General features: G+C 67.7%; 52 protein-coding genes and 2 tRNA genes. 17 read left to right on the forward strand and 37 right to left on the reverse strand.

The genetic code is table 11. The features are described 5' to 3' along the window. Window positions 1–72 precede the first annotated feature (72 nt). From ACAM49_RS11980 to ACAM49_RS12000, 5 genes are all read right to left on the reverse strand, one after another. A tRNA-Thr gene (locus ACAM49_RS11980) sits at window positions 73–145 on the reverse strand. A gap of 82 nt (window positions 146–227) precedes the next feature. Then, complete coding sequence (locus ACAM49_RS11985; RefSeq protein ID WP_369635543.1) at window positions 228–1,442, reverse strand: DNA polymerase III subunit delta'; 1,215 nt, start codon at window positions 1,440–1,442, stop codon at window positions 228–230. A gap of 60 nt (window positions 1,443–1,502) precedes the next feature. Further along, complete coding sequence (locus ACAM49_RS11990) at window positions 1,503–2,009, reverse strand: DinB family protein (protein ID WP_040802786.1); 507 nt, start codon at window positions 2,007–2,009, stop codon at window positions 1,503–1,505. 119 nt (window positions 2,010–2,128) lie between these two features. Beyond that, window positions 2,129–5,008, reverse strand: a complete 2,880-nt coding sequence (gene topA / locus ACAM49_RS11995) for a type I DNA topoisomerase (RefSeq protein WP_369635584.1) — start codon at window positions 5,006–5,008, stop codon at window positions 2,129–2,131. A 314-nt stretch (window positions 5,009–5,322) separates the two neighbouring features. Then, window positions 5,323–5,526 carry a cold-shock protein gene (locus tag ACAM49_RS12000; protein ID WP_033089373.1) on the reverse strand — a complete coding sequence of 68 codons (204 nt, stop codon included), beginning with the start codon at window positions 5,524–5,526 and terminating at the stop codon, window positions 5,323–5,325. Window positions 5,527–5,961: 435 nt separating this feature from the next. Between ACAM49_RS12000 and ACAM49_RS12005 the strand changes: the two genes are divergently transcribed. Then, a complete protein-coding gene (locus ACAM49_RS12005) occupies window positions 5,962–8,358 on the forward strand; it encodes a DEAD/DEAH box helicase (protein ID WP_369635544.1) in 2,397 nt (798 codons plus the stop codon). A gap of 320 nt (window positions 8,359–8,678) precedes the next feature. Here the strand turns inward: ACAM49_RS12005 and ACAM49_RS12010 are convergent, their stop codons facing one another. The 8 genes from ACAM49_RS12010 to ssd form a co-directional block, all read right to left on the reverse strand. Continuing rightward, a complete protein-coding gene (locus tag ACAM49_RS12010) occupies window positions 8,679–9,086 on the reverse strand; it encodes an Rv3654c family TadE-like protein (RefSeq protein WP_369635545.1) in 408 nt (135 codons plus the stop codon). Continuing rightward, window positions 9,083–9,397, reverse strand: coding sequence for a TadE family type IV pilus minor pilin (locus ACAM49_RS12015; protein WP_369635585.1), 315 nt, complete (start codon window positions 9,395–9,397; stop codon window positions 9,083–9,085). Before ACAM49_RS12015 ends, ACAM49_RS12010 begins: the two co-directional genes overlap by 4 nt. A 35-nt stretch (window positions 9,398–9,432) precedes the next feature. After that, window positions 9,433–9,648, reverse strand: a complete 216-nt coding sequence (locus ACAM49_RS12020; RefSeq protein ID WP_369635546.1) for a DUF4244 domain-containing protein — start codon at window positions 9,646–9,648, stop codon at window positions 9,433–9,435. 60 nt (window positions 9,649–9,708) lie between these two features. Next, window positions 9,709–10,305: a type II secretion system F family protein gene (locus ACAM49_RS12025; RefSeq protein ID WP_369635547.1), complete on the reverse strand. Its 597-nt coding sequence runs from the start codon at window positions 10,303–10,305 to the stop codon at window positions 9,709–9,711. After that, window positions 10,302–11,114 (reverse strand): type II secretion system F family protein, encoded by an 813-nt coding sequence (locus ACAM49_RS12030; RefSeq protein ID WP_369635548.1) that lies wholly within the window; start codon window positions 11,112–11,114, stop codon window positions 10,302–10,304. Before ACAM49_RS12030 ends, ACAM49_RS12025 begins: the two co-directional genes overlap by 4 nt. A 192-nt stretch (window positions 11,115–11,306) precedes the next feature. Then, the gene (locus tag ACAM49_RS12035; RefSeq protein WP_369635549.1) at window positions 11,307–12,503 is read right to left on the reverse strand and encodes a TadA family conjugal transfer-associated ATPase; all 1,197 of its coding nucleotides are present in this window, start codon (window positions 12,501–12,503) and stop codon (window positions 11,307–11,309) included. Further along, entirely contained in the window at window positions 12,496–12,645 is a 150-nt protein-coding gene (locus ACAM49_RS12040) for a hypothetical protein (protein ID WP_369635550.1), read from the reverse strand. The genes ACAM49_RS12035 and ACAM49_RS12040 overlap by 8 nt, the downstream gene beginning before the upstream one ends. Beyond that, complete coding sequence (ssd, locus tag ACAM49_RS12045; RefSeq protein ID WP_369635551.1) at window positions 12,642–13,868, reverse strand: septum site-determining protein Ssd; 1,227 nt, start codon at window positions 13,866–13,868, stop codon at window positions 12,642–12,644. The genes ACAM49_RS12040 and ssd overlap by 4 nt, the downstream gene beginning before the upstream one ends. Before the next feature lie 428 nt (window positions 13,869–14,296). Between ssd and ACAM49_RS12050 the strand changes: the two genes are divergently transcribed. Beyond that, the gene (locus ACAM49_RS12050; RefSeq protein ID WP_369635586.1) at window positions 14,297–15,106 is read left to right on the forward strand and encodes an HAD family hydrolase; all 810 of its coding nucleotides are present in this window, start codon (window positions 14,297–14,299) and stop codon (window positions 15,104–15,106) included. Between the two features lie 494 nt (window positions 15,107–15,600). Here ACAM49_RS12050 and ACAM49_RS12055 read toward each other — a convergent pair whose 3' ends face one another. The 5 genes from ACAM49_RS12055 to ACAM49_RS12075 all read right to left on the reverse strand — a co-directional run bounded on the left by ACAM49_RS12055 (window position 15,601) and on the right by ACAM49_RS12075 (window position 21,638). Continuing rightward, window positions 15,601–16,347, reverse strand: coding sequence for an oxidoreductase (locus ACAM49_RS12055; protein WP_369635552.1), 747 nt, complete (start codon window positions 16,345–16,347; stop codon window positions 15,601–15,603). A 52-nt stretch (window positions 16,348–16,399) separates the two neighbouring features. Further along, window positions 16,400–18,088, reverse strand: a complete 1,689-nt coding sequence (locus ACAM49_RS12060; protein ID WP_369635553.1) for an ABC transporter ATP-binding protein — start codon at window positions 18,086–18,088, stop codon at window positions 16,400–16,402. 4 nt (window positions 18,089–18,092) lie between these two features. Beyond that, the gene (locus ACAM49_RS12065) at window positions 18,093–19,061 is read right to left on the reverse strand and encodes an ABC transporter permease (protein ID WP_369635554.1); all 969 of its coding nucleotides are present in this window, start codon (window positions 19,059–19,061) and stop codon (window positions 18,093–18,095) included. Continuing rightward, window positions 19,054–19,980, reverse strand: coding sequence for an ABC transporter permease (locus ACAM49_RS12070; protein WP_369635555.1), 927 nt, complete (start codon window positions 19,978–19,980; stop codon window positions 19,054–19,056). Before ACAM49_RS12070 ends, ACAM49_RS12065 begins: the two co-directional genes overlap by 8 nt. Window positions 19,981–20,042: 62 nt before the next feature. Further along, complete coding sequence (locus ACAM49_RS12075) at window positions 20,043–21,638, reverse strand: ABC transporter substrate-binding protein (RefSeq protein ID WP_369635556.1); 1,596 nt, start codon at window positions 21,636–21,638, stop codon at window positions 20,043–20,045. 372 nt (window positions 21,639–22,010) lie between these two features. Between ACAM49_RS12075 and acs the strand changes: the two genes are divergently transcribed. The 4 genes from acs to ACAM49_RS12095 all read left to right on the forward strand — a co-directional run bounded on the left by acs (window position 22,011) and on the right by ACAM49_RS12095 (window position 26,917). Further along, window positions 22,011–23,960: an acetate--CoA ligase gene (gene acs / locus ACAM49_RS12080; RefSeq protein WP_369635557.1), complete on the forward strand. Its 1,950-nt coding sequence runs from the start codon at window positions 22,011–22,013 to the stop codon at window positions 23,958–23,960. A gap of 198 nt (window positions 23,961–24,158) precedes the next feature. Further along, window positions 24,159–25,385 carry a Na+/H+ antiporter NhaA gene (gene nhaA, locus ACAM49_RS12085; RefSeq protein WP_369635558.1) on the forward strand — a complete coding sequence of 409 codons (1,227 nt, stop codon included), beginning with the start codon at window positions 24,159–24,161 and terminating at the stop codon, window positions 25,383–25,385. Window positions 25,386–25,427: 42 nt separating this feature from the next. Continuing rightward, window positions 25,428–25,943 (forward strand): phage holin family protein, encoded by a 516-nt coding sequence (locus ACAM49_RS12090; RefSeq protein ID WP_369635559.1) that lies wholly within the window; start codon window positions 25,428–25,430, stop codon window positions 25,941–25,943. A gap of 23 nt (window positions 25,944–25,966) precedes the next feature. Beyond that, a complete protein-coding gene (locus tag ACAM49_RS12095) occupies window positions 25,967–26,917 on the forward strand; it encodes an alpha/beta fold hydrolase (protein ID WP_369635560.1) in 951 nt (316 codons plus the stop codon). 9 nt (window positions 26,918–26,926) lie between these two features. On the opposite strand, the gene ACAM49_RS12100 is transcribed toward ACAM49_RS12095, so the two are convergent. The 4 genes from ACAM49_RS12100 to nth are packed head-to-tail and all read right to left on the reverse strand — an operon-like array spanning window position 26,927 to window position 30,201. Continuing rightward, window positions 26,927–28,120, reverse strand: coding sequence for a MarP family serine protease (locus tag ACAM49_RS12100; protein ID WP_369635561.1), 1,194 nt, complete (start codon window positions 28,118–28,120; stop codon window positions 26,927–26,929). Next, window positions 28,117–28,833 carry a CoA pyrophosphatase gene (locus ACAM49_RS12105; protein ID WP_369635587.1) on the reverse strand — a complete coding sequence of 239 codons (717 nt, stop codon included), beginning with the start codon at window positions 28,831–28,833 and terminating at the stop codon, window positions 28,117–28,119. Before ACAM49_RS12105 ends, ACAM49_RS12100 begins: the two co-directional genes overlap by 4 nt. Window positions 28,834–28,861: 28 nt before the next feature. Beyond that, complete coding sequence (locus ACAM49_RS12110) at window positions 28,862–29,524, reverse strand: TlpA family protein disulfide reductase (RefSeq protein ID WP_369635562.1); 663 nt, start codon at window positions 29,522–29,524, stop codon at window positions 28,862–28,864. Then, the gene (nth, locus tag ACAM49_RS12115; protein ID WP_369635588.1) at window positions 29,521–30,201 is read right to left on the reverse strand and encodes an endonuclease III; all 681 of its coding nucleotides are present in this window, start codon (window positions 30,199–30,201) and stop codon (window positions 29,521–29,523) included. The genes ACAM49_RS12110 and nth overlap by 4 nt, the downstream gene beginning before the upstream one ends. Window positions 30,202–30,472: 271 nt before the next feature. On the opposite strand from nth, the gene ACAM49_RS12120 reads away from it, so the two are divergent. Both ACAM49_RS12120 and ACAM49_RS12125 read left to right on the forward strand, forming a co-directional pair. Then, window positions 30,473–30,715, forward strand: a complete 243-nt coding sequence (locus ACAM49_RS12120; RefSeq protein WP_033089361.1) for a hypothetical protein — start codon at window positions 30,473–30,475, stop codon at window positions 30,713–30,715. A 273-nt stretch (window positions 30,716–30,988) separates the two neighbouring features. Beyond that, window positions 30,989–31,663, forward strand: a complete 675-nt coding sequence (locus ACAM49_RS12125; protein ID WP_019044571.1) for a Crp/Fnr family transcriptional regulator — start codon at window positions 30,989–30,991, stop codon at window positions 31,661–31,663. Between the two features lie 70 nt (window positions 31,664–31,733). Here the strand turns inward: ACAM49_RS12125 and ACAM49_RS12130 are convergent, their stop codons facing one another. The 3 genes from ACAM49_RS12130 to ACAM49_RS12140 all read right to left on the reverse strand — a co-directional run bounded on the left by ACAM49_RS12130 (window position 31,734) and on the right by ACAM49_RS12140 (window position 33,257). Then, window positions 31,734–32,540: an MBL fold metallo-hydrolase gene (locus ACAM49_RS12130; protein ID WP_369635563.1), complete on the reverse strand. Its 807-nt coding sequence runs from the start codon at window positions 32,538–32,540 to the stop codon at window positions 31,734–31,736. Window positions 32,541–32,636: 96 nt separating this feature from the next. Further along, the gene (locus tag ACAM49_RS12135; RefSeq protein ID WP_369635564.1) at window positions 32,637–33,092 is read right to left on the reverse strand and encodes a RidA family protein; all 456 of its coding nucleotides are present in this window, start codon (window positions 33,090–33,092) and stop codon (window positions 32,637–32,639) included. A 3-nt stretch (window positions 33,093–33,095) separates the two neighbouring features. After that, window positions 33,096–33,257, reverse strand: coding sequence for a DUF4177 domain-containing protein (locus tag ACAM49_RS12140; protein ID WP_086007868.1), 162 nt, complete (start codon window positions 33,255–33,257; stop codon window positions 33,096–33,098). 167 nt (window positions 33,258–33,424) lie between these two features. On the opposite strand from ACAM49_RS12140, the gene ACAM49_RS12145 reads away from it, so the two are divergent. After that, complete coding sequence (locus ACAM49_RS12145) at window positions 33,425–34,444, forward strand: ArsA-related P-loop ATPase (protein WP_369635565.1); 1,020 nt, start codon at window positions 33,425–33,427, stop codon at window positions 34,442–34,444. 2 nt (window positions 34,445–34,446) lie between these two features. Continuing rightward, complete coding sequence (locus ACAM49_RS12150; RefSeq protein ID WP_369635566.1) at window positions 34,447–35,628, forward strand: ArsA family ATPase; 1,182 nt, start codon at window positions 34,447–34,449, stop codon at window positions 35,626–35,628. Between the two features lie 149 nt (window positions 35,629–35,777). Here ACAM49_RS12150 and ACAM49_RS12155 read toward each other — a convergent pair whose 3' ends face one another. After that, window positions 35,778–36,101 carry a WhiB family transcriptional regulator gene (locus ACAM49_RS12155; RefSeq protein ID WP_033089817.1) on the reverse strand — a complete coding sequence of 108 codons (324 nt, stop codon included), beginning with the start codon at window positions 36,099–36,101 and terminating at the stop codon, window positions 35,778–35,780. A 301-nt stretch (window positions 36,102–36,402) separates the two neighbouring features. Here ACAM49_RS12155 and ACAM49_RS12160 point away from each other — a divergent pair, with 301 nt between their 5' ends. Continuing rightward, window positions 36,403–38,766: a penicillin-binding protein gene (locus ACAM49_RS12160; protein WP_369635567.1), complete on the forward strand. Its 2,364-nt coding sequence runs from the start codon at window positions 36,403–36,405 to the stop codon at window positions 38,764–38,766. A gap of 68 nt (window positions 38,767–38,834) precedes the next feature. On the opposite strand, the gene ACAM49_RS12165 is transcribed toward ACAM49_RS12160, so the two are convergent. Beyond that, window positions 38,835–39,299 carry a GatB/YqeY domain-containing protein gene (locus ACAM49_RS12165; RefSeq protein WP_369635568.1) on the reverse strand — a complete coding sequence of 155 codons (465 nt, stop codon included), beginning with the start codon at window positions 39,297–39,299 and terminating at the stop codon, window positions 38,835–38,837. An 83-nt stretch (window positions 39,300–39,382) separates the two neighbouring features. Between ACAM49_RS12165 and ACAM49_RS12170 the strand changes: the two genes are divergently transcribed. The 4 genes from ACAM49_RS12170 to ACAM49_RS12185 all read left to right on the forward strand — a co-directional run bounded on the left by ACAM49_RS12170 (window position 39,383) and on the right by ACAM49_RS12185 (window position 42,642). Further along, the gene (locus tag ACAM49_RS12170) at window positions 39,383–40,348 is read left to right on the forward strand and encodes a metallophosphoesterase (RefSeq protein WP_369635569.1); all 966 of its coding nucleotides are present in this window, start codon (window positions 39,383–39,385) and stop codon (window positions 40,346–40,348) included. A gap of 52 nt (window positions 40,349–40,400) precedes the next feature. Then, the gene (locus ACAM49_RS12175) at window positions 40,401–41,420 is read left to right on the forward strand and encodes a hypothetical protein (RefSeq protein ID WP_369635570.1); all 1,020 of its coding nucleotides are present in this window, start codon (window positions 40,401–40,403) and stop codon (window positions 41,418–41,420) included. A 57-nt stretch (window positions 41,421–41,477) separates the two neighbouring features. Further along, window positions 41,478–42,503, forward strand: a complete 1,026-nt coding sequence (locus ACAM49_RS12180; RefSeq protein ID WP_369635571.1) for a hypothetical protein — start codon at window positions 41,478–41,480, stop codon at window positions 42,501–42,503. 65 nt (window positions 42,504–42,568) lie between these two features. Continuing rightward, window positions 42,569–42,642: transfer RNA gene (locus tag ACAM49_RS12185), tRNA-Pro, on the forward strand. 116 nt (window positions 42,643–42,758) lie between these two features. Here ACAM49_RS12185 and ACAM49_RS12190 read toward each other — a convergent pair. The 10 genes from ACAM49_RS12190 to ACAM49_RS12235 form a co-directional block, all read right to left on the reverse strand. Beyond that, on the reverse strand, window positions 42,759–44,006 hold the full coding sequence (locus ACAM49_RS12190) for a tyrosine-type recombinase/integrase (RefSeq protein ID WP_369635572.1): 1,248 nt from the start codon (window positions 44,004–44,006) through the stop codon (window positions 42,759–42,761). A gap of 4 nt (window positions 44,007–44,010) precedes the next feature. Next, entirely contained in the window at window positions 44,011–44,232 is a 222-nt protein-coding gene (locus tag ACAM49_RS12195) for a helix-turn-helix domain-containing protein (RefSeq protein WP_369635573.1), read from the reverse strand. Beyond that, window positions 44,232–45,782 (reverse strand): replication initiator, encoded by a 1,551-nt coding sequence (locus tag ACAM49_RS12200; RefSeq protein WP_369635574.1) that lies wholly within the window; start codon window positions 45,780–45,782, stop codon window positions 44,232–44,234. The genes ACAM49_RS12195 and ACAM49_RS12200 overlap by 1 nt, the downstream gene beginning before the upstream one ends. After that, window positions 45,758–46,393 (reverse strand): hypothetical protein, encoded by a 636-nt coding sequence (locus tag ACAM49_RS12205; RefSeq protein WP_369635575.1) that lies wholly within the window; start codon window positions 46,391–46,393, stop codon window positions 45,758–45,760. The genes ACAM49_RS12200 and ACAM49_RS12205 overlap by 25 nt, the downstream gene beginning before the upstream one ends. A gap of 277 nt (window positions 46,394–46,670) precedes the next feature. Continuing rightward, entirely contained in the window at window positions 46,671–46,883 is a 213-nt protein-coding gene (locus tag ACAM49_RS12210) for a hypothetical protein (RefSeq protein ID WP_369635576.1), read from the reverse strand. After that, window positions 46,880–48,463 (reverse strand): FtsK/SpoIIIE domain-containing protein, encoded by a 1,584-nt coding sequence (locus ACAM49_RS12215; protein WP_369635577.1) that lies wholly within the window; start codon window positions 48,461–48,463, stop codon window positions 46,880–46,882. The genes ACAM49_RS12210 and ACAM49_RS12215 overlap by 4 nt, the downstream gene beginning before the upstream one ends. Next, the gene (locus tag ACAM49_RS12220) at window positions 48,456–48,770 is read right to left on the reverse strand and encodes a hypothetical protein (protein ID WP_369635578.1); all 315 of its coding nucleotides are present in this window, start codon (window positions 48,768–48,770) and stop codon (window positions 48,456–48,458) included. Before ACAM49_RS12220 ends, ACAM49_RS12215 begins: the two co-directional genes overlap by 8 nt. After that, a complete protein-coding gene (locus ACAM49_RS12225; protein WP_369635579.1) occupies window positions 48,770–49,027 on the reverse strand; it encodes a hypothetical protein in 258 nt (85 codons plus the stop codon). Before ACAM49_RS12225 ends, ACAM49_RS12220 begins: the two co-directional genes overlap by 1 nt. After that, entirely contained in the window at window positions 49,027–49,287 is a 261-nt protein-coding gene (locus ACAM49_RS12230) for a hypothetical protein (RefSeq protein WP_369635580.1), read from the reverse strand. Before ACAM49_RS12230 ends, ACAM49_RS12225 begins: the two co-directional genes overlap by 1 nt. After that, entirely contained in the window at window positions 49,287–49,739 is a 453-nt protein-coding gene (locus tag ACAM49_RS12235; RefSeq protein WP_369635581.1) for a hypothetical protein, read from the reverse strand. Before ACAM49_RS12235 ends, ACAM49_RS12230 begins: the two co-directional genes overlap by 1 nt. A 106-nt stretch (window positions 49,740–49,845) precedes the next feature. Between ACAM49_RS12235 and ACAM49_RS12240 the strand changes: the two genes are divergently transcribed. Together ACAM49_RS12240 and ACAM49_RS12245 are read left to right on the forward strand one after the other, a co-directional pair. Further along, the gene (locus ACAM49_RS12240) at window positions 49,846–50,613 is read left to right on the forward strand and encodes a GntR family transcriptional regulator (protein ID WP_369635582.1); all 768 of its coding nucleotides are present in this window, start codon (window positions 49,846–49,848) and stop codon (window positions 50,611–50,613) included. Next, the gene (locus tag ACAM49_RS12245) at window positions 50,607–51,395 is read left to right on the forward strand and encodes a glycosyltransferase family 2 protein (RefSeq protein ID WP_369635583.1); all 789 of its coding nucleotides are present in this window, start codon (window positions 50,607–50,609) and stop codon (window positions 51,393–51,395) included. Before ACAM49_RS12240 ends, ACAM49_RS12245 begins: the two co-directional genes overlap by 7 nt. Window positions 51,396–52,407 lie beyond the last annotated feature (1,012 nt).

Genomic DNA, 52,407 nt, shown 5'->3' on the forward strand with positions numbered 1-52,407 from the left:
CCCCTCACCCCGAACACAAGTCGCCCCAACGAGAAGAGGTGAGGACCCACAGGGCCCTCACCTCTTCTACCGAGCCGCCTGGGGGAATCGAACCCCCGACCTTTTCATTACGAGTGAAGCGCTCTACCGACTGAGCTAAGGCGGCGTGCCTTCCGGCGCCCAGAGTCTATCGTCTCGCCGCCGGATCACGAAAACGGGTGGTCGGGGTCACGGGGGGTATGCCGGGATCAGGCCGAGCGGGCGGCTATGAGGGCGGCGGCCATGGCGGCGAGGGCGAAGCGGGGCTTCACATTGGTTTCGAGGGCGGTGCGGCAGTCGAGGACGGCCTGGATGGAGAGGAGTAGGCCCTCGGGGCGGACGTCGGTCGCGAGTTCGCGGATCTGGTCGGCCATATCGGGGTGGGTGAGGACGACGCCGGAGGAGGAGTCGGGCTTGGCGGCGCCGAAGCGGACGGCGAGGGCGTCGCGGTACATGCCCGCGACGTCGATCAGGGCCCGGTCCAGGGCGTCGCGGCCGGTGCGGGTGGCACGCGACTTCTGGCGCTTTTCCAGGTCTTTGAGTGCTCCGGCGGAACCGCGGGTGGCCCCGGCGGTGCCCTTGCCGGTGCCGCCCGCACCCAGGGCGGTGGCCAGCTCGTCGCGTTCCTTCTCGTCCCGCTCGGCACTGACCTGCTTGGCCTCGTCATCGGCCGACTTCACCAGCTCGTCCGCCGCCGAGTAGGCCGCCGCGGGCCGCGCGGTCGCGGTGACCAGGGCCAGCGCGCGCTTGCGCCGGGCCCGGGCCTGATCGTCGGTGGCCAGCCGCCGGGCCCGGCCCACATGCCCGCCGCTCACCGACGCCGCCCAGTTCGCTACTTTCTCGTCCAGCCCGTCCCGCTCGCGCAGCACCTGCGCGATCGAGGCCACCGACGGTGTCGCCAAATGCACATGGCGACACCGGGATCGGAGCGTCACCGAGATGTCCTCGGGATCAACCGAGGGCGCGCAGAGCAGGAACACGGTGCGCTCCGGCGGCTCCTCGACCACCTTGAGCAGCACATTGCCCGCCGCCTCGGTCAACCGGTCGGCATCCTCGACCACCACGACCTGCCAGCGCCCGGTGCTCGGCCGCCGCGAGGCCACCTGCACGATCTCGCGCATCTCCTTGGTGCCGATGCTCAGGCCCTCCGGCACCACGCGCCGCACATCGCCGTGGGTCCCGGCCATGGTGGTGGTGCACGCGTGGCAGCGCCCGCACCCGGGCGTCCCCTCATCGGTGCACTGCAGCGCCGCCGCGAAACACAGGGCCGCCACCGACCGCCCCGATCCGGGCGGCCCGGTGAACAACCACGAATGCGTCATCGCCGACGAGGACCCGGCCCCACCCCGCGCCGCGACCGCGGCGGCGGTGAGATCGGATTCCACCGCACCCTGGCCGACCAGCCGATCGAAGACACCTGCCACGCGCACAACCTTAGCCGCCACCCCCGACAGCCAGGCCGACGGTCAGCGGACGCGCTGCCCTCAGTTGGCGCGCTGATACGTGGTGTTGGCCCCGTCCAGGGCTTCCCGGATGATGTCGGCGTGCCCGGAGTGATGCGCGATCTCCCGCAGGATGTGCAGCACGATGTAGCGGGCGGTCAGATACACCCGCTCCGGCGCCCACGGCGCGGTCGGCGTCGGCACCGAATCCTCGAGATTGGGTAGCTCCCGGACCAGCTTCGCGGTGTGCTCGGCGACGACCTCCCATTCGGCGAGCAGCCCGGCGACCGTCTGATCGGGATCCAGCCGGTACTCGGAATCCATTCGGGAGACATCGAATTCGGAGTTCGGATCGCGTTCGACCAGGATGGTGGTCCAGTGCTTCTCCACATTCACCAGATGGCTGAGCAGACCGCCGAGGGTGAGTTCACTGACCGTGGTGCGCTGCCGCGCCTGCTCGTCGTCGATGCCGCGGACGGTGATCCGGAACAGCTCCCGCTGGCTGTCCAGGATCTTGATCAGTTCTTCACGCTCATGGTCGACGGTCATCGAATGTCCTTCCGCTGGTGCGTGTTACCGGGCTCACGCTACGGCAGGGCACCGACAGGAAACAGCGGCTGAAATGCGAGATGCTCCCGCCGGAACGGGAGCATCTCGATGAGCGTCACTCAGGACTGCGCGGCAGCCGTGGTCTTCTTCGCCGGCGCCTTCTTCGCGGCTGCGGCCTTCTTGGTCGTCACCCCGTCGGCCGTCTTGGCCGCCGCCTTCTTCGCGGCCGCCTTCTTCACCACGGTCTTGGCCACCGCCGTCTTCTTGGCGGCGGTCTTCTTCGCCGCCGCCTTCTTGGCGGTCTTCTTCGCGGCCTTCTTCACCGGCCCGCGCGCCCGCCGATCGGCCAGCAGCTCCGAGGCCCGCGCGTCGGTGATGGACTCGACCTCATCGCCCTTGCGCAGGCTGGCATTGGTCTCACCGTCGGTGACATACGGGCCGAACCGCCCGTCCTTGATCACCATCGGCTTCTCCGACACCGGGTCCACACCCAGTTCGCGCAGCGGCGGCGCACTGGCCGACTGCCCGCCGCGCCGCTTGGGCTCGGCGTAGATCTTGAGCGCCTCCTCGAGCGTCACCGAGAAGATCTGATCCTCGCCGGTCAACGACCGCGAGTCGGTGCCCTTCTTGAGGTACGGCCCGTATCGCCCGTTCTGCGCGGTGATCTCGTCCCCGGAGGTCGGGTCCACGCCGACCACGCGCGGCAGCGACAGCAGCTTGAGCGCCTCGTCCAGGGTCACCGACTCCACGCTCATGGACTTGAACAGCGAGCCGGTGCGCGGCTTGGGCTTGTCGGCCGCCTTCTTCGTGGTCTTCTTCGCGCCGGTGTCGATATCCTCGGCCGGTTCCGGCAGCACCTCGGTGACGTACGGCCCGAAACGCCCTTCCTTGGCGACGATTTCGTGCCCGGACACCGGATCGACACCCAGCGAGCGTCCCTCCTGCGGCGTCGAGAACAGCTTCTCGGCGACCTCCGGGGTCAGCTCGTCCGGCGGCAGATCATCGGGCAGGTTCGCCCGCTGCGACACCGGATTCCCGTCCGGGTCATCGGGATTGACGACCATGCGCTCCAGGTACGGCCCGAACTTGCCGACCCGGACCACCACATCGCGGCCCTCATCATCGCTGAACAGCTTGATGGAGTTGACTTCTCGCGCGTCGATATCGTCGAGCCGTTCGCCCACCATCTTTTTCAGGCCGCCCGAGCGCGCCACCGAGCCCTGCGCACCGTGATCGCCGCCGAAATAGAAGGAGGACAACCAGTTTCCGCGCTGCTCGCGCCCACCGGCGATGGCGTCGAGGTCATCCTCCATGGCCGCGGTGAAGTCGAAGTCCACCAGCCGACCGAAATGCTCCTCCAGCAGCCCGATCACCGCGAACGCCACCCACGACGGCACCAGCGCGCTACCGCGCTTGTACACGTAGCCGCGGTCGAGAATCGTCTTGATGATCGAAGAGTACGTCGAAGGACGGCCGATGCCGAGGTCTTCCAACGTCTTGATGAGCGAGGCTTCGGTGAATCGCGCGGGCGGATTGGTGGTGTGCCCGTCCGGCGCCAGCTCGATGGCCGTGACACCCTGGCCCTCGGTCAGCGCCGGCAGCCGCGATTCGGCGTCATCGGACTGGCCGCCCGCCTCCTCGTCGACACTCTCCACATACGCCTTGAGGAAGCCCGCGAAGGTGATGGTCCGGCCCGACGCCGAAAACACGCACTCCTCACCGGAATTCGCGGTACCGGTGATGCGCACAGTCAGCGTGGTGCCGCGCGCGTCCTGCATCTGCGAGGCCACCGTGCGCTGCCAGATCAGCTCGTACAGCCGGAATTCGTCACCGTCGAGCTTGTTGTGCAACTGCCCCGGCGTGGCGAAGGTGTCGCCCGCGGGGCGAATCGCCTCGTGCGCCTCCTGCGCGTTCTTGACCTTGCGGGTGTACTGCCGCGGCGTCGGGCTCACGTACTCCGCGCCGTACAGCTGCGTGGCCTGCGCCCGCGCCGCCTGAATCGCCGACTCCGACAGGGTCGTCGAGTCGGTACGCATATAAGTGATGTAGCCGTTCTCGTACAACCGCTGCGCCACCCGCATGGTGCGCTCGGAGGTGAAGCGCAGCTTGCGCGCGGCCTCCTGCTGCAGCGTCGAAGTCATGAACGGCGCGTACGGCTTTCGCGTGTACGGCTTGGATTCCACCGAGGTGACCGTGAGGTCCGCCCCGTGCAGGCCCTCGGCCAGCCGCTGCGCGTATCCGGCGTCGAGCACGACGACACCCTGCGACTTGAGCTGCCCGTCGGACCCGAAATCGCGACCGGTCGCCACTCGCGAACCCTGCACACTGACCAGCCGCGCGCCGAAGACCCGCGGATTCCCGCCGCTTTCGTCGCCGCCCGCGTCCAGCTTGGCCGCGATGTCCCAGTACTCCGCGGACCGGAACGCCATGCGCTCGCGCTCCCGCTGCACGATGACGCGCGTCGCCACCGACTGCACACGGCCCGCCGACAGGCGCGGCATGACCTTCTTCCACAGCACCGGCGACACTTCGTAGCCGTAGAGCCGGTCCAGGATGCGCCGCGTCTCCTGCGCGTCGACCAGATCCTGATCCAGTTCCCGGGTGTCGGCGGCGGCGGCCTGAATGGCCGGCTCGGTGATCTCGTGGAACACCATGCGCCGCACCGGCACCTTGGGCTTGAGCGTCTCGAGCAGATGCCAGGCGATGGCCTCGCCCTCGCGGTCGGGGTCGGTGGCGAGGTAGAGCTCGTCGGCGTCGGCCAGCAGGCTCTTCAGCTCGCTGACCTTCCCCTTCTTCTCGGGGCTGACCACATAGATGGGCTCGAAGTCGTGATCGACGTCCACGCCGAGCCGGGCCCACTGCTGTCCCTTGTATTTGGCGGGCACGTCCGCCGCACCGCGCGGCAGGTCCCGGATGTGACCGACCGAGGCCTCCACGACATAGCCGCGGCCCAGGTAGGGGGCGATCTTCTTGGCCTTCGTCGGCGACTCGACAATCACGAGACGACGCAGGGAACGGCCCTGGTCGGGCGCTGCCTGGGAGTTCGGCGCTGCACCGCGGTCTCGTGTTGCCACCGGCGAACACACCTTTCGTCTCGATCCGCGTCGGCTGGTGTACGCGCCATACGCGGCTGGGGCAAGCGGCTGCGATGTCCGATATCGCTGCCAGCAACGTTTATACCGTGTTCAAAGGCCGTGGCTGGTGCACGGCGACGATGTAGCCCCTGATCGTGATCGAGTGTAATGGGTCCAGATATGGGTCGTCCCCCACCGCCAGGGGGCGATGGGGGACGGATACCTTCGGGAGGGCTCGCTCAGAGCGCCCGAACACCGGTGGCCTGCGGGCCCTTGGTGCCCTGGCCAACCTCGAACTCGACCTTCTGGTTCTCCTCGAGGGTGCGGAAGCCCGTCCCCTGGATCTCGGAGTAGTGGACGAAGACGTCAGCGGAGCCGTCCTCGGGCGCGATGAAGCCGAACCCCTTCTCCGCGTTGAACCACTTCACAGTTCCCTGTGCCATTCTGTTCCTTCTCTTTCCATACCGGAACGGTAGACAACGAGGTTCGTCCACCGGGTCCGTTGAGACCGCTGTACTCTGTTCCCCCTGCAGGAAAGCACCTAGTACACCGTTCGCAACATCGATCCTGCTGATGGTTTGGACTTTCGATCCGTTCCCTCGAACACAGAAGCTTGCGACCAGGAACCAGTGAACCATGTCTTCCGGCAATTCAACAGCCGAGTTACCCACAATTTGCAAAAAAGTTGATCTTGCGAATGCGCAGGTGAGGGGCATAATGCCCAAATCCGTACTTGAAGTTGGTTTGCTTCCGGATAACAGAGCGAGCATCTGGCAAACAGGCTGTGAGGCGGGTCGCTACTCTGCAGTGAAATGGCAGGTAGGGCAGCGGGCGCACACACGTTTCGCACCCGTTCGGCGTGTCGCGGTGACGCTTCGATGAATGGTGAAGATCAGCCGCGATCCAGCGGAGACAACGGCGACATCAGCTATGGGAGATCGTTGCTGAATCGTGTCCTGAACGGCCAGCATTCCGGTGACTCCCGCCTCACCCATGTGACCGAGCTACCGCCGCGTGCGGCCCAGATCACGAAATGGCCCGAATGGACATCTCCGGATGTCATCGCCGCAGTTCAGGCTACCGGCGTCGCGGAGCCGTGGAGCCATCAGACCCGGGCCGCCGACCTGGCCGCGGCGGGTCGGCACGTGGTGGTGTCGACCGGGACGGCGTCCGGGAAATCGCTGGCGTATCAGCTACCGGTGCTGACCGCGCTGCAGGAGGATCCGCGCGCTACCGCGCTGTATCTATCGCCGACCAAGGCGCTCGGGGCCGATCAGCTACGCATGATCAACGAGCTGACCAGCGAAGATCCCTTGCGGAACGTGCATCCGGCGCCCTACGACGGCGATACGCCCGCCGAGGTCCGGCAGTGGGTGCGGGCGCATTCGCGGTGGGTGTTCACGAATCCGGACATGCTGCATGTGGGAATGCTGCGCGGACATCAGCGCTGGGCGCGGTTGTTCCGGCAGCTGAAGTACGTCGTGGTCGACGAATGCCATATATACCGGGGCGTTTTCGGGTCCCACGTGGCGCTGGTGCTGCGCCGACTACGGCGACTCGCCGCGCGGTACGGGGCGGATCCGGTGTTCGTGCTGTGCTCGGCGACCGCGGCGGATCCGGCCGCGACGGCCGAGAAGCTGATCGGCGCACCGTGTGTCGCGGTCACCGAGGACGGGTCGCCGCAGGGGTCGCGCACCGTGGCGCTGTGGGAGCCGCCGCTCCTCGGCGGGGGCGTGACCGGGGAAAACGGTGCGGCCGTGCGACGTTCGGCCGGAGCGGAGGCCGCCACGGTGATGGCGGATCTGGTGACCGAGGGGGCGCGCACGCTGACCTTCGTGCGGTCGCGGCGCGGGGCCGAGCTGGTGGCGATGGATACGCGACGGCTGCTGGCGGATGTGGACGCCGAGCTCCCGGGGCGTGTCGCGGCCTATCGGGCCGGGTATCTGGCCGAGGATCGGCGGGCGCTGGAGGCGGCGCTGTCGGAGGGCTCGCTGCTGGGCGCGGCCACCACGAACGCCCTCGAGCTGGGCGTGGACATCGCGGGGCTGGATGCCGTTGTGGTGGCGGGATATCCGGGGACGGTGGCCTCGTTCTGGCAGCAGGCCGGGCGCGCCGGGCGCCGCACACAGGGCTCACTGGTGCTGCTCATCGCGCGCGACGACCCGCTGGACACCTACCTCGTGCACCATCCGGAGGCCCTGCTCGGGCGGCCGCTGGAGGCCAGCATCACCGACCCGCACAACCCGTACGTGCTCGGGCCGCACCTGCTGTGCGCGGCCCTGGAACAGCCGCTCAGCGATGCCGAGGTGCACGACTTCCGGGCCTGGGATCTGCTGTCCGACCTGGCCGAACAGGGTCTGATCCGGCGACGCGCGGGCGTGGCCCGGGACGGGACCGCGCGCTGGTTCGTGACCGCCGACGCGCATCCGCACGACGCGGTCGACGTGCGCGGCGGCATCGGCTCGGCGATCGCGGTGGTGGACGGCGAGTCCGGGCGCATGCTCGGCACGACCGACGCCGGGCGCGCACCGGCCACCCTGCATCCGGGCGCGGTACACCTGCATCAGGGCGAGAGCTATGTGGTCGACGAGCTGGACCTGGAGGAAGGCGTGGCCCTGGTGCACGCCGAGACGCCGGGGTGGAGCACCAGCGCCCGGGCGGTGACCTCGCTGGAGATCGAGGCGGTGACCGAGGAACGCCGATTCGGTTCGGTCACCACGGCTTTGGCCTGGGTGCGGGTGACCCGGCAGGTCATCGGCTACCTGCGCAGACTGCCCAGCGGTGAGGTGCTGGACATGATCGAGCTGGACCTGCCCGCGCAGACCCTGCCCACCCGGGCCGTGTTCTACACCGTCACCCCTGACCTGCTGGCCCGGGCCGGGATCGACGCGCGGCACGCCGCGGGCGCACTGCACGCGGCCGAACACGCCGCCATCGGCATGCTGCCGCTGGTCGCGACCTGCGATCGATGGGATATCGGCGGCGTGTCGACGGCCGAACACCCGGATACGGGGCTGCCCACGGTCTTCGTCTACGACGGGCATCCGGGCGGGGCGGGCTTCGCCGAGCGCGCGTTCTCCCGGCTCCGCCACTGGTTGACGGCCACGCTGGGGGCCATCGACTCCTGCGGGTGCACGGCCGGCTGCCCGTCGTGCGTGCAGTCACCCAAGTGCGGGAACGGCAACAACCCGCTGGACAAGGCCGGTGCGGCCCGCCTGCTGCGGGCCGTGCTGGCCGAGCTCGGGGAAGGTGACGGCGGCCACACCGAACCGTGACGCCGCCGTCGCCGGAGCGAGATCGGAACGCCATCCGACCAACCGGTCGGCGTCGTCAACTGGTAGATATCGGGCGGTCTCCGCGAGGTCGGGGGTGTCCGCGACACGCCGAGGGCCCGGAGTGATTAAAAAGGGATGTGATCCTGTTAACTGGAGGGTTGCTCCGTTCGATAATGTCGCTCCCTGATTTACCTGTGCATTCATTCGAATGAGTCTCGGGGAACGAATAGGAAAGCGATCGATACCCAATCTATTCGCCGATCTTATTCATCGAATATCGACATTGATCAAGGGTCGATGTGGCGCGCGCCATCGCATTTCTAACCAACCGCTCGGTACGAGGTAATGGCTTGCGCGTCCCCTTCCGCCGGGCCCGCCCGGGCCGCCGCGCGCACCTCCCGCGGACCCAATGGACCCAGCGATATCCGCCCCTCGACGGCCACCGTCACGTCCCATCCCGCCACCTCGCACTCCACCAGTCGTACGCCCATTCGGTTCGCGATATCCGAGGCCCGGCGACAACCCGCCGCGGTACCGCCGTCCAGGGCGCCCGCGGCGGCCAGCGCACCCAGATCCGCGGCGGCCTGCACCCGATGCCGAGCCGCCACGGCGACCCCTATCTGGGCGATCAGGACCATGGTGGCGAGCAGGCCGGTCAAGGCCAGGCACGCGGTCACCGTCACCGCACCCGCCTCGCCGTCCCCTCGATCTCGGACGAACCTCGTCATCGGGGCTCCCCGGGCTCGCGGACGGCCACGGCCGCAGCGTGCAGGGTGAGCGGTAGCAGGATGGCCCGGGCGCTCACGTCGGCCACGACCAGATCCCCCTCGGTGCGGAGCTGAACCCGCGCGCCGGGCGGCGCGGCCCGGCTGCCCACGGTGACGGCCGCCGCGGTATCGCCGCGAGCGGCCAGCCGGGCCGCCTCGCGGGCGGCATCGACACAGCGCACCTGCGCCGATACCGCCAGCAGCGCCCCGATCCCGAGCACCAGCACCGCGACCAGCGCGGCCAGCGCGATGGCCGCCTCGACGGTCGCCATCCCCGCCTCGGCATGAAGAGGTGGTGTGGCATACGTCACTTGACGGGAGTCTTCAACGCCTTGTCGATGATGTTCGTCAGGGCGTTCACAATGCTGTCCCCGGTCACCACCGTGTACAGCACCGCCCCGAAGGCCGCCGCCGCGATCGTCCCGATCGCGTATTCCGCCGTGCTCATGCCGTTTTCGGCGGTGACCACGCGCAGCAGGCGAGTTCGCACTCCCCAGAACAGGTTTCGGACAGTCGTTGCCACGGTCGCTCCTTCCCTCGCTCCGGCGCGGCGATTCCGCGCCGGCACAGTCGTCGGTGGTGTTCACAGCAGCCCGCCCCGCAGGACCCGGCCCGCCAGGCCGATCACCACCGGGACGATGCCCAGGCACAGGAAGGCGGGCAGGAAGCACAGGCCGAGCGGACCGCCGATCAGCACACCCGCGCGTTCGGCCCGCGCGGCGGCCGCGTCCTCGAGCTCGCCGCGCCGGCGTTCCGCCAATTCGGCCACGGCCGTGGCCAATCCGGCGCCCGAGCGCGCGGAGCGCCGGGCCATGCGGGCCAGGGCGGTCACCGAATCGTCGGTCTGTCCGGCGGTGGCCTGCTCCCAGGCCGTGGCCGGATCGGCGCCCAGGCCCAGCAGATCCGAGGCACGGCGCAAGGCGGTGGCCAGCGGCTCGGGCGCCTCGATCGCGACGGCCGCGGCCGCCGAGGCGGTGGGCAGTCCGGCTCGCAAACAGGCGGCGAGCAGGTCGAGGGCCGACGCGACACCGAGCGGATCCGCTTCGGCCCCAGCGCTGGATGGTGACGGAAGGCCGGGCGTCGACTCGTTCATCCGACGCAGTCGACGCATCGCGTCCACGCGGCCTGGCAGCATGAGCAGGGCGAGGGCGGCCAGGGCCGCGGCGATCGATGCGGTCATCGCAGCACCTTGTCCGTGATGGCGTCGGCCCACAGCAGGCCCGCGCAGGTCAGCGCGGATCCCAAGGGCAACAGCACCGTTCCCGCCGCGGACCGGAAGAGGACGTCCAGCGGGGACGCGCCCATCAGCTCACCGAGTCCGATGCCGAGCAGCGGGAGCAGGGCCAGCACCGCGGCGGTGGCGCGGGCGCCCGCCAGGGCCGCGCGGGTGCGATCGCGGAACCGCTTGCGGCCGAGCAGATCCAGGCGCGCGGCGGTCAGCAGCTCGGCCAGGGCGAGACCGTGCCGCTCCGCCACCTGCCAGGCCGCCGCCACCCGCGCCAGCTCCCCCGCCACCGCCGCGCCCGGCCGCCGCAGGCCCTCGGCGCCCGAGCCACCGAGTCGGCTGCGCGCCGCGCTCACCGCGAAGGCTCGCGCCACCTCACCGGTGGTCTCCTGAGCCGCCACCTGAGCCGCCGCGCTGGGGTGCGCGCCGATGCGAAGTTCCCCGATCACGGACTCCAGGCCTTCGATCAGCTGCGCCGAGTCGGCGGCCTGCAGCCGCTCCCGGCGCGCCCGCCGACGCCGGGCGGCGAGCGTGGCGGCCACCAGCACCGCCGCCACCACCGGTCCGGGACCGGTCAGGAACACGAGCGGAGCTCCGAGCAGCGGTGTGGCGCGAATCATCCACTTGGAACCAAGCTTTCGCGCGTACTCCGCCCGCCGGAACAGCCCTCGGAATCGCCGATGCGCGGTGGGCAGGGGCATGACCAAGATGGCCGAGGCGTAGCAGGCGAGCGCTGGAGCCAGCGCACCGAGATCCGATGTCATCAGAGACATCCGTTCGTCTCCGCATCCGAATCATCGGTGATACCAGCAGAATTGGCCGCATCGCGGCGTATGCAGGCTCTACGCCAGCCCAACCGCAGTCCCGGAAAACGCGAACCACGCGCACCGAACGGGCTACAGCACGTCGAGCTACTGCCAGCGCACTCCTGTTGGCACCGTGTCGAATTGGCTTCTTCACTCGCGGGAATCATCGGGTGTCCTTTCGCCGAGCAGTTCGATGAGGGCGGCCGCGGCGGGAGCCGGGCGTGAGTCGGCGGTCCACGCGGGCGTTATGCGGACTCGGCCATCGACCGGGGTGACCATGCCGATCTCGCGGAGGACGCGGCGACCGTCGGGATGCCGGTGGACGTGCAGGACCACCTGGATCGCCGCCGCCAGCTGGCTGTGCAGGGCGGCCGCGGGCATGCCGCCCAGGGCCGCGAGCGCCTCCAGACGAGCCGGGACCTCCCCCGGCGAATTCGCGTGCACGGTGCCCGCCCCACCGTCGTGGCCGGTGTTCAGCGCGGTCAGCAGATCCACCACCTCGGCGCCTCGAACCTCGCCCACCACAACGCGATCCGGGCGCATGCGCAAGGCCTGGCGGACCAGATCGCGCACGGTGACCTCGCCCGCGCCCTCGACATTGGCGGGCCGGGCGACCAGCCGGACCACATGGGGATGCGGCGGTGCGAGTTCGGCGGCGTCCTCGACGCAGATGATGCGCTCGGCCGGATCGACCTTGGCCAAAAGTCCCGACAGCAGCGTAGTTTTTCCTGCGCCGGTTCCGCCGACCACCAGGAACGCGAGCCGGGCCCGAATGATGCGCTCCAGCAGGACTTTCGCGTCGGGCGGCACCGCACCGGCGGCGGCCAAGGCGTCCAGCCCCTGCGTGGCGGGACGAAGTACCCGCAGCGACAGGCAGGTGCCGCCGTGCGCGATGGGCGACAGTACCGCGTGCAATCGCACGCCGAACGAATCACCCAGCACCGCTTCGGTTCCCGCCAGTCGCCCGTCCACCCACGGTTGCGCGTCGTCGAGCCGACGCCCCGCGGCCAGGGCCAGCCGCTGCGCCAGCCTGCGCACCGCCGCCTCGTCCGGGAACCGCACCGGCGTCCGCCGCAGGCCCCGACCCCGGTCCACCCACACCGAATCCGGCCCGCAGACCAGCACATCGGCGACCTCCGGATCGTGCAGCAGCGACTCCAGCACGCCCGCACCCGTCATCTCGGTCTGCAACAATCGCAAGGCGCGCAACAGATCCGCGTCCGCCAGCACCCCGCCCGCCTCGGCCCGGATCGCCGCGGCCACCCGCGCGGGCTCCGGATCGACCGATCCCTCCGCCAGCCGTTCCCGCACCCGCTCCAGCAGCTCCGCGGTCACCAGCTCACTCATCGCGGACCTCGACGCCGATCAGGAACCACCGCCACCCACCACCGGGAGCGGCAATGCGGCAGTAGGCGATTCGTCCGGACGCGCGCCGCACACCGGGCCAGACGCCGAGCACGGTGGGCCTACCCGGCCGTATCCCCTTCATTTCGAGACCCCCGTCAGGTTCGCGGTATGCGCCGTTCGCCACCACGCGGCGCCCGACCGGCCCGGAGTGCGGCGAGGCGCCGAATAGTCAGAGAACAGGGCGGTCAGTGCGGTTTCGGCGGCGGTGCGCAACGGACCGCGGCGGCGGACCGTGAGTGCCCCGCGTTCCAGGCGCTCGGTCAGACCCGGCTGCGACGGGACCGCCGCCAGCAGCGGCAGCGCGAGCGCCGTGGCAATCTCCCGCGGCGCCAGCCCGCCCGGGGCCGGGCCGCGAACGATCAACCGCACGTCCGGGTTTCGCACCCGCAGATACGCGGCGGCACTCTTGGCGGCCGCGATCGACCGCAGCCGCGCCTGGGCCACCAGCACCACCAGATCGGCGCTGTCGAGCACCTGCTCCGTGTACGCCCCGTGGTCACTCGACAGATCGGCGACCACCAGATCACCCGCGGCGCGACCGCCCTCGATCACGGCCCGGACCGCGGCGGGCGCAAGGGCCGGAGCCGCGGGGTCGACTTCCTCAGTGGCCGTGGCAGAATCGCCAACGCCCGCATCGGCTGCCTCGGATTTGCTTGCGAGAGTTGGCCTTCCACAGGACAGCACGGCCAGTCCCGAAGTATTCGGGAGTGCCGCATGCAATGCCGGTGCGGCCACTCGTCCGTGTTCGATGGTGAGGTCGGGCCAGCGGAGCCCAGGCGAGGTCTCGAGGCCGAGCAGCAGATCGAGGCCGCCGCCGTAGGGTGCGCAGTCGACGAGCAGGGTGCGGTCGCGGAAACGGCCTGCGGCGGTGAGCGCTACGGCCGTGGCGAACACCGAGGCGCCGGATCCGGCGCCCGCGCCCGCGACGGCGAGGACCGCGCCGTCGCCCGGACGGCGGCCGTCGTGGGCGGCGAAGGCGGCGATCAGCGCGTCGGCCTCGGCGGGCAATTCGACGACATGTTCGGCGCCGGCGGCGGTGGCGGCCTGCCAGTCGAGCAAACTCGCCTCACCATCGGTCACCAGGAGGATTCCGGGACGGCGCGGGTGCCCGGCGGATGCACAGCTACGCGCGGCGGCGGTGTCGAGGACGATCACGGACGCGGCGGTCCAGGCGTGGCGGCCCGGCGGCGGCTCCCGCTCGTCGAGCGGGCGGTCGGCCGCGGCGGCGATGCGGCGGATCTCCTCGCGCAGGCGGGGATCGGCGACCAGCGACAGCGCCGGTGGGATGACGGCATCGGAGTTCATGCTGGTCAGCGTCGCCCGAACGACAATGTCGCGAAAGCGCCGCTGCGGCGAGTGTGGATAACACGCGGCCTGTGCAGAACTCGATGAGCGGAAGGGAATCCGAACTGTCCGGAAATAGAGGACGGCCCCAGCCGGGGGGGGAGGAGGCTGGGGCCGTCGGGTTCAGCCCCGGGGGGTCGGGCTGAACGCGCCTGGACCATGTCCAGGTAATTGCGATACTACACCCAAGCCCCGCCCGGATTGCAAGTCCGCCCGGCGAGTCTTTTTCCCGCCCTGACGGCCCGGCTTCCAGCTGGCTAACCCGGACAAATCCCACCCCGAAAGTGACGCCTGCCACGACCGCCGCCGCGCGGTATGAAAAGCGCAGTTGAACCGCGAGACCCGCCCACCGCGACCGAGATTCCCGCGACGCGCCGCGGAACCATATCCTGGACCCCGTGACAGCCGAACGCGGACGAGTCGCCGCCTTCTTCGATCTCGACAAGACGGTGATCGCCCGGTCGAGCGCCTTCGTGTTCAGCAAGCCGTTCCTGGATCAGGGCCTGCTCAGCCGCCGCGCCGTCCTGGAGAGCAGCTACGCGCACTTCCTGTTCCTGCTCCAGGGCGCCGACCACGATCAGATGGAGCGGATGCGCGAGCACCTCACCAAGATGTGCGCGGGCTGGGATGTGGACCAGGTGCGCTCGATCGTCGCCGAGACCCTGCACGACATCGTGGATCCGCTCATCTACGCCGAGGCCGCGGATCTCATTGCGGACCATCGGATTCGAGGGCACGACGTGATAATCGTGTCGGCCTCCGGGGAGGAGATGGTCGCGCCGATCGCCGCCGCGCTGGGCGCGGATCATTTCGCCGCCACCCGCATGGTCATCGAAAACGGCAAGTACGCGGGCGAAGTCGAGTTCTACTGCTACGGCAAGGGCAAGGTCGAGGCCATCGAAAAGCTTGCCGCGCAATACGATTACGATCTCTCGCGCTGCTACGCCTACTCCGATTCCAGCACCGATCTGCCGATGCTCGAGGTGGTCGGCCACCCGACGGCGGTGAACCCGGACCGCGCGCTGCGGCGCGAGGCCGCCACCCGCGGCTGGCCCGTCCTCACCTTCTCGAACCCGGTGTCGCTGTGGGCCCGGATTCCGGCCCCGACCACCACCACGGTCGCCGCGACCGCCGCGGTCGGCCTGGGCGCACTGGCCGCCGGGGCCCTCACCTACCGCCTGTTACGCCGGCGCGGCTGAGGCTTCCACGCCGGTGCGGCTGAGGCCGGGCGGTTTCGGAAACGCCGGGACGGAAAACCGCCGAACACGCCGAGTATTGGAATGTTTCCCCAGGTCTTGATGTGATGGCGGTCACGGGGTAACAATGGATGCACGGAAGGACGGAAGGCCAAGATCGGATCGGAAGAGAAGGTTCGACCTCCCATCCCACCCTTCCCAGCACGGACACCAGGCACCCACGCGGAGCACGCCGCGACAAGGGCACGAGTAGTTGTGGGCCTGCGTTATCCGGGATTTCGACGGCGAGGGCCTCGCATCCAATGCGGGGATGAACCACCGGATCCCGGAGAGCTCGCCGAGGCCGAAGAAACACAACCCGAGAAGCACGCTTGGTAACCCGGCGATCCGTGCTAGCGGGCGGTGAGGTCGCAATTCAGCGACAACGCCGCCCGCGCTGATGTGCAAGGGCCTTTCGGAAACACCTGGCGCACAGGTTATTTCACCGTCAGGGGTATTTACCCCGAAGCCGAATCCGCGATCGAGCGGGCCTCTCGCGCACCGTCTTCCAGTGCGCCGCAGGTGAAGATCACCCAGCCGCCGACGCCCTCCGCGGTCCCCATGCCGAAGGCCGCGGCGGCGTCCAGGTAGGCCTGGCGGCGGCGCAGCCAGAAGACCTCGGGGACGCCGAGGCTGTGCGGGTCGAGACCACTGGACACCGCGACCAGGCGGGAGGCGGCGCGGGCCACGATGCCGTCGGCGGTGCCGAAGGGGCGCAGGGAGAGCAGTTCGCCGTGCACGATGGCGGCGATCACCGGGGCGGGGGCCTTTGTGGTGGTGATGGTTTGGGCCAGCAGGTCCAGGCGTTCGGCGACGCCGGGGACGTTGCGGGGCCGGCCGAGCTGCTGTTCGTCCTCGACCATGTCGGCGGCGGCGAGCAGGTGCAGGCGGGCCAGGGCCTGCAGGGGCGCGCGCTGCCAGACACCGACCAGGTTGGTGAGGGCCTCGGCGTCCAGCGCCTGGCCGACGCGCAGCGAGCCGGCCAGGATGGGGTCCTCGACGCGGCCGTCGGCGGGCAGGTCGATGGTGCCGCCCTCGATGGCGGCCGAGGAGCGGGCCGCGCGCACGGCGGCCTCGGCGGCGGTGGTGGGCCAGCCGCGGCGGTTGGCCCGGTGCCGGTGCACCTCGGCGAGGGCGTCACGGGCCTTGTCGGCGGCATCGCGCACGCCGGGCAGGTCGACGAGGGGCTGCAGCGGGTCGGTCACGAGTTAGAAGGCTACTGCCGGGTATCGGGCCGTCCGACACCCGGCAGCCGGGTCAGCCCGCGAGCAGGTCGCGGCCGGGAATGGCCTCGAGCAGCCGCCGGGTATACGGGGATTGCGGATTGTCGAAGACCTCGGTGGTGGACGCCGCCTCGACGACCTTGCCCTGGCACATGACCAGGACGTCGTCGGCGATCTGGCGGACCACCGCGAGGTCATGGGTGATGAACAGGTAGGTGAGCCCCAGTTCGGCCTGGAGTTCGTTGAGCAGCGCCAGGATCTGCGCCTGCACCAGGACGTCGAGCGCGGAGACGGCCTCGTCGCAGACCACCACCTCCGGAGACAGTGCCAGCGCGCGGGCGATGGCCACCCGCTGGCGTTGCCCGCCGGAGAGCTCGTTGGGATAGCGGCGCATGACCGAGGCCGGAAGCGAGACCTTGTCCAGCAGATCGCGAACGGTGGCCTCGCGCTCCTTCGGGGTGCCGATGCCGTGGGTGCGCAGCGGCTCCTCGATGGTGCGGTAGATCGAGTACATCGGGTCCAGGGAGCCGTACGGATCCTGGAAGATGGGCTGCACCCGACGCCGGAACGCGAAGGCGGCCTTGGCATCCAGGGTGGCCACCTCGCGCCCGTCGAAGCTGACCCGCCCGGAGGTCGGCGGCAGCAGACCCAGCACCATCTGCGCCGCGGTGGACTTGCCCGACCCGGACTCCCCCACGATGGCGGTGGTGGTGCCGCGCCGCAGCGTGAACGAGACATCGTCCACCGCAACGAGTTCGGTGGATTTCCAGGGCGCGTTGCCGCGGATCCGGAACACCTTGGTGAGCCCCTCGGCGACCAGCACATCGTCGGGCACACTGGAGAATTCGGCATTGGTCTCGGCCAACTGCCCGGCCACCTGTACCGCCTGCTCGCGCACCTCGGCGCGTTTGCGCACCGACGACAGCCGCTGGGAGGCCAGCGACGGCGCGGAGTTCACCAGTTTCTTGGTGTAGAGGTGCTCGGGTTCGCGCAGGATCTGCAGTGCCGGACCGGATTCCACCACCCGACCCCGGTACATGACCACCAGATGCTCGGCCCGCTCGGCCGCCAGCCCCAGGTCGTGGGTGATGAGCAGCACCGCGGTGCCCAGTTCGGCGGTGAGCCCGTCGAGGTGGTCGAGGATCTGCCGCTGCACGGTGACGTCCAGGGCGGAGGTCGGCTCGTCGGCGATGAGCAGTTTGGGCCGGCAGGACAGGCCCATGGCGATCAGGGCGCGCTGGCGCATGCCGCCGGAGAACTCGTGCGGATACTGGTTGACCCGCCGCTGTGCGTCGGGCATGCCCGCCTCGGTGAGCAGTTCGACCGCGCGCTCCCGCGCGGCCTTGCCCTTGGCGATCCCGTTGGCCTCCAGCGTTTCCCGGATCTGATATCCGATCTTCCACACCGGATTCAGATTCGACATCGGGTCCTGCGGCACGAACCCGATGCCCTTGCCGCGCACCCGGACGATGTCGTTCTTGGACGCCTTGGCCAGATCCTTGCCGTCGAAACAGATGGAGCCGGAGGTGATCTCGCCGGTGCCGGGCAGCAGGTCGATGATCGCGTGCGCGGTCGTGGACTTGCCGGACCCGGATTCACCGACGATGGCCACCGTCTGCCCCGGATACACCGTCAGGTTCACCCCGCGCACCGCCGGGACGCGCGAGCCCTCGGAGGTGAAGCAGACATTCAAATCGCGGACGTCGAGCAGTGGTTCGGTCATGTCCTCACCTCTTCCGAGCCTTGGGATCCAACGCGTCTCGCACCGCGTCGCCGAGCATGATGAAGCTGAGCACCGTGAGCGCCAGCGCCGTCGCGGGGTAGAACAGGATGCCGGAGGTGCGGATCTCCTTCTGGTCCGCGGCGATATCCGAACCCCAGGACACGATCTGCCGCGACAGCCCGACGCCCAGGTAGGACAGCGTCGCCTCGGTGACGATGAAGACGCCCAGCGAGATGGTGCTGACCACGATGAGCGGCCCGGTCGAGTTGGGCAGCACGTGCCGGATCAGCGTCCGGAATCTGGAGACGCCCAACGCCTTTGCCGCAGTGACGTATTCGCTGTTGCGCGACTGGATGACCGCCGAGCGCGCGATGCGCGCGGCCTGCGGCCAGCTGAACGAGGCCAGCGTGATCATGACCGTCCACACCGTGCGGGTGTGCAGCAGCTGCATGAGCACGATGGCGGCCAGCGTCAGCGGCAGCGCGTAGAAGATCTCCGCGATCCGCGACACCACCGCGTCCAGCAGTCCGCCGTAATACCCGGAGAGCGCCCCGAGGGTGCCGCCGATGAACACGAACAGCAGGGTCGCGCCGAGCCCGGTCTCCACCGAGGCCCGCGCGCCGTACACGGTCCGGGTGTAGATGTCGCAGCCCTGCTTGTCGAAGCCGAACGGGTGACCCGACGACGGCGGCTTCATGCTGAAATCGCCGCTGCAGTAGCGCGGATCCTGGTCGCTGAACAGCGACGGCCAGATCGCGACCAGCAGGATGAACAGGATCAGCAGCGCCGCCACGATGAAGATCGGATTGCGCCGCAGCTGCTGCCAGGCCTCGCGCCAGACGCTGGTCGGCGCGGCCGTCTCGTTGACCCGGTCGGTGGCGAGCACCTCCACCTCGTCGGCCGGCGCCACGAAATGCTCTTGCCCGGGCCGGATCTCGCGGGATTCCCGGATTTCGGTCTGTGGCTCAGGCATAGCGGATCCTCGGATCGAGTGCGGCGTAGAGCAGATCGACGATCAGGTTGGTCAGCAGCAGGATCACGATGAGCACCGTCACGAAGGCCACCACCGTGGGCGGCTCGCCGCGGGTGATCGCCTGGTACAGCGTGCCGCCCACGCCCGGGATGTTGAAGATGCCCTCGGTGACGACCGCGCCGCCCATCAGGAAGCCCAGATCGGTGCCCACGAAGGTGATCACCGGGATCAGCGAGTTGCGCAGGATGTGCACCACGATGACGCGCCGCCGGGTCAGCCCCTTGGCGGTCGCGGTGCGCACATAGTCGGCACTCATGTTCTCCGCGACCGAGTTTCGCGTCAGCCGCAGCACATAGGCGAACGACAGCGACCCCAGCACGAACGCCGGCACCAGCAGATCGCTGATACTCGCCTTGGCGCCGACGGTCACCGGCGCGATGCCCCACTTGATGCCGAGCAGGTACTGGGCCAGGAAGCCGACCACGAAGATCGGCACGGCGATGATGACCAGGCTCAGCACCAGCATGGTGGAGTCGAAGAGCTTGCCCTTGCGCAGTCCGGCGACCAGGCCGAAGATCACGCCGAAGAAGAACTCGATGCAGACGGCCATCACGGCCAGCCGGAAGGTGATCGGGAAGGCCCGCACCAGCTCGTCGCGCACCGGCCGCCCGGAGAACGACGTGCCGAAGTCCAGGGTGACAATGCCTTTCAGATATTCGAGGTACTGGATGTAGAACGGTTGATCGAGGTGATAGCGCGCCTTGAGCGTCGCCTCCACCGCCGGTGTCATCTGCCGGTCACCGGCCAGCGCCTGTATCGGATCGCCCGGAATCAAGAACACCATCGCGTAGATGAGCAGCGTTGCCCCGAGAAAGACCGGGATCATCTGGAGCAACCGCCGCACGACATACCAAGCCATGTTTCGGCTCCTGTGTGAGAAAACGGGGGCCGCGCCGGTGCGGCGGGCCCCCGTGTGGCGGTTTACTTCTCGATGTTCTCGAAGTCGAAGAGTCCCGACCAGGACACCTCGGCCTTCTTCACCTTGTCCGAACGCCCGGCGGCGACGTTGTAGTCGAAGATCGGGATATCGGCCATGTCCTTGAACAGCAGCTGCTGCGCCTGGGCGAGGATGTTGTAGGCGGCGTCGGGCGTGGGGGCGCCCTGGGCCTGGTTCAGCAGCTTGTCGAACTCCGGGTTGGAGTACTGGGTGTTGTTGGTGCCGGATCCGGTGAGGTACAGCGCGGTCAGGAACTCGAACATGGACGGGTAGTCGCCCTGCCAGCCGTAGCGGAACGCCTTGCCGACGGTCTTGTTGGTGATCTCGTCACGAATGTTCTTGAACGTCGGGTACGGCACGCCGACCGAGTCGATGCCCAGGGTGTTCTTCACGCTGTTGGCCACGGCCTCGATCCAGGCCTGGTGGCCGCCGTCGGCGTTGTAGGCGATCTGGTAGGTGCCCGACCACGGCGAGATCGCATTGGCCTGCGCCCACAGCTTTTTCGCCTCGTCCGGGTTGTACTTCAGCACCTCGGAGCCGGGCAGGTCCTTCTTGAAGCCGGGCAGGGTGAACGCGGTGAAGTCCTGGCAGGGCACCCGGGTGCCGTGGAAGATGTTCTGCGCGATCTGATCCCGGTTGATGGCCATCGAGATGGCCTTGCGGCGCAGCACGCCCTCCTCACCGGCGAAGTGCGGCACGGTCGGCTGGATGCCGATGTGCTGGCTGTAGGCGATGGGCTTGTGGATGGCCCGGTCGCCCAGGTCCTTCTCGTAGGTGGACAGCGCGGTGTCGGGGATGATGTCGAGCGCATCGAGGTTGCCCTGCAACAGATCCGCGTAGGCGGTGTCGTAGGACTGGTACATCACGAACCGCAGGCCCTTGTTCTTGGCCGGGCGGCCGCCGTGGTAGTCCGGGTTGGGCAGAACTTCGATCTTGACGTTGTGTTCCCAGGTCGAGAACTTGTAGGGGCCGTTGCTGATCGGGGCCTCACCGAACTTCTTGGGGTCCTTGAAGAAGGCGTCCGGCATCGGATAGAACGGCGCGAAGCCGAGTTTCAGCTCGAAGTCGATCGACGGGCTGGTCAGATCGACGGTGAAGGTCTTGTCGTCGATGACCTTCAGGCCCGACATGGTCTGCGCCTTGGGCGGATTCGCCTGGACGTCGTCGTAGCCGGCGATCCCCTCGAAGGCCCAGTTCTGCAGCTGGCCATTGGTGGAGAGGGCACCGTAATTCCAGGCGTCGACGAACGATTTCGCCGTCACCGGGGTCCCGTCGGTGAACTTCCAGTCCTTGATCTTGATCTTGTAGTGCTGCCGATCGGTGGTCTCGATGGACTGGGCCACCTCGTCGCGGGCGGTGCCGTTGACGTCGTAGTACTTCAGGCCCGCCCAGAGCCGGTCGGTCACGCGACCGCCCATGTTCTCGTTGACGTCCGTGGGTACCAGAGGTCGTTGTGGCTCACCGCCGTTGACCGTCACGAGGCCGGAGTCGTCTCCGCCTCCGGACGAGCAGCCGGTGATCGTGAGGCCGGTCGCCAATATCGCCGCGGCGGCCAACGACGTAATCGTCTTGATTCTCAACGCTTTACTCCCGTGTCCAGGAAGGTGCGAAGGAGGACCGGACAACCACCGGGGTCACCGGTGGTTATAACAATCCACCTTGGGTGAATCGGACAGTAACCACCGACGCCGGTGTTGTCAGCCGATCGAAACAGGAATGTTCAGCTTGTTAGCAATCCGGCAACATGAGCCATACAAAGCGGGAACCTTACGTGACAGAGCGCACAGCCGCGCGGACCTCGCTTTCACGGTTCGGTCATACCCGTCCTGGCAGGTTGGACGCCGTCGCCCACCGATCGAGACGGCGGAACACGACGCAGGTCACAGTCGGTTAGGGTCGAACGTGGCCGCCGTCACCCCGTGCGGCCCGCACGCGAGAGAAGAAGAGAAGAGATGACCACGGATACATCTGCCGACCACCTGGATGCGTACCCGCCCAGCGCTGAGTTCGCGGCTGCCGCCAATGGCGATGCCTCTCTCTACGATCGGGCCGCGGCCGACCGGGAGGGGTTCTGGGCAGAACAGGCGCAGCGCCTGCACTGGCATCAGCCCTTCACCCAGGTGCTGGACTGGGACGACGCGCCCTTCGCCAAGTGGTTCGCCGACGGCAAGCTCAATGTCGCCTACAACTGCGTGGACCGGCACGTGCTCGCCGGCCGCGGCGACCAGGTCGCCATCCACTGGGAGGGTGAGCCCGGCGATTCGCGCGCCATCACCTATTCCGATCTGCTGGCCGAGGTTTCGCGGGCCGCCAACTACCTGACCGGGCTGGGCCTGGTGGCCGGTGACCGCGTCGCCATCTACATGCCGATGGTCCCCGAGGCCATCGTGGCCATGCTCGCCTGCGCCCGCCTGGGCCTGACCCACTCGGTGGTGTTCGCGGGCTTCTCCCCCAGCGCCCTGCGCCAGCGCATCGACGATGCCGAGGCGCGGCTGGTCATCACCACCGACGGGCAGTGGCGACGCGGCAAGCCCGCCCCGCTCAAGACCGCGGTGGACGAGGCGCTGGCCGAGGGTGATTCGACCATCGAGCACGTGCTCGTGGTGCGCCGCACCGGTCTGGACACCCCGATGGTCGAGGGCCGCGACATCTGGTGGGACGAGACGGTTTCGCTGGCCTCCCCCGAGCACGAGGCGCAGGCCTTCGACGCCGAGCACCCGCTGTTCATCCTCTACACCTCCGGCACCACCGGGAAGCCGAAGGGCATCCTGCACACCACCGGCGGTTACCTGACCCAGGCCGCGTACACCCACCACTACGTGTTCGACCACAAGCCGGGTAAGGACGTGTACTGGTGCACCGCCGATATCGGCTGGGTGACCGGGCACAGCTACATCGTGTACGGCCCGCTGGCCAACGGCGCGACCGAGGTCGTCTACGAGGGCACCCCCAACTTCCCCGATGAGCACCGGCACTGGCAGATCATCGAAAAGTACGGCGTCACCATCTATTACACGGCGCCGACGCTGGTCCGCACGTTCATGAAGTGGGGCCGCGAGATTCCCGAATCGCACGACCTGTCGAGCCTGCGGCTGCTGGGCTCGGTCGGCGAGCCGATCAACCCGGAGGCCTGGCGCTGGTACCGGGATGTGGTGGGCGGCAACAAGACCCCCATCGTGGACACCTGGTGGCAGACGGAGACCGGCGCCATCATGATCTCCCCGCTGCCGGGCGTCACCGCGGCCAAGCCGGGCGCGGCCATGACCCCGCTGCCGGGTATCTCCGCGAAAGTCGTTGACGAGGAGGGCAACCCGGTCCAGCTGGGCGAGACCGAGGCCAACGGCTACCTGGTGCTCGATCAGCCGTGGCCGTCCATGCTGCGCGGCATCTGGGGTGACAACGAGCGCTACAAGGACACCTATTGGGCCCGCTACGCCGACCAGGGCTGGTACTTCGCCGGTGACGGCGCCAAGCTCGACAAGGACGGGGACCTGTGGGTGCTCGGCCGCGTCGACGACGTGATGAACGTGTCGGGCCACCGCATCTCGACCGCCGAGGTGGAGTCGGCGCTGGTCGGCCACTCCGGGGTGGCGGAGGCGGCCGTGGTCGGCGCGTCGGACGAGACCACCGGCCAGGGCATCGTGGCGTTCGTGATCCTGACCGCCGAGGCCAAGGACACCGGCGATGATCTGATCGCCGAGCTCAAGGCCGAGGTCTCGCGCGAGATCTCCCCGATCGCCCGCCCGCGCGAGATCCACGTGGTGCCGGAGTTGCCCAAGACACGCTCGGGCAAGATCATGCGCCGCCTGCTGCGCGATGTGGCCGAGGGCCGCGAACTGGGCGACACCTCAACCCTGGTGGACCCCAACGTCTTCGAGGCGATTCGCGCCGGTAAGGCGTAAATCCCGAGAGCCCACGCGAGGCCCCGTAACCACTGGTTGCGGGGCCTCGTCGCGTGTGCGGTGGTCAAAAGGTTTCCGGCAAACCGTTAGAATTGCGCAAAAGGTGTGCCGGGAAGTCTGGTCGGCATGCGGTCGTGCCGTCGATCCCGTCAGTGGTGTGCACGCCGCTGTTCTTGTCGACGGCTGAAAGGTGCACCGGTGATTGCCCAGGTTCGTTCGGAGTTAGCGCGCTACCTGAGAACCGAAACCTTCGGCGGCGCATTACTTCTCATCGCGGCCGCCGGCGCGCTCATCTGGGTCAACTCCCCGTGGGGCGCGAGCTACACCACCATGGTCGAGACCAGGCTCGCGATTCCCGCCCTCCATCTGGACCTCACCCTGGCCGACTGGACCAAGGACGGCCTGCTGGCCATCTTCTTCTTCGTGGCCGGGCTGGAGCTCAAACGCGAGCTGGTGGTCGGTGAGCTCGCCGACCGCAAGCGCGCCGCCCTGCCCATCGTGGCCGCCGTCGGCGGTGTGGTGCTGCCCGCGCTGATCGCCATGGCGGTCGGCTGGGGCGAGCCGGGCATGGACCGTGGCTGGGCCATCCCGGTCGCCACCGATATCGCCTTCGCGCTGGCCGTGCTGGCCATGACCGGATCGCGGATTCCGGCCAGCGCCCGGGTGTTCCTGCTCAGCCTGGCCGTGGTGGACGACCTGATCGCCATCATCCTGATCGCGGTGCTGTTCACCACCACGCTGAAGATGCTGTGGCTGCTCGTCGCCATCGCGTGCTTCGCGGGCTGGGCGCTGGCCCAGAAGTTCCGGCTCGGCAGCCCGTTCATCTATGTGCCGCTGGGCCTGCTGTCCTGGTACGCCCTGCACGAGGCCGGAATTCACGCGACCCTGGCCGGTGTCGCCTGCGGCCTGCTGACCCGGGTGCGACCGGACGCGGACGAGGACGAGCACTGCGTCCCGGCGGCCCGGCTCGAGCATTTCTTCCAGCCCATCTCCGCCGCCATCTGTGTGCCGCTGTTCGCGCTGTTCGCCTCGGGCGTGCCGCTGGACTCGAATGTGCTGTCCAAGCTGTTCACCGACCGGTTGGCGCTGGCCATCATCGCCGGTCTGCTGATCGGCAAGACGGTCGGCATCTTCGGATCCAGTTGGCTCGCCGTGCGGTTGGGGATCGCGGAACGGCCCGGTGATCTCGGTTATCGGGACATGTTCGCCCTGTCGGTACTGGGCGCCATCGGCTTCACCGTTAGCCTCTTGGTGGCAGAACTGGCACTGGAAGACGTCGGCGACGGATCCGAAGCAGAACTCGCAAAAGCGGCGGTGTTGCTCACGTCTTTGGCGGCTTCCCTGGCCGGTTCGGCGCTACTGTTGCGTCGTGGGCGTGCTCACCAGGCACAACGGGACGCGCGAGCGCTGCAAAGTCAAGAGTGACACCGGACAGTACTACCGGGACGATGGAGAAGGGTCGAGCAATTGAGCTTCACACAGGGCGGTAACGGCTACGACGGGAACCGCACCCGCACCGTCACCTCGATTCCGTTGTCCGATGTCGACGCCCATCAGTCGGCCACCTTCGGCACGCTGGTCCGCGACGCGACCGAGCAGATGTCGACCCTGGTGCGCGCCGAGGTGGAGCTCGCCAAGGCCGAGGTGACCGGTGAGATCAAGAAGGGCCTGCAGGGCAGCGTCTACTTCATCCTGGCGCTGACCATCCTGCTGTTCAGCTCCTTCTTCTTTTTCTTCTTCCTCGCCGAGCTGCTCGACAACTGGCTGTACCGCTGGGCCGCGTTCCTGGTGGTGTTCCTGCTGATGATCGCGGCGGTGGCGGCCTTCGCGCTGCTGGGCTATCTGAAGGTGCGCAAGCTGCGCGCCCCGGAGAAGACCATCGAGTCGCTGAAGGAGGCGAAGACCGTGCTGCCCAGCGGTTTCGGCCACACCGACGAGCCGGCCGGGGACGCCACGCTCGAACTCGGCAAGCCCCGGACCTAGACCTTCGATTACGCTCCCTCGGCGTGTCGTCGAATTCGCAGCCCGATCCGTCCACCGTCCGCTACGACGGACCGTGGGCCCATCGGGACGTGCACGCCAACGGCATTCGCTTCCACGTGGTCGAGGCCGTGCCCGCCGGGACGGCCTACACCGATCCCGACACGCCGCTGGTGGTGCTGCTGCACGGCTTCGGTGACTTCTGGTGGTCGTGGCGGCATCAGCTGACCGGGTTGGCGGCGCGCGGATTCCGCGCGGTGGCCGTCGACCTGCGCGGTTACGGCGATTCCGACAAGCCGCCGCGCGGCTACGACGGCTGGACCCTGGCCGGTGACGTGGCCGGGTTGATCCGCGCGCTCGGGCACACCGAGGCCACCCTCGTCGGCCACGCCGAGGGCGGGCTGGTGTGCTGGGCGACCGCGGTGCTGCAGCCGCGCCTGGTGCGCTCCATCGCGCTGATCAGCTCCCCGCATCCGGTGGCCCTGAAGCGGGCCGTGCTGCGCGATCGGCGGCAGCGGGCGGCCTGGCTACCGGACTTCCTGCGCTGCCAGCTGCCGCGCGTCCCCGAGAACCGGCTCACCCGCGACGACGGCATCGAGATCGAACTGCTGCTGCGCGCCCGGGTCGGCGAACAGTTCTCGGCCACCGCGGAATTCGCCGACACCGCGCGCCGCATGCGCACCGCCATCCGGATTCCGGGTGCGGCGCACTGCGCCCTGGAGTATCAGCGCTGGGCCTTCCGCAGCCAATGGCGGCCCGACGGCCGGCGTTTCATGGCGGCCATGAGCGAACCCGTGCGGATCCCGACGCTGGCGCTCTACGGCGAGCAGGACCGGTACATCCTGGCCAGCACCATCCGCCGCGGCGGGCAGCTCGCCCCGCAGCGGCGCGTGGTCGGGATTCCGGACGCGGGTCACTATGCGCACCAGGAGAGTCCGGATGCGGTGACCGCGGAGATCGCGAAACTCCTGGGCTGAGCCGATAACTCAGCTCAGCACGCAGCTGCCCGTCCCGACCGCCGTCGATTGGCTTGCCGCCGAATTCAATTCCGGCCGCACCTCGTCGAGGGTCAGCACGTACCCGGTGTCGTCATCGGTGGTGGCCGCGCCAAACACCACGCCCAGGATCCGGCCGTCGGTGTCCACCAGCGGCCCGCCGGAGTTACCGGCCCGGACCTGACCGCGAATCGTGTACACCTCGCGCTTGACGTCGGCGTCGCGATAGATGTTCGGTCCCTTGAGGTTCAGGGTCTCGCGCACGCGCGCCGCGCTGGCGGTGTAGCGCCCGCCGCCCGGGTAGCCGAGCACGATCGAGCTCTCGCCCGAGGTGGCGTCGGCCGGGGCCAGCTCCAGCGGCTGCGCGTTCAGGCCAGGCACCGCCAGGATCGCCACGTCCTTGGACGAGTCGAACAGCACCACGGTGGCCGGCAGCGGCCCGCGCGCGGTGTCCACGCTGACGGTATTGGTGCCCGCCACCACGTGCGCGTTGGTCATGATGCGCTCGGGCGCCACCACGAAGCCCGAACCCTCCAGCTGCCGTTGGCAACTGGGCGCGATGCCACGGATGCGCAGCACGCTGCTCTGCAGCTGCTGGGCCACCGGCAGCTGCAGCACACTGCCGTCGGGCGGCTCCACCGCGGTGATCGGGACGTGCCCGAACGGGCCGATGACGTCCGGCAGCCCGGAGGTGTTGAGCAGGTTGGAGAAGTCGTTCGGCACCCGGCGCAACCAGTCCGGCGCGACATGGTCGACATTGCGCAGCACCTGGGAGTTGCTGACCGCGGCCGCGATTCCGGGCTGCGAGGAGTTGGTCAGCGGCAGCGCCAGCAGCCACGCGGTGGCCAGCACCGCCACCGCCTGCAGGCCCGCGCCCACCACGCTGTCCACACTGCGGGTGAACGGATCCCGCATGCCGCCGCGCGCGGCCCGGCCCAGCACCATGCCCGCGACCTCGCCCACGATCACCAGCGCCACGATGAGCAGCACGCCCACCAGCACCCGGGTCCGGCCCTCGCTGAGGTGCTCGAGAATGTGCGGCGCGATCAGAATGCCCGCCACCGCACCGAGAATCACGCCTAGGAAGGCCAGGGCCGAGGCGACCGCGCCCTGACGCCACCCGGAGGTGGCGGCCAGCAGCGCCAGAATGATGATCCCGAGGTCGAGCCAGCCAGAGGCGCTCATAATGTCATCCCTACCGCGGCCAATGCGGCCTGCAGATCACGTACATCGTGATGGTCCCATTCGGTCTCCCACCCCGACACCGCCAGCAGGCCCGCGAGCACGCCGGCGGTGAACCCCCACACCAGCATTCCGTCCACGGTGAAGGCCGGGCCCATATAGCCCAGCGGATGCCGCACCACGAAACGGTTCGCCGGATCGATGAGCTCGCTGATCGGCACCCGCGCCACGCGCGCGGCCTCGGTCTCGCTCACCACTCCCACCTCGCCGGGGGTGCGCCAGTAGGCGACCACCGGTGTCACATCGAACCGCGAGGGCGGCACGAAGATCTTGGGCAGCACCGCGATCGGCTCCACGCCCGCGGGGTCCAGGCCGGTCTCCTCCTGCGCCTCGCGCAGGGCGGTGCTGATCGGGCCGTCGTCCTGCGGCTCGACGCCGCCGCCCGGGAACGCCACCTGGCCGCTGTGCTGGCGCAGGGTGGCGGCGCGCTGGGTGAGCAGCACGTCGGCATCGGGCGGTAATCCACCTTTGGCGGTCGGATCCGCCTCGGGCGATCCACCGAACAACACCAGCACGGCCGCTTCCCGGGAGCGGGTCGCGGCGGCCGCGAAGCGCCGCATCGCATTTCGCCGCAGCACCGGATTCACCCCGGCCGGATCGGCCGGATCGTGCTCGGCCACCCCGTGCAGCCAGCCGGGAATCCCGTTGGCGGACACCTCGAGTCTCACGCTCTCACTCCGAGTCTCACGCTCTCACTCCCAATTCAGCGGCGACCGTAGCGGAGATGTCCTCGACGCTGGTGAACGGCCGCACCACGACCTTGGCCACGGTGCCGTCGGCGCGCAACAGCACCGAGATCGGCAACACGGCCGGCGCCCCGACGGCGGTGCGCACCTTGGCATTCGGATCCTCGACCCCGGGCAGGTGAATACCCAGCCCGCTCAGCCGCGACAGCGCCTTGGCTGTGCCGGTATCGCTGTGCACGGTGAGAACCGTCAGCGAGTTCCCCGCCTGCTGCGAGAACTGTTGCAGCAGCGGCAGTTCCTCCGCGCACGGACCGCACCAGTAGGCCCACAGGTTCAGTAGCGCGGGTTTTCCGGCCAGCGCCGCGACCAGATCCACGGGCTTGCCATCGGCCAGGCATTTCAACTCGAGACCGCGCAGCGGACTGTCCCCCACGGGCGCACCGCTGGGCTGCGGGCAGGCGGCCAGGGCGGTCGCGGCCCGATCTGCCTCGGACACGGACGGTTCGACGGCTTGCGCGGTCTTGTTCGTACCGGTCGCGGCGGTCTTATCGGCATCGCGAGTGAGCTGCGGCCACAGCGCGACGACCGCCGCCACCGCGACGATCACCGCCGCCAGCACCCATCGCCACCAGGTATTACCCCGCGCGGTCTCCGCGCTCACAGGCCGACCAGTCCGAGAAGATGCTCGGTTTCCGGGCCCTTCACCAGCTTGGCCGCCTCGGTCGGATCGGTCGGGCCCGCCCCGAAGGACGGGCACTCGTTGGCCAGGAAGCACGCGCCGCAGGCCGGCTTGCGGGCATGGCACACGCGCCGCCCGTGGAAGATCACCCGGTGCGAGAGCATGGTCCAGTCCTTGCGCTCGATCAGCTCGCCGATGGCGTGCTCGACCTTGACCGGATCCTCCTCCTCGGTCCACTTCCAGCGCCGCACCAGCCGCCCGAAATGGGTGTCGACGGTGATACCCGGGACGCCGAAGGCATTGCCGAGGATCACGTTCGCGGTCTTGCGCCCGATGCCGGGCAGCGTGACCAGTTCGTCGAGGGTGTGGGGCAGCTCACCGTCGAAGCGCTCCACCAACGCCTGGCCCAGCCCGATGAGCGCACTGGCCTTGTTGCGATAGAAGCCGGTGGGCCGGATGTATTCCTCCAGCTCCGCGCGATTGGCCTCGGCGTAATCGCGTGCGCCGCGGTACTTCGCGAACACCGCCGGGGTCGTCATATTCACCCGCACATCCGTGCACTGCGCGGAAAGAATTGTGGCGACCGCCAATTCGAGGGGCGTGGTGAAATCCAGCTCACAGTGCGCGCCGGGGAACTCCAGGGTCATATCCCGGTACATCCGCCGTGCGCGGCGGACCAGGCCGATTCGAGTCTCCTTGGCGCGCTTGTTCGCTCTGGCCGGGCGCGAAAACCGTGGCGCATCCGTGACATCCGCGGACGCCCCGTCACCACCTGTGAGCACGCCCGAATTATCCGGGTCTTGCCCGCTCACGGCCGCGTTGGATTCAGAGACACGCACGCGTCCACCTTACGGAACCAGCACTGCCCCACAACCGGGCTGAGTACCCGCCGTGTTCCATCTGAGACCTTCGGCGTGTTTACTGCTGCCTATGCAAGGACTCGCTGTGGTGCTGTTTCCGATAGCGCTGATGCTGTTCGCGTTGGTGATGGAACGGGTCGAGAATCGACTTCGCAAACTCCTCGAACCCGACCCCGAAGTCCAGCAGTACCTCGATCGAGCCACGAATGCCGAGGTCAGCGATCTGACCAAGCTGGGTCTGCCCGCCGCGGCGGCGCGTCCGCGACGCGCCCGGCCGGCGGCCAAGGGAATGGACGTCGCACAGGCCAGTTGATCCGCCCGGGTCGATGGCCTGGTGGTCCGGCGGCCTTGGGCCCCGGACCACTTTTTACGATCTTCATGACACCCGTCTCACGGCGTGTCGTAGATTCGTAGGGAAGCGTGTCGCGAAACCGTCGTTGCGTGTCGCGTACTGGGGCTACGTGTGTTCGAGAATGAGCTCGGCGCGTGGTGTCTATCACTACCCGGCGGTATTGCAAAGTAGACTGCACTGTCGGCCGAGTCGTTTCGGTCCAGGACAGAGCCATTTCCCATAAGGAGCACATTCGTGGACGAGGCCCTCGCCAGAGCAGGCATCTTCCAAGGCGTAGAGCCCACCGCGGTGGCGGCTCTCGCCAAACAGCTGCAGCCCGTTGACTTCCCGCGCGGCCACGTCATCTTCAACGAGGGCGAGCCCGGCGATCGGTTGTACATCATCACCTCCGGCAAGGTGAAGATCGGCCGCCGTTCCCCCGATGGTCGCGAGAACCTGCTGACCATCATGGGTCCGTCGGACATGTTCGGCGAGCTGTCGATCTTCGACCCGGGTCCGCGCACCTCGACGGCCACCACCGTCACCGAGGTCAGAGCGGTCACCATGGACCGGGACGCCCTCAAGGCGTGGATCGACCAGCGGCCGGAGATCGCCGAGCAGCTGCTGCGGGTCCTCGCCCGCCGCCTGCGCCGCACCAACAACAACCTGGCCGACCTCATCTTCACCGATGTCCCGGGTCGTGTCGCCAAGGCGCTGCTGCAGCTGGCCCAGCGCTTCGGCACCCAGGAAGCGGGCGCGCTGCGCGTGACCCACGACCTGACCCAGGAGGAGATCGCCCAGCTGGTCGGCGCCTCCCGCGAAACCGTGAACAAGGCGCTGGCCGACTTCGCGCACCGCGGCTGGCTGCGGCTCGAGGGCAAGAGCGTGCTCATCTCCGACTCGGAGCGGCTGGCTCGCCGGGCCCGATAAGGGACCACGAACTACACAGCGGGACCGGGCATCACCCCCGTAGCGGTGATGCCCGGTCCTTCTGTGTTTTCTAGCCCCTCGAACGCAGGTACTCGAGCTGCGCCTTCACCGAACTCTGCGCCGCCGGCCACAGCCGCTTGTCGACATCGGCGTAGACCTCGGCGACGATGCGCAGCGATCCGGCCTTGGGGCCGAGCTTCTCGAGCGCCGCGCGGACCTGGTTCAGCCGTTCCTCGCGGTGCGCGATGTAGTAGCGGATGACCGGTTCGGCGTCGGCGTGGTCCGGACCATGGGCCGGGAGCAGGTGCCGGCCGGGCGCGACCGCCACCAGCCGGTCCAGCGAGTCCAGGTAGGCCGCCAGCGCGCCGTTCCAGGACTCCAGCACGGTGGTGCCGCTGCCGAGCACGGTGTCGCCGGTCAGCAGCGCCCGTTCGCCGTCCGGACCGTCGATCAGGAAGCTGAGCGAGTCCTCGGTGTGGCCGGGGGTGGCGAGCACGGTGATGCGCAGGCCCGCCGCCTCGATGACCTCGCCGTCGGTCAGCACGGTGCCCGAGCCGCGCAGGAATTCGGAGTCCTTGGCGCGCACCGGGGTTCCGGCGGCCTTCACCAGGCGGTCGATGCCGCCGGTGTGGTCGTGATGCTTGTGGGTGATCAGGGTCAGGGCGATCTCGCCGCCGGTCTCGCGGACCAGCGCCTCGGTGTGCGCGCGATCCTTCGGACCCGGGTCCACCACAACGTATTCGGTGGCGCCGGGCGCGCGCAGCAGCCAGGTGTTGGTGCCCTGCAACGTCATTCCGCCGGGATTGTCGGCCAGCACGACGGCGGCGGACGGAGTCACTTGCCGCAGTTGCTCATACGCGGGGTGGGTGAGCGTCATTCATTCGTCCTAATGCACGGAGCGCGGCGCGTCCAGTGTTGGACGCACCGCGCTTTCGATTGTGCGCCAGTCGCTTTCAGCGGTGCGCCGGTCGCTTCAGCGAACCTCGGCGATGAGCTCGACCTCGACCGGGGTGTTCTTCGGCAGTTCGGAGGTGCCGACCGCGGAGCGCGCGTGCACGCCCGCCTCGCCCAGCACCTCGCCGAGCAGTTCGGAGGCGCCGTTGATGACCAGCGGCTGATCGTTGAAGCCGGGCGCCGAGGCGACGAAGCCGACCACCTTCACGATCCGGACCACATTGTCGAGTCCGGCCAGATCGTGCACCACCGCAAGGGCATTGAGCGCGGCCAGCTTGGCCATCTCGGCGCCCTGCTCGATGGTGAGCTCGGCGCCGACCTTGCCGGTGAGCGGCAGCTGACCGTTCACGAACGGCAGCTGGCCCGAGGTGTAGACGTAGTTCCCGCTGCGCACGCCCGGCACGTAGACCGCGACCGGCGGCGGGGCCGGGGGCAGTTCGAGTCCGAGCTTCTTCAGGTTCTCAGCCCAACCCATCAGCTACTTCCTCCTCTTGAGGTAGGCGACATGCTGTTCGCCGGTGGGCCCGGGAAGCACGGTGACGAGTTCCCAGCCGTCGGAACCCCACTGGTCCAAGATGGCCTTGGTGGCATGGGTCAACAGGGGCACCGTCGCGTATTCCCACACGGTCACATCACTCATGGCCTGAGACTAGCCCCGGCACGGTTGCCCCAGTTCCCCCGGCCCTCCGACTACTGTGCGGGATTGGGAATTACAAGTCCCGAGTGGTGTATCAGACAGTTGCCAAGTCCTGTGGGCAGGATTCCAGAACGAGTTATAGGCTCGCGAGCGTGGGAGTACCGATAGCAGTGCCCGTTTCGGTTGAGCCGGGGGTCGAAGCAGGGTGGCCGGAGCGAGCGGACAAGGCCCGCTTGCACTACGTATCCGGCAAGGGTGGGACCGGTAAGTCGACGGTCGCCGCGGCATTGGCACTGGCACTCGCGGCGGGGGGCCGCCGCGTACTGCTGGTCGAGGTCGAGGGCAGGCAGTCCATCGCGCAGCTGTTCGACCTGCCGCCGTTGCCGCCCACCGAGACTCGCATCGCCACCGCGGACGGTGGCGGCGAGGTGCTGGCGCTGGCGCTCGATGTCGAGCACGCCTTCCTGGAATACCTCGACATGTTCTACAACCTGGGCTTCGCCGGTCGCGCCATGCGCCGGGTCGGGGCCATCGAATTCGTGACCACCATCGCGCCGGGCCTGCGGGACGTGATCCTCACCGGCAAGATCAAGGAATGCGCGGTGCGCGTCGACAAGTCGGGCAAGCCGGCCTACGACGAGATCGTCATCGACGCGCCCCCGACCGGCCGCATCGCCAGCTTCCTGGACGTCACCCAGGCCATGGCCGAGATCGCCGGCGGCGGGCCGATCGCCTCGCAGGCCGAGGGCGTCTCCAAGCTGCTGCACTCGCCGCAGACCATGATCCACCTGGTCACGCTGCTGGAAGCGCTGCCGGTGCAGGAAACCGCCGACGCCATCGCCGAACTCACGGCCAATGACCTGAACATCGGCACCGTGATCGTGAACCGGGCCGGCGAGGGCTACCTGCCGCGGGCCGTGCGCGAGCGCGCCGCGACCGGTGACGTCGACGTCGACGCGCTGAAGGCCGGTCTCGCCGAGGCCGGAATCACCTTGTCCGAGGCCGATTTCCAGGGCCTGGTCGCCGAGACCGTGGAACATTCCGCGCGGCTGGCCGCCCAGGACGAGAGCGCCGCCGAACTCGCGCAGGTCGACATCTCGCGGCTGTACCTGCCGTCGCTGACCGACGGCATGGATCTGGGCGGGCTCTACGAGCTGGCCGAAGTCTTGAGCGCCCAGGGGGTTCGCTAGTCATGGTCGTTCCGGCGGGCACTGTGCCCCTCGACATTTCGAAGATCATCGCCGATCCCTCGGCCCGCATCGTGGTGTGCTGCGGTTCCGGCGGCGTCGGCAAGACCACCACGGCCGCGGCCATCGCGCTGCGCGCCGCGGAGTCCGGCCGCAAGGTCGTGGTGCTGACCATCGACCCGGCGCGTCGCCTGGCCCAGTCGCTGGGTGTGAGCGATCTCGGAAACGTCCCGCAGAAGGTGGAACTCGGGTCCGAGGCCAAGGGCGAGCTGTTCGCCATGATGCTGAACATGCGCCGCACCTTCGACGAGATGGTGCTCGAGCACACCACTCCGGAGAAGGCCGAGCAGATCTTCGCCAACCCGATCTACCAGACCGTCGCATCCTCCTTCGGTGGCACCCAGGAGTACATGGCGATGGAGAAGCTGGGACAGCTCGCCGCCAAGCGCGAGTGGGACCTGATCGTGGTGGACACCCCGCCCTCGCGCAACGCGCTGGACTTCCTGGACGCGCCCAAGCGGCTGGGGAACTTCCTCAACGGCAAGATGATTCGGGTCATCATGGCCCCGGGCCGCGGTGTCGGGAAGTTCGTGGCCGGCGCCATGAGCCTGGCGCTGCGCGGCGTCTCGACCATCGTCGGCGGGCAGTTGCTCAAAGACGCCAGTGTCTTCCTGCAGTCACTGGAGTCCATGTTCGGCGGCTTCCAGGATCGCGCCGACCGCACCTACGCCATGCTCTCGCGGCCGGGCACCCACTTCCTGGTGGTGGCCGCGGCCGAGCCGGACGCGCTGCGCGAGGCGAGTTTCTTCGTGGATCGGCTCTCGCACGACAAGATGCCGCTGGCGGGTCTGGTGCTGAATCGGACGCACCCGGTGCTGAGTTCGCTGTCCGCCGAGCAGGCGCAGGTGGCCGCGGACCGTCTAGCCCCCCTGACGCCGACGAACGGCAATGCGGGCGAACCGGACTCGGAGACACCCCAGGCGCTGACCGCCGCGGTGCTGCGCATCCACGCCAGCCGGGCCGCCACCGCCAAGCGGGAACAGCATCTGCTGCACCGGTTCACGGGCGCGCATCCCAGCGTCCCGATCGTCGCGGTCACCGCGCTCCCGTTCGAGGTCGCGGACCTGGAAGCGCTGCGCGCCGTCGGCGATCAGCTGGCCGAAGCAGGTGCGGCGAAGTCCGCGTGAAAACCCCGGTGCCAAGCCCTACTGACAGAGCCGAGGCTTTCGTCGCTTCTGCTTGAAATGCCCGATCTGACCCCGGGCACGGATCGAGCCCGCTTCCGCGGGCTCGATCCGTTCTGCTTATAGGGGGGATCTGGGTGAAGGATACTCGCTTACATCGCTACCTTCTGTGATCGCTGGACGCGGAAGAAGTCCGCCCAGCTCGTCACCTCCGGATGCTGTTTGAGCAGCGCACGACGCTGCCGCTCGGTCATGCCGCCCCACACGCCGAACTCGACACGGTTGTCCAGGGCATCCGCCCCGCACTCCATCAGCACCGGGCAGTGCCGGCAGATGGTGGCCGCTTTGCGCTGTGCTGCGCCACGCACGAACAGCTGGTCGGGATCCACTTCCTTGCATCGGGCCTGGGAAACCCAGGCGATTCTCGCTTCGGCCTGCTCCACGTCCAATCGAGCGATCGGGGTAGTCATGTGCATTTGGTGTGCCCCTTTGCAGTCCGAACACCGGGTCAGCGGCGCTCCAGAATCGCGAGTGCAGCGCGCAGTTACCCAACCCCACTGCGTTCTGCACCACATTCCACTTTGAGTGTTAGCTCTATCACACTGGGTTCTCAATCTAGGTAAAGGTGCATGGCCTGCGCAAGACCGTCCCGAGATTTTCTGGTACGTCCGTCCACGCATTCGTTGCATGGAACCGGACAGTCCGTCTCTTTTCGGACGTATGGACACCCCGGCGGGCGAACACCGAGTGTCCGCGAGGCCAATTAGGCTAGGGCTCGTGCCGATCACACGAACGCTCTGGAGACTGGCAGGCGCGTGCGTCTTGGCCGCGGTGCTGCTCGCCGGACTGCTGTTCCCACTCGCCGGTGGCTTCGGGTTCATCTCCAACCGCGCCGCCGACGCCGTCGACAATGTCTCCGCCGAACTGGTCGAGGGCACCGTGCCCGCGGTCTCGACCATGGTGGACGCCAATGGGACGCCGTTCGCGTGGCTCTACGAGCAGCGGCGGTTCGAGGTCCCCAGCGAAAAGATCTCCAACGACATGAAGCTGGCGCTGGTCTCGGTGGAGGACAAGCGCTTCGCCGACCACCACGGTGTGGACTGGCAGGGCACCTTCCGCGCCTTCCTGACCAACACCTCGGGCGGCCAGGTGTCGCAGGGCGGTTCGACGATCGACCAGCAGTACGTGAAGAACTACCTGCTGCTGGTGGTCGCCAAGACCGATGCCGAGCGCCGCGCCGCGGTCGAGACCACCCCGGCTCGCAAGATTCGCGAGATCCGCATGGCGCTGACGCTGGACAAGCGGCTCACCAAGGACGAGATCCTCACCCGGTATCTGAACCTGGTGCCCTTCGGCAACGGCTCCTACGGCATTCAGGACGCCGCGCAGACCTACTTCGGCGTGGACGCCAAGGATCTGAACGTGCCGCAGTCGGCCATGCTGGCCGGCATGGTGCAGTCCAGCTCCAAGCTGAACCCCTACACCAACCCCACGGGCGTGCTGGAGCGGCGGAACACGGTGCTGGACACGCTGATCCAGAACGTGCCCAACCGCGCGGACGAGTACCGCAAGGCCAAGGAGACGGCGCTGGGCGTGCTGCCCGAGCCCAAGGGCCTCTCGCGCGGCTGCATCGCGGCCAATGACCGCGGCTTCTTCTGCGACTACGCGCTGCAGTACCTGAACAACGCGGGCATCAGCCGCGATCAGATCGAGAAGGGCGGCTACCTGATTCGCACCACCCTGGACCCGGCGGTCCAGGACCAGGTGCGCGATTCGCTGGCCGCCAACGCCAACCCCAATCTGGACGATATCGCCGAGGTCATGAATATCGTGGCCCCCGGCCAGGATTCGCATCCGCTGCTGGCCATGGGCTCGAGCCGGGTCTACGGACTGGACTCGGGCGCGCATCAAACCGTGCAGCCGCAGCCGTATTCGATGGTCGGTGACGGCGCGGGCTCGATCTTCAAGATCTTCACCACGGCCGCGGCCATGGAGAAGGGCCTGGGCATCAACGCCACCCTCGACGTTCCAGCGACCTTCTCGGCCAAGGGCATGGGTAATTCCGGGACCCCGGGCTGCCCGCCGGAGACCTACTGCGTGAAGAACGCGGGCGCCTACAAGGGCTCCATGTCGGTGACCGAGGCCCTGGCGACCTCGCCGAACACGGCCTTCGTCAAGCTGATTCAGGCCGTGGGCGTCTCCCCGACCGTGGACATGGCGGTCCGGCTGGGCATGCGCTCCTACACCCAGCCCGGCACCTCCGGCCACGGCAACCAGAGCCTGGCCGACATGATCAAGGATCAGAACCTGGGCTCGTTCACCCTGGGCCCGGTGGCGATCAACCCGCTGGAGCTGTCGAATGTGGCCGCCACCCTGGCCTCCAGCGGCAAGTGGTGCCCACCCACCCCGATCAAGGAGGTGGTGGACCGCAACGGCAAGGCGGTGCCGCTGACCCAGCAGGCCTGTGAGCAGGTGGTGGATCCCGGTCTGGCCAATACGCTGGCCAATGCCCTGAGTCAGGACGTGGTGAGCGGTACCGGTGCCGCCTCGGCGCACGCCGTGGGCTGGAACATCCCGAGCTCGGCCAAGACGGGAACCACCGAGAGCCACCGCTCCTCGGCCTTCCTGGCGTTCACCAACTCCTTCGCCGGCGCGAGCTACGTCTACGGCGACAGCCCGACCCCCGGCGAGATCTGCACCACGCCGCTGCGCAACTGCGGCAGCGGCAACCTCTACGGCGGTAACGAGCCCGCCAGGACCTTCCTGGGCGCGATGAAGAACGTGCTCGACCGGTTCCCACCCGCGGCGCTGCCGCCGCTGGACGACAAATACGTTCGCGGCGCGAACAACTCGCAGATCCCGGACGTGATCGGCATGCAGCAGGCCGAGGCCACCTCGACGCTGGTGGCGGCGGGCTTCCAGGTGTCGGTGACGACCCAGCCGGGTGCGGGCAAGGGCACGGTCATGAACGTCTCGCCCAACGGGTCGGCGATCCCGGGCTCGGTGATCACGCTGTACGTGAGCGACGGCAGTCAGATACCCGCGCCCGCGCCCAACGCGCCGCCCGCGGCGCCGGGGATACCGACGATCACGATCCCGAACTTGCCGCCGATCCCGATACCGATCCCGATCCCGCGGTAGGCCGCGGTAGATGAAGAAAGGCCCGGAGTGAATGAATCACTCCGGGCCTTTCTTTATTTGTCGGCAGCTCAGAGCCGGGCCTTGACCGCCGCCGAGATCCGCGACCCGTCGGCGCGCCCGGCCGCGAGCGCGGTGGCCCGCTTCATGACCTGCCCCATCTGCTTCATGCCCGGCCGCTCGCCGATCTCCTCGGCGACCTCCGCGATGGCGGTGTCGGCGATATCGCCCACCTCGGCCTCGGTCAGCTGGGTCGGCAGGTACTCGTCGATGATCTGTTCCTCGGCGCGCTCGTTGGCGGCCAGCTCGCCGCGCCCGGCCTGCTCGTAGACGACGGCGGCCTCGTTGCGCTTCTTCGCCTCCTTCTGCAGGACGGCGATCACCTCGGAGTCGGAAAGCTCGCGGGCGGCGGGTCCGGCGACCTCGGCGTTCTGGATCGCGGACAGCAGCATGCGCAGGGTGCCCAGGCGCAGCGCGTCCTTGCTCTTCATCGCGGTGGTCATATCCGATCGCAGCTTGGTTTTGAGTTCCGACATGAGCGACACGGTACGAGGGACTTCTATCGTGGTCCAGCTCATTTGACTCGATGTTTCTCCGCCGGGTCGCCTATTCTGGGCAAATGCCCGTCTTCTCGACCACCGCCCTCAGCCGTGCCGCACTCGGAGCCGCCGGGGCCGCGGTCGCCGGAATCGGATACGCGACCCTGATCGAGCGCAATGCGTTCACGCTGCGGGAAGCGACGCTACCGGTCCTGGAACCGGGCAAGCCCTCGCTGCGGGTGCTGCACATCAGCGACCTGCACATGATGCCCGGGCAGCAGCTGAAGCAGGCCTGGCTGCGCGAGCTGGACCGGCTGGAGCCGGACCTGGTGGTGAACACCGGGGACAATCTCTCGCATCAGAAGTCGGTGCCCGCGGTGGTGCAGTCGCTGGGCGGATTGCTCGCGCGGCCCGGCATTTTCGTCTTCGGCTCGAACGACTATTTCGCGCCGGTGCCGAAGAACCCGCTCAAGTACTTCAAGAAGGACCACAAGCGCGTTTTCGGCGATCCGCTGCCGTGGCAGGATCTGCGGGCCGCGTTCACCGAGCGGGGCTGGCTGGATCTGACGCATGTGCGCCGCGATCTCGAGGTCTCCGGGGTGAAGATCTCGACGGCCGGCGTGGACGATCCGCACCTGAAGCGGGATCGCTACGACACCGTGGCGGGCGCGCCGAATCCCTTGGCGGACTTGAGCATCGGGCTCACCCACTCCCCCGAGCCGCGGGTGCTGGACCGGTTCGCGGCCGACGGCTACGACCTGGTCATGGCGGGCCACACCCACGGCGGGCAGCTGTGCGTGCCGGGTTTCGGTGCGCTGGTGACCAATTGCGGCATCGACCGGGCCCGGGTGAAGGGCGCCTCGCGCTGGGGCGCGCACACCCGGCTGCACGTGTCGGCGGGCCTGGGCACCTCGCCGTGGGCGCCGTACCGCTTCTGCTGCCGCCCGGAGGCCACATTGCTGACGCTGGTCGGCGCACCGCCGAAGAAGCCGGCCGCCGAGACCGGGCGCGGACGCACCGCGTCATCGGAGGCTGTCGCGCGGTGATCGCCGGCCGCGATATACAACGCGGTATGTAGTCGTCAGTCAGGGGGCAACCGTGACCAGTGGGAACGACCGGGGCGAGCAGAACCCGGATTGGTGGCAGGGACCCGCGCAACAGCCGGGCCATGTTGCCCCGCAACCGGATCAGCCCGGCTACGGGCCGCAGCCGACGAATCCGCTGCCGGGCGGCCCGTACGGCCAGAACTATCCCTCCGGCCCGTACCAGCCCGCCCAGCCCCAATACCCGCCGACGCAGGCGTTCGGCGGCCCACCGCCCGGCTACGGCGGTCAGCAGCCGCCCTATCCCCCGCCGGCGGGCGGTAAGCGCCCGGTCTGGCTGTTCGTCGGCCTGGGCGCACTGGTGGTCGCGATCATCGCGGCGGTGGTGGTCGTGGCATTGGTGAACTCGAAATCCGATGAGCCGTCGGCGAAATCGACCACCACGCCGTCGCTGATCAGCGCGCTCACCTCCACGACGGCCAAGCCGACCCAGTCCGGCCGTCCGAGCGCCACCAAGACCACCGGCGCGAAGCCGACCACCACACCCACCGCGGTCATTCCCGGCTTCCAGGTGGTGACGATCCCGGACAACGGTGCGGCCTATGACATTCCGTCCGGTTGGAAGGTGGAGGGCAACGCACCGGGCACCCTCGGCACCGGCGCGGACGCCATCGATGTGGCCGGGCTGGCCGACGACGGGGTCAACTACTGCACGAACAGCGTGCGCACCAATGTCTTCCTGACCCAGTCCGAGGAGACGGATCCGGCCAAGGCCGCCGCCGACATCGGCGCCCGGGTGGGCCGACTGGGCTGGACGTCCACCGGTTCGACCCCCGGCAGCCCCGAGTCCTTCCAGTCCTCGGACGGCCAGTTGCAGGGCGTCTACCTGGAGACCAAGGGCAATGCCACGGCCCCGGCCGCGGGCTGCGCCTCCACCTATTCCGTCTACACCTTCGCCTTCCCCGGCGACAACGGCGCCTTCGTGTTCACCATCGCGGCCGACACGGGCGTGGCACAGGCGGTGGACACCACCCTGGCCAAGCAGATCCTCGCCAGCATCCGCCCGATCCAGTAGGGGTTGCCGCGATTCTGTAAGGGACACAGCACAACTCGTCCGACAGGGGGTCCGACGATGAGCGATGGAAGCGACGACCGGGGCATCGATCCGGAGCAGACGACATCCAGCGGGGACTGGTGGCAGGGTCCGCCGAGCCAGCGGCACTCGACGCCCAGCCCGAATCCGCCACCGCGGCCGTATCCGAGCCCGAATCCCTATGTGTCCGCGCCGAATCCGCGCCCCGCACCGACCCCGTATCAGTCCGGGCCGAATCCGTACCAGCCCCCGCCATACATGTCTGGACCGAATCCGGTTCCGCCGGTGCAGAATCCCTACTCCACCGGACCGAACATGTTCCCGCCCAATCCACCCGGCGGCGGTCGCGGCCGACTATGGCTGCTTGCCGGAGTAGGCGCGCTGGTGGTGGTCATCGCGGTGGTCGTCTCGATCGTGCTGGTGATGCGCGACTCCGGCACCACCGCCGCCCCGAGCAGCTCCGCCAAACCCACCTCGACCACGCGGCCGACCACCTCCGCCCCGCGCCCGACCACCACCGGCCCCACGACCACGCTCACGCCCCAGATTCCCGGCTATCAGGTGGATGTGCCCAAGGATCTGAAGGCCGCCTGGGACATCCCCAAGGACTGGACCATAGATCAGACCGCCACCGACTACGGCCCCGACAACGACAGCATCCCCGCCGTGGGCGTCGCCCAGGAGGGCGCGGACTATTGCCCGAACAATGTGCGCACCACCATGTTTCTGACCACCTCGGAGATCGACGACGCCGCGTCGGCCGCGACCGATACCGGTAGCCACGCCGCCCGCATCGGCTACTCCACCAAGACCTCGCTCACCACGGGCGCACCCCAGCCCTTCGCCACCACCAGCGGTCCCCTCAACGGCACCTTCGTCGAAACCACTGGCACCTTCACCGCCCCCGCCGGCTGCGCCACCACCTTCTCCGTCTACACCCTCGCCATCGGCGTCGGCACCGGCAAGGGCTCACTGGTCCTGGTACTCCTCGCCGACACCGGCGTGGATCGCTCGGTCACCGCCGATTTCGCGCGTAAACTGTTCGCCACTTTTCGCCTGCTTTAGACCACCTGACCAGCCGATTTAACGTCTCGACCACCCGTGCGCTAAGCTACTCCAGGTTCGCTTCACGGGGTGTGGCGCAGCTTGGTAGCGCGCTTCGTTCGGGACGAAGAGGTCGCAGGTTCAAATCCTGTCACCCCGACGTGTTGGTTGAGACACAGTAGAAGGCCCTGACCAGTTCATCTGGTCAGGGCCTTCCTCGTTCCATGATCACCACTGTTTCCGCGCGAGCCCGAGAAGGCAGCGAAAAGGCAGCAGCTATCGTTTCGCGGAGTCGTCGGCAGCCTCGTCCCCCTCCTGCTCGTCCGGTTCGTCGCCGTCACCGAGAAGCCCACGGATGGTGTCTGCGTCATAGGTGCGCCGGACGTAGAGCTGCAAGGTGGTGGTGATGTTCTCGTGCCCCATCACCCGTGCGATCTTGTTCGGTTCCACGCCGTCGTCAGCCAGCCATGTCCCGTACGAGTGGCGCAGATCATGGAAGCGGAGCCCGCCGAACTCATGCCGCGCGACGTGGCGCACCGCCTGGTCGTAGTTGCCGAACACCTCCGAGTAAACCTCGCCCTCCTCGTCCATCCAGACCGCTTCGAATTTGCCGTCCACTTCCGAGATCTCGCCGAGCAGCCCAGCCCGCACCAGCGCCGGACGCCATACCCGGGAGCGGAACAGGGTGCGCCGCAACGCTCCCCCGACCTCGTTGCAGAAGATCAGGCCCCGCTGCCCCGCGGGATACGCCCGCCTGTGGTCCTCCAGCTCGGCCACGAGCCACTTGGGCAGCGGCACTGTGCGAACCCCTGCCCGTGATTTCGGGAACGGCTTGAACTCGGTGTGCCCGGACACCTCGATCACGGTCCGCTTCACATGGAGTACCCGCTGTTCCAAGTCGAGCGCGTCGGCGCACAGGCCCACGGCCTCACCCCAGCGCAAGCCCGTGAACGCCGCCGTAGCCACCAGAGCCCGATACCGTTCCGGCCGCACCGCCGGTAGCAGTAGTTGCCGAACCTCTTCCTTGCTGATCACCCGGTGGTCCGTGTCACGCACCCGCCGTTTCGGAATCCGCACGCCCACAGTCGGATCCGCACCGATGAGCCGGTTACGCACCGCAGAGCGCATGACCCCCGACATCAGCCGCTTGCATTCCGCGACCGTGGCACGGGATCGCTGCTCACACAGGCCCGTGATCCACTTCTGCGCCGACAGGTGATCAATCTTGCCGAGCCGCCAGCCCTCCCAGTACGGCAGCACATGCGTCCGCATGATCGACAGGTCCCGCGCCCGCGTGGTGTGGTCGATGTTCCACGACTTCATCCACTCCCGCGCATGATCACCGAACTTGGTCCGGCCCGCATGCGGAGACACGTAATTGCCTGTCGCCTTGGACAATTCGACTTGCGCCAGGAACGTCTTGGCCTCCCCCTTGGTCCGCAGTGTCTTGGACCGCTGCGCCCCGGACGGCTCGCGCCAATACGCCTTCCACTTCCCCGACTCGGTCGGTTCGATAAACCCCATAGCGCTACACCGCCTCCGGTACGTTGTCCGGCGAGTCGAGCCACTCGTGAAACGCCTTGCACGGAATCACCCAGCGCCGCCCGACCCGCTTGGCAGGAATTACCCCGTCATGCACCGCCTGGTAGGCATTGTTCCGCGAGACGCCCAACAGCTCGGCCGCCTGCTCCACGGTGTAGGCAGCCGGTTCCGCTCTCCGAAGTCGTCGCCGCCCCTCCACGATCTGCATCACTGTTCTCCTTCCATCGGCACCGATGACGTTGCCGAATCTTCTTGTGCCTCTGGCGGTCCCAGCATTTCGAGCACCCGCTGATACTCGACACGCCATACGGTGCGCTGCGCGATCGCAGCCAAAATCAAATGCTCGCGAGGAGGCACGGCCGGATCACCGGGCCCGACCACTGTCACGATCAAGCCCGACGTGTCTGGCTGTTCGATGCCCGCGCCGTCGAGCAGCTGCCGAACGAACTCGCGCCGTTCGGCCTTGTAGTCGGCCATGGTCTTACCGGTCCACCGCTCGGAGACCTTCTGCCGATCACCGGCCACACCCAGCCAATCTCGCTGGTGCGCATGACCACGGCAGTAACCCGGATGGGTCTTCGGACCGACGCCCTTGGGCACGATGCCGTAGCGCAACCACACCGGGCACCGGTCCGAACATGGAGTGCGCAGCAGCTCCGCATGCAATCGGTCGTAATGCTCCGCGGTGCGCTGATTCGGCGGCTCGAGGATCTCGGACACCGACTTGGTCAGGTACTTCGCGAGATACCCGATCGCGGCATCGGCCTTCGGGGTGCCCTTCAGAATGCCTTTCGGCTTGATCTGCGAACCGAACCGGATCACGTGCGCGGGCTCCAGCTCGTCCACGCTGTCCATTACGTCCAGGGCCTGCTCCCAGCCCGGCAGCGGGATCCGGGTGTCGGGATCCACGAACGTCTTAGCGTCGTAGTCCCAGACCGGCATTCGGCCGGCGCCGTAGACCTCCACGTCGTGATGCGGCCACCAGACCTGGTGATAGGTCGCCGCCGTCACCTGCCGCAGGATCTCCTTGGTCACCGCCCCGCGGATCAGCAGATGCACATGCGGAGCCCCACGCCGCTGCGGCTCGACGGTCGCGAAGTACTGCACATTCCAGCCGACCGCCCGCCGCAGATTCTGCACCCACCGCGAAAACAAACGCGAGAAGTGGATACAGTCTCGGGCAGCCCGAGGATAGTCGTAGCTGTACGGGTCGATCGGTGATCCGTCCCCGCACACCTCGCCCTTGCGGTTGACCGCGCCGTCCTGGTGCACGGGCCCGTACGAGGGCATGGTCAGGGTCAGGAACATGCCCGGCTGGTACTTGCCCGCGAAAACCTCACCGACAGTACGATTCTCGACCTTCAACCGTGGCAGATTCGGAGCATCCTGCCGCCGCCGAGTGGAGCGCCGACGCCGCTGTCCTTGCTCCTCCTGCTCCTCTAGGTCGGTCTGACCGTCCAACTCGACCGGCGGGCCGTCCGGGATCTCCGGTTCGGCATCCATGTGCCAGCCTTCACGGCATTGCTGAATCCGTATGGCACACTTACGTTTCGCACACGCGGGACACTGCGATTCGAGCGTGTTCCCGCACGGAGCCGGAACATAGCGAACGATCCCGGTCGCCGGATCCTCAACCCGCATCGTGATCGGCCGCCGACACACCCCCGTCTCATCAGCCGCAGCCATAGCCATTTCCAACAGGGAAAAGCCGTCAGCGACGGTAGCAACGCTGGTCATGCCGCGGCTCCCTTGCCCCATTCCCAGCCGTCAACTTCATGCAGGCCGATCATTTCGACTTGCGAATCCTGGTGCCGGAACACCAGTTCCACACGACCCGGCCCGGCCAGACACGCTCGGCATTCGAACGCGCCGAACGCATGCGCCAGAGCCACTTCCTGACGGGCCCAATCACCAGGGACCTGCCCGGGTGGGATCCGCACGAGTACGTGGTCGGTGATATCGCCGATGCGAACCTCGAGGATCACCGGGTACGCCCAGCCGCGGGCAGTAGGCATCGCAAGGTGGCAGGCCCGGATCAGGGCAAGCCAGCAGCGCCGATAGCGCCACCAGACCAGGAAACGGGATCGCATGCGCCAGGTGACCCACCGCTCGAACATCTCCGGACGCCTCCAGCGCCAGAGCATGATCCCCGCGGTGAAGCCCCCGGCCACCTCGACCCCGACAGGCCAACCCCACTGCCAACCCGCCGCCACCGAGACCATCACCGGCAGCGACAACATCGGGAACAGCAGCGCCCACCAGACCGTCACCACCGCGGCGGTCACCAGGTACCAGACCGAGTTCAGGATTGCGACAGTCAGCAGATCGAACACGTCGTATTCGCTGTCGTGCTCGGCGTTTCGGGTCATGCTGAGACCTCCTGCTCGAACTCGCGTCGGTCAATGCCGTGGCGTTCAGCGGCCCGCAACTGCCGCTCCCGAGTAGCCCTGGCCAGCGCCGCCAATTGGGCGGTGGTCGGGATCCGTTTCGGCGCAGCCTGTTCCACGTCGTAAAGCCACGGCGTCAGCGGTTCACGCCCACCGAGCCGGGGCCGCACCAATCGACCGGTCGGACGAAGGCCCTCTGCCGCCAGCTGACGACGGGTCCGCAGATGCTTGGGCGCACACCGCCAGCAGTAATCCGGGATCACGGCTGGACCTCCGATTCCTGATCGACAGGAGCGTCCTGACGGACCGGGAATTCCAGGTCCACGTACACCCGCACCCCGGGCGCGCGACGATTCGGGTACGGCCGCTCATCGACCACGACCTTGAATTCCTTGGACGCCAAGATCGAAGCGAGAACCAGGGTGATGTCACCCAGTTCACCGGACAGTCGCAGCTGAACATGCCCGTTCATGCCGCCTCGCCTTCTTCAGAAACGGTTGTGTCAGAAATGATTTCGAGTGAACGAGGCTGCGGCGCATAGCGATCCACGATGTCCTGCACGTCCTCGTCGGTGACCAGGAAGGCGCGCACCCGCGCGATCGAGGTGGAGCCGTCCTGCTCGACGTAGGCGACACCCGGTGTGGAATCAGGAATTTCGTCACAGTGCGCACCACGGTCGCGGGCGCCAGCGCCGAAGACCATGCCGACCTGCAACGGTTCGGCCAGCCGTAGCCCGATCCGGTACGGGTAGAGCTGCCGCTGCGGCATGGTGTCCTTGGACGGATCCTGCACGCAGCCGATCACGGAAATGCCGACCGCGCGCCCTTGGGACAGCAGCAGCCCGTGGAGTTCCTCGAATTGCTCGCGGATCTTGCGAGATGCGTAGGCCGACAACGAGGCCGCCTCGTCGATGAGGATCAGGATCAGCGGCTCATCCACGGTCGGGATGTGCTTGCGGATCAAGGCCGCGTGCAGCTTGGCCTGCCGCTCCCGCATCACCGCCACGGCCTCGACCAGCAGCGCCAGGCAGTCTTCGGCGTCCTTGTAGGCGAAGCGGACGAACAGGCTCTTGCCCGGCCCGAATTCCATGCCGCCCTTGGGATCCAGGCACCACACGTCCACCAGTCCGGAGCGGATCGCAGGGCCGAGGCCGTGCAGGATGGCCCACACGACGCCGCCTTTGCCGGATCCGGTGGCGCCGACGATCAGCAGGTGTGTGTAGAGGATCGGCAGCAGCCACCAACGGCCGTCCTCGGTGATCCCGGTCGGTACCGCGCGCAGGTCCACTTCGGCGGGGACAGTCTCCGGCAGCGTTGCCGGGGCCGCGAGGGCATCGAAGGCCCTCACCTGCAAACGGATGATCGCGGGCTCCGGAGAGGACGCCACCACCAGCGGCACCATCAAGTAGTGCGCCATCTTGTTCAGCAGCTCCGGATCGGTCCACGTCTTCGTGGACTGGCCGCACAGCAGCATGATTTCGACTTCCAGGCCCTGATCGGTGTAGTCCCACCACTGCACCCGCGGGAACCCGGTCTCGAACGAGCCGAGCTTGAGCGTGGCGAACATGCGCTGGCACTTCGCGTTCGGGACGAGGATGCTCACCGCCCGCGCCAATTCGGCCGGCGCTTCAGCCAGCACCTGTTCGAACTCGCGCGGACCCATCTGACGGTTGCGCCGCGACCGGGCATACACCACGGCCGCAGCAAGGGCACCCATCACGAGTGCCCCAGCCACGATTCCCATGATCAGCACTCCTGCCTTCCGTCGAACAGGCGGCAGATCTCGCCGTGCGAGGGCAGCGGTGCTTCGTTGCACAGCAGCACACAACCGTCTGGGGTCGAAGTCGGTGCAGGAGTTGCGGATCCGGCCTGATCGCAGAACATCACGCACGCCGGTACGGACGACGACGCTGTCGCCACGGGGACCACACTGTCCTGTACCGGGGCGCGATGCCCGAACGTCATCAAGATGGCCGCCGGAATGATCCACACCATCGCGAAGGCGAGAAACACGGCCATCCACGGTTTGCCGACTGAGATCACCATCACGCACCCGCTTCGATCGAAGGTGCGAGAGTCAGCCGTCGCTCCCACAGGGCCCGACTGACTTCCGCGATCGTGCCCGTGCGCTCGAAGACCACCGGATCGAGAACCGTCCGGCCGTCGATGAAGCTCAGGACGCCAACCCGGACCAATACCGGAACCGATGCAGCGCCGAAGGTCAGCAGCCCCGCCAGCACCACCACGTATGCCTCGTCCTCATCGACGATGTCGCCCTCGCGAATATGGCAATCCGGGTGGTATCCGGTGTATCCGTATTCGATGCCGTACTCGACGGCGCGAACCTGCTCGCAGCCCATCACGCCACCGCCTTCGGGCCTTGGACGGACTCACTGTCCGGGTGCTGCGCGAGCACGCCCGGCAGCGCCTCCAGCAGATCCCGCGCATCCTCGACCGTCAGGGCGATCCACGCCTCCCCCAGCTGGAACGACACACGCGCCTGAACGTTCAACACGTACTCGTCACCCTTCGGGCCGTAGCGGTGCACGTGAGCCGCCTCGTACTTGATCGCGCGCAGTTCACCGCCTACAGTCGGCATGCTCACGAACGACGACATCACGCCACCGCCTTCGGATCCAGCGGCGAATCCTTCAGCGCCACAGCGTCTTCCACCAGCGCCACCGCCAGACCGAACATCAGGGCGCGAGCGTCCTGCATGTCCAGCTCCAGCGAGCCCGCCCCGAAATCGACCAGCACGGTCGCCGGGATCCGGATGTGATGCTGATCGGCCGCACCGAAGTAGTACTGGTGGCCCGCGACGTAGCGGACGCACCGCAGCGCCTCGTCACGGCTCTTGGCGTACACGCTCACGGCCATCACGCCACCGCCTTATCCGAACGGGTCGGACGCGATGCCGAAGCTTCCACCGGTGGCATCTTCGCCCCGGAAGTATCGCCCTTGATCCCGGTCGCACGCACCGTCCAGCCGAGCGTCTTGAACTCGCCCTGCCCGGTCACCTTCGGCTGCAAGGTCAAACCCTCCAGCTCGATCAGGTGCACCCCTTCGGACAGCTCGACACCCACCGGAATCGGCGCGACCTCCGCGAGGAAGATCACCTGAACCGTAGTGCGCTTCGGGTGCGTGTCATTGGGGTCCGTGCAGGTCAGCTTCCACTGCCACAGCCCGGTGACCTCGTCCTTCTTCTGCTTCGGGGCTGCGTTGCGATTCGGGTTGTACTCGTTGTCCGGCTCCGGCTGCCCCAGTGCAATCAGCTTCTTCGGGTACACATCCAGAAACGGAGCCGACAAGCGGAGATCCTTCACGGCCATTGCCACACCTCCAATTTTGTTAATGAACAAAAGGTATGCAACGATTGTTCATCAGCAAAGGCGCTGGCGTCAAGGTTTGTGAAGCAACAAAATTCGAGGAGGAGTGATGCCGCCCCCAACGATCTGGCGAGATATCGCCGATGACCTGCGTCGTCGTGTCGATGCTGGCGAATGGGCTGCGGGAGAACGTATCCCGTCCGTCCGCGAACTCATGGAGCACTACGACACCCCGACCCAAGGCGCACTCGTCCGAGCGATCTCAGCGTTGGCAAACGAAGGTGTTCTGATCACCGATCCGAATGCGCCCCGCCGAGGCGTCCGCGTCCGAGGCCGGATCCGCCTTGCCCGTCCGATCGATCAGCACTTTGCGGGACTAAGGCCCGGACAAGATCGCACCTTTGAGGAACTAAGCGATCTTGGACCAGGCGATGTTGACGTCAGGATCAGTTTCGATCTTGAACCGGCGGGGGCCTTGGCTGAATTGTTCGGAGACGAAGAGCTTTTGGTGCGAACGTTCCGCTACTTGGTCACTGGAACACCGCATCAGGTCATGCGGTCATGGATGCCTGCGCGAATTGCTGAATCGGCCGGCCTCCACGCGCCGAACGACGAAGTGCCCGGCCGCTCCACCGAATCATGGCTGCAAGCAGGAGGTGCCGAACCGCACCACGTATCCATGGCGCTCTCGTCTCGCCTACCAACGCCCGAAGAAGCCGCGGACCTCGAAATGCCGACAGCTCTTCCAATCATGGTGCGCCGCCGCACAGTGTTGGATCCACATGGATCCGCCGTCGAAACAAGCACTGCCCTGGTTGTTGGTGACCAAATCACCTACACAGCCGAATTCGACCTGGGGGACACTGACCCATGCTGATCTCCGTTATCACACCTTGCTACCGCTCCCGAGCCGACTATCTCGACGAGGCGTACCGCTCGCTGTGTGACCAGCTGCTCCCCGCAGGATGGGAGTGGGAGTGGCTAATCCAGGGCGACGGCGACGATCCAGTACCTCTGCCGCCGGAGGCTCTCAGCGACCCGCGAGTGAAACTCGCCTACAGCCCTCATGGTGGACCTGGAACCGCGAGAAACGTTGCCCTCGAACGCTCTTCGGGCACATTGATTCGCAACCTGGACTCCGATGATGTCCTGACGCCACGTGCCCTTGCAGACAGCATCCGGATCCTTACCACGCACCCGAACGTAGGCTGGACCACATGCCGCGCGCTCGATCTCATGCCGGACGGCAGTCTGGTCGGATTCGACTCCGATCCAGCCGAAGGGCAGATCCAGAAGGGGCAAATCTATGACTGGTGGCAGGCCAGCAAGTTCCTCTTGAAGGTTCACCCAACCACGATCTGCATCCGCCGGGATCTCCTCATAGCGATGGGCGGCTGGATGGCTCTGCCATCCGCAGAAGACACCGGGATGCTGCTCGCAGTCTCGACTATCAGCCGTGGCTGGTTCATCTCAAGTGTTGGACTTCATTACCGCAAGCACCCCGAACAGCTGACCGCGGGCACTCAATACGAGGTTGATCGATCTGCTCGGGTGCGTCTCCTCGTTCAGCGCGTACACGCGCTCGAGGCCATGACCCGTATCCCAGACTTGCGAATCCCGGCCAGCGACGAGGTACCGAACTTCGCCCCTGGTTGCTAGCGCCTGCTCGGGCCTACGCGAAGGTGGCGCCCACGAGTCGTTGCCGAAACTGGCTATACAGACTCAAGGGCGGCGGCCTACCGGCCGCCGCCGCCACGCCGCGGCGTCCTCGCTGCGGGCTCTCGCTGCGGGCGCCGGCGCGTCGGCGACCACCGTCCGGCCACTCGCCCCAACTCCTCGAACAGCCATCCGCACAACGACTTCGGGATCTAGACGCGAAGGCTCGGGCCACTTCCGGTCAGTAGTCCCAGCCTCCTCATCGGCCCATGATCTCGCTCCACTCGGACGAGTAAAGGGCGCTCCTGCGTCGCGTCGCTACGCGATGCCTACGGCACCCTTGACACGCCCTCCCTCCACTGAGGGCCGCCTGTATGAGCAAGCAGGGGAGAGAAGTCGCCAAGGCTCGGTCGAGCCGGACAGCGCGGCATGTGCGTGCGGTTGCCTTAGATCACTTGGCGCAGCAAACCATATTCTTGATCGGAGTCTGCGGCATTCCGTTGGTTGCGAGTTCGTGTTCAGCCTGACTGCATCGCGTCCTGACGATCCCTTGCAAGATCATCCCGCCCCGACGCCCGCGGCATTGCTCCCCAAGATGGAGGGTGCCGGGCTGTCCGTCGGCCAGCACGGGTTCTGCCCAGCTCTGAGGGGCCGCACTTGCGAGCTGCGGAGTGGTTTGAAAAAGAAGGGCGGCCCCACCGATGAGGGCCACCGCTTGCACAATCATGACCCCGACGCGCACGTTCCGATCAACAACTGGACTCATGTTGACCCACGTTGCTAGACAGATAGACCTTTCTCAGGAGACTCGCTGGCCACCACTCATTCAGAGACATTTCTGCAACATTGCCGGTCAGTGGCAGCCAGCCACTATGCAGTGGTCGAAACAGCTCCGCGCAAGGCGGTGTCAACGGTCATCGGGAACTCCGGGCGGGTGGACTTGACGGGTCCGGCTGGGCGGACGGCAGATCTCCGGGCCGATGGACATCGGTTCTCCGGGTGATTCAGTCAGGTC

The sequence above is a fragment of the Nocardia sp. JMUB6875 genome, assembly GCF_041154655.1.
Classification (GTDB): domain Bacteria; phylum Actinomycetota; class Actinomycetes; order Mycobacteriales; family Mycobacteriaceae; genus Nocardia.

Coding starts and splice junctions, on each gene's coding strand:
- ACAM49_RS11990 (WP_040802786.1), bottom strand. CDS start 2,009: ATGACCGTCGACCATGAGCGTGAAGAACTGATCAAGATCCTGGACAGC.
- ACAM49_RS12000 (WP_033089373.1), bottom strand. CDS start 5,526: ATGGCACAGGGAACTGTGAAGTGGTTCAACGCGGAGAAGGGGTTCGGC.
- ACAM49_RS12005 (WP_369635544.1), top strand. CDS start 5,962: ATGAATGGTGAAGATCAGCCGCGATCCAGCGGAGACAACGGCGACATC.
- ACAM49_RS12010 (WP_369635545.1), bottom strand. CDS start 9,086: ATGACGAGGTTCGTCCGAGATCGAGGGGACGGCGAGGCGGGTGCGGTG.
- ACAM49_RS12015 (WP_369635585.1), bottom strand. CDS start 9,397: ATGGCGACCGTCGAGGCGGCCATCGCGCTGGCCGCGCTGGTCGCGGTG.
- ACAM49_RS12025 (WP_369635547.1), bottom strand. CDS start 10,305: ATGACCGCATCGATCGCCGCGGCCCTGGCCGCCCTCGCCCTGCTCATG.
- ACAM49_RS12030 (WP_369635548.1), bottom strand. CDS start 11,114: ATGACATCGGATCTCGGTGCGCTGGCTCCAGCGCTCGCCTGCTACGCC.
- ACAM49_RS12035 (WP_369635549.1), bottom strand. CDS start 12,503: ATGAGTGAGCTGGTGACCGCGGAGCTGCTGGAGCGGGTGCGGGAACGG.
- ACAM49_RS12040 (WP_369635550.1), bottom strand. CDS start 12,645: ATGAAGGGGATACGGCCGGGTAGGCCCACCGTGCTCGGCGTCTGGCCC.
- ssd (WP_369635551.1), bottom strand. CDS start 13,868: ATGAACTCCGATGCCGTCATCCCACCGGCGCTGTCGCTGGTCGCCGAT.
- ACAM49_RS12060 (WP_369635553.1), bottom strand. CDS start 18,088: ATGACCGAACCACTGCTCGACGTCCGCGATTTGAATGTCTGCTTCACC.
- ACAM49_RS12065 (WP_369635554.1), bottom strand. CDS start 19,061: ATGCCTGAGCCACAGACCGAAATCCGGGAATCCCGCGAGATCCGGCCC.
- ACAM49_RS12070 (WP_369635555.1), bottom strand. CDS start 19,980: ATGGCTTGGTATGTCGTGCGGCGGTTGCTCCAGATGATCCCGGTCTTT.
- acs (WP_369635557.1), top strand. CDS start 22,011: ATGACCACGGATACATCTGCCGACCACCTGGATGCGTACCCGCCCAGC.
- ACAM49_RS12100 (WP_369635561.1), bottom strand. CDS start 28,120: ATGAGCGCCTCTGGCTGGCTCGACCTCGGGATCATCATTCTGGCGCTG.
- nth (WP_369635588.1), bottom strand. CDS start 30,201: ATGTACCGGGATATGACCCTGGAGTTCCCCGGCGCGCACTGTGAGCTG.
- ACAM49_RS12120 (WP_033089361.1), top strand. CDS start 30,473: ATGCAAGGACTCGCTGTGGTGCTGTTTCCGATAGCGCTGATGCTGTTC.
- ACAM49_RS12130 (WP_369635563.1), bottom strand. CDS start 32,540: ATGACGCTCACCCACCCCGCGTATGAGCAACTGCGGCAAGTGACTCCG.
- ACAM49_RS12135 (WP_369635564.1), bottom strand. CDS start 33,092: ATGGGTTGGGCTGAGAACCTGAAGAAGCTCGGACTCGAACTGCCCCCG.
- ACAM49_RS12140 (WP_086007868.1), bottom strand. CDS start 33,257: ATGAGTGATGTGACCGTGTGGGAATACGCGACGGTGCCCCTGTTGACC.
- ACAM49_RS12150 (WP_369635566.1), top strand. CDS start 34,447: ATGGTCGTTCCGGCGGGCACTGTGCCCCTCGACATTTCGAAGATCATC.
- ACAM49_RS12155 (WP_033089817.1), bottom strand. CDS start 36,101: ATGCACATGACTACCCCGATCGCTCGATTGGACGTGGAGCAGGCCGAA.
- ACAM49_RS12165 (WP_369635568.1), bottom strand. CDS start 39,299: ATGTCGGAACTCAAAACCAAGCTGCGATCGGATATGACCACCGCGATG.
- ACAM49_RS12170 (WP_369635569.1), top strand. CDS start 39,383: ATGCCCGTCTTCTCGACCACCGCCCTCAGCCGTGCCGCACTCGGAGCC.
- ACAM49_RS12180 (WP_369635571.1), top strand. CDS start 41,478: ATGAGCGATGGAAGCGACGACCGGGGCATCGATCCGGAGCAGACGACA.
- ACAM49_RS12190 (WP_369635572.1), bottom strand. CDS start 44,006: ATGGGGTTTATCGAACCGACCGAGTCGGGGAAGTGGAAGGCGTATTGG.
- ACAM49_RS12195 (WP_369635573.1), bottom strand. CDS start 44,232: ATGCAGATCGTGGAGGGGCGGCGACGACTTCGGAGAGCGGAACCGGCT.
- ACAM49_RS12200 (WP_369635574.1), bottom strand. CDS start 45,782: ATGGGGCAAGGGAGCCGCGGCATGACCAGCGTTGCTACCGTCGCTGAC.
- ACAM49_RS12205 (WP_369635575.1), bottom strand. CDS start 46,393: ATGACCCGAAACGCCGAGCACGACAGCGAATACGACGTGTTCGATCTG.
- ACAM49_RS12210 (WP_369635576.1), bottom strand. CDS start 46,883: ATGAACGGGCATGTTCAGCTGCGACTGTCCGGTGAACTGGGTGACATC.
- ACAM49_RS12220 (WP_369635578.1), bottom strand. CDS start 48,770: ATGGGCTGCGAGCAGGTTCGCGCCGTCGAGTACGGCATCGAATACGGA.
- ACAM49_RS12225 (WP_369635579.1), bottom strand. CDS start 49,027: ATGTCGTCGTTCGTGAGCATGCCGACTGTAGGCGGTGAACTGCGCGCG.
- ACAM49_RS12230 (WP_369635580.1), bottom strand. CDS start 49,287: ATGGCCGTGAGCGTGTACGCCAAGAGCCGTGACGAGGCGCTGCGGTGC.
- ACAM49_RS12235 (WP_369635581.1), bottom strand. CDS start 49,739: ATGGCCGTGAAGGATCTCCGCTTGTCGGCTCCGTTTCTGGATGTGTAC.
- ACAM49_RS12240 (WP_369635582.1), top strand. CDS start 49,846: ATGCCGCCCCCAACGATCTGGCGAGATATCGCCGATGACCTGCGTCGT.
- ACAM49_RS12245 (WP_369635583.1), top strand. CDS start 50,607: ATGCTGATCTCCGTTATCACACCTTGCTACCGCTCCCGAGCCGACTAT.